Raw genomic sequence first — 57,671 nt, 5'->3', positions numbered from 1 at the left:
GGCAGGGCGTTCGCCAGCCTGTCGCTGCCGCTGGCCGAGATGAAGTCGCTGGCCAAGCTGCACGCGTGCAGCCTGAACGACGTGGTGCTGTTCCTCTGCGCAGGGGGCCTGCGCAAGTACTTTGCGGCCCATGGCATCACCGTGCCCCGCAAGCCGATGATCGCCGCGGTGCCGATCTCGCTGCGGCAACCGGGCGATACCAGCTCCGACAACCAGGCTTCGCTCAGCTTCATCAGCCTGGGCACGCACCTGGCCGACCCGCAGCGCCGGCTGGCGCACATCAAGGCGTCTTCCGCGGCGATGAAGGCGACGATGGGATCGCTCAAGAGCGTGCTGCCGACCGACTTCCCGAGCATCGGCGTGCCATGGCTCATGGAGGCCGCCCGTTCCATGTACGGCAAAGCCAAGGTCGCCGAGCGCATCCCGCCGGTGGCCACGCTCGCGATTTCGAACGTGCCGGGCCCGCTGGTGCCGCTGTACCTGGCCGGCGCACGCATGTTGACCAACTACCCGACCAGCATCGTCGTGCACGGACTCGCGCTGAACGTGACGGTGCAAAGCTTCGACAAGCACATGGACTTCGGCATGATGGCCGACGCTGCGGCGATGCCCGACGTGGCACGCTACGCCGAAGCGGTGCGAGCCGCCTATGCCGACCTGCAGTTGCTGCCGCCAGAGAGCCCGCCGGCTGCGACACCGGTGCCCGCGAAGAAGCGGCCAACGGCCAGGGCCAAGCCCGGCGCGAAGAGGGCCAATGCCCAGCCGGCAGCCAAACGCAAAGGTGCGGTCAAAGCGGTGGGCAGGTCGACATCGGCACCTGCCCGCAAGACCCGCCAGCCTGTCACGAAGGCGACAAAGTCCTAGGGCAAGCGCCCGACTGGTGCGCGCGGTGGCTCGCTAAGATCGGGCCATGCCCGTTCATGACAACGATTCCAGCCCGGTGCGTGCACCAGGGCTGCTGAAGCTGGCCCTCGAAGGCCGGGCGCCGTGGGAATTCGCCGCGCTGCTGGCCAGCGCGCCATGGCTGCGCCAACTGCCCGCCGGCGATGGCCACCCGGTCATCGTCTTTCCCGGCCTTGGTGTCTCTGACTTCAGCACCGTGCCGATGCGCAACTTCCTGCGCGACCGCGGCTACGCGTCGCATCCATGGCGCCAGGGCTTCAACTTCGGCCCGCGTGACGGCGTGCTGGAAGGCTGCATCGAGCAGCTCCAAGGTGCATACGCGCGCACCGGCCAGCGGGTCAGCCTCGTCGGCTGGAGCCTGGGCGGCGTCTATGCGCGCGAGCTGGCCAAGCAGCTGCCGGATCTGGTGCGTTGCGTCATCACGCTGGGCTCGCCGTTCGGCGGCCACCCGCGGGCGACGAATGCCTGGCGCTTCTTCGAATTCGTCAGCGGCAAGTCAGCCCACGACCCCGAGGTGATCGCCGAGATCCGCCGCCCGCCACCGGTGCCCACGACATCGATCTACTCGCGCACCGATGGCGTCGTCGCCTGGCAGTGCAGCCTGAACCCGCCGCTGCCGCACACCGAGAACATCGAGCTGCAGGCCAGCCATGTCGGCATGGGCATGAACCCGCTGACGATGTACCTGATCGCCGACCGCCTGCGCCAGCCCGAGGGGGCCTGGCAGCCGTTCGAAGCCGTCGGCGTGCGGCGCTGGTTCTTCAAGCCGACCCCTGGTGACAACGGGTTCGCTGCGCCGCGGGCCGCTTGACCCCATGCAACTGAGCGCGAACGGCATTTCGATCGAGGTCGAAGACGAGGGTTCGCCTGCCGGCGAGCCGCTGCTGCTGATCATGGGCCTGGGCATGCAGCTGACCAGCTGGCCGGCCGAGATGGTGCAGGCGCTGGTCTCGCGCGGGTTTCGCGTGATCCGGTTCGACAACCGCGATGCCGGCCTGAGCCAGGGCTTCGACCACCTGGGCGTCCCCAGCCTGCCGTTGGCCACTGTGCAGCACATGCTGCATTGGCCGGTGAGGGCACCTTACCAATTGGCCGACATGGCGCGCGATGCCCTGGGTGTGCTCGATGCGCTGGGGCTGCGCAGCGCCCACGTCTGCGGCGCGTCGCTGGGCGGCATGGTCGCGCAGCACCTGGCTGCCCAGCACCCGCAGCGCGTGCGCAGCCTGAACCTGATGATGACGACGAGCGGCTCGCGCAAATTGCCGCAGGCCACCCTGGCCGCGCGCCGTGTGATGCTGCTGCGGCCGCGCAGCAATGATCTGCAGGCGCTGCTCGACCACTATGCCAACCTGTTTCAGGTGATCGGCAGCCCGGCCTACCGGCCCGATCCGGACGCCTTTCGCGAGCGCATGCGCCACAACGTGCAGCGCGCGTGGCGGCCGGCCGGCACCTTGCGCCAGCTGGTGGCCGTGGCGGCTGACGGTGACCGCAGCCCGATGCTGGGCCGCATCCGGGTGCCGACACACGTGATCCACGGCGAGGCCGACCCGCTGATCCCGGCCGACAACGGACGCGACCTGGCCCGGCGCATCCCGGGCGCCACCAGCGACTACATCACCGGCATGGGCCACGACCTGCCTTTGCCACTGGTGCCGCGTTTCGTGGACGGCATTGCCAGCAACGCCGCTCGCGCGACCTGACGCCCCGCCCGCACCGATAATTCGGGGGGTGAACGCCCCTGAGTCCCCGGCCGCGCTGCAAACGCCGGCCCCCGTTGCCCAAGCCGCGCCCGACTGGCGCCTGTCCGTCGCCCCGATGATGGATTGGACGGACTGAGCGGGAAAGTACCTTCAAATCGACTGCTTAGGTCTGGGTCCTTGGGGGCGTGTAGCCCTTTTGTAGCTCTGGCCCCGCCCCTCAAGGAGAGGGATGGAGGGACCGGCAAGGATCGCCGGTCCAGCGGCGTAGAGTGCTACGGCGAGGCGGTGATCGTGTTGGTGGTCATGGCAAAGTTGCCTGACGCATCCAACGCCTTGTACGTCACCGTATAGGTCCGACCGGGGACTTGCTTGACGAAGAAGACGTTGGTCTCGGTTCCCACCTCGGCGTCGATGTCCTTCGGACCCAATACCTGGTTTGACTCCACCCGGTCCAGCAGGATCTCCGGATGGGGGTCATGGGCGTCATATCCGTTCTGCTTCGCGGTGACCTTCAAGTAGCCCGGCCGGTTTCGCGCAGGCGCAGCGCTCAAGACAGTGCTGAGCGTCGGGGCAATCTTGTCGAGCGGCTTTAGTTGGATGACCGGCGGCTCATAGTATTTGAAGGTCTTGAACGGAATCATCATCCGCGTATTCACAAGGCTGGGGAACGCCGTGTGGGTGCGAAGGGAGAAGGTCACCGATTGACCTGGCCGAATGCCAAACTGCTTGTCCGCCTGATCGGTAGGAAGCCACTGGAGCATCTTGTCAGTGGTTTCTTCGATCTGTCCGATCTCGCCAGTCCAGCCGCTGGGCGAATTGACCCACTCCGTGTCCATGGCAAAGCCCTCGTCCTTTAGCAGGAAGACGGGCACACCGGCGGAGACGGTATCGGTGTCTTTGCCCACGATGATGCCTCGGACCAGTTCGCCGCTCACGTTGGAAACGGTGTAGGTGTACTTCACCTGTTTCACCCCATTCGTGATGACGTGAACGCCGTCAGCCACAACGGTCAGGCCCAATTCTTCAGGCGTGTACAGCGTTGCTGCCTGCGAGAAAGACGCAGCTGCAATCAGCGGCATAGCAACAAATCGACCCATTTCTTGTCCTTCGGGTTTGTGTGTGAAGTGAACGGGATCGCCCCCTTGGTTGAACGGTTTGGGCAACGGGCGATACAGGCCACATTCTCCTGCAAGCGTGTCGATCTTGACGCCAGACGAATTGGCATCAAATGCTTCCCCGTCAGTGTGCTTCGATATGACGGCCGCCTGATGTCCGAGCTGGTGCTTGACGTGCTCCGGGTGCACTGCGCCGTAGTACGGCGCCGGTCGACACTCCTTGACGTTTTCGAGCCACGCCAGGCGAATTAGCTTCGGGTGCTTGGTCACGAGTTCCACGAGATGGTCCTGGTAGCTCTGCGGACGCCACGCAGAGGTGACTGTCAACGTCCCGCCCTTTTCGGCGACCTTGTCTCGTAGGCACTTCAGCTTGCCCGACATCGACTCGCTGAGCTTGTCCTCGCGAATCTTGTCGCCATTCTCCATCTCTAGAGCTTCGGGGTCGGTGATCGGCTGCAGAGGCTCTACCTCGCAGTCACCCTTGCAATACTGGTCGATCAGTTTGCTGTCACCGGGGCACATGTAGCCGCCCATACCGCCGTCTGCTTGTGATGCTGCAATCTCGCACGCGAACCCCGTACCTGGCTCCGCACCGGCGTCACGATAGCGGGGGTAGCACTTTTCCTTTGCTGCCGACAAGACCTCGTACGCAAGGGAACTCTGCGGAAGAGAGAGTGCGCAGACCATCGCCAACACGCTCAGTGGCCCCGGCGTGGCATGGCGGCGCGCAGCCTTCAAGTGCTTGCGCCGGCGATTCTGTTTCACCATTGTTTCGTCCTTCGTTTGTTATCCGCCGATCTCTGCTACGGACGATGAAGGCGGCGGGATGCCTCATCGCGATGTGTAGCTGAGCGGGGCGGCGAAAGACGGCACGCCACGGCAATGCGGCACGCGGTGCGTGCCGGCTTGGCGCCTCCCCGATCACCCTCCTTCTTGTTTGAAGGGACTTTAACGCCGGGATAGGGTGGAGAGCCCCCCAAGGACTCCCCCCTCCAATTGGGGAGACATAGAACATCGCTCTTGAAGTACAAGCGAAGCCGGCACGCGTCAAGCCGCAGTGCCTGCGAGTTGCCTGGCTTCCTTGACCGCGACGTCGCGGCGCGTGTCCAGGTAGTTGGCCAGGTCGCTGATGTAGATGCCGCGGGCAGTCTTCTTGCTCGCGGCTTCCATGCGGACCACGGGGATGCTGATGTCCCCGATGGCGACCTTGCGAACGAAGTTCTCGGGTGTTGAGGTGGGGGAAGTAGTCCTTGACGACTGTGTCGATCGGGATCACGGCTTGCGAGTTGTACTGCGCCATGAGGAAGAAGGCGGTGTGCATGGTTTTCGTTGAGCAAGAAGGATTGAGGCGCTGATGACGAGGGGCGATCGAATTCGGTTGGAACAGCTTGATTTGCAGCCTTGCTGTGGACGGGCGTTCTGGCGGGACGTCGCGGACCTACCAGCCAACTACCGCCGGCTGCCAATGCGCATGCGAGCCTGCCGGCTTGTCTGGTCTGTCAGGCGCCTTGTTGTCAAGCCACCTACCGCAGGTTTGCCGCGAATATCATGTGAACAATGAACCGCGAAGAATTCGTCGCAGCCCTACAGACGCAGACCCCGAGTCGATTCGTCGAAGACCAGCTCTTTGATCGAATTCCACATGCGTTTGGAGAGGATCGGATGGGCTTTTCAAAGTGGAAGCGCGAGCTTGGATCTCGTATTGATGTGGACCCGGCCTGCATCACTATAGTAGGTAGTGCAGCGACCGGCTTCAGCCTTAATCCAAACAAGAATTTCAAGGCATTCGACGAAAAATCGGATTTAGACGTCGCAGTAATTTCCCCGCACCACTTTTCAGAGGGGTGGAGATATCTTCGAATGAATGGAACGAGGCGACTTCGATTGGATCCTGCAACTCGCATTGCGTGGGATGAGCATGTAAACCGGTACATCTACTGGGGAACCCTCGCCACGGATCGATTGCTTGGCGTGTTGCCTTTTGGAGCCAAATGGCTTGAGGCGTTTTCATATATGACAGGTTTGGCCCCAAGTGCGGGAAGGCCTGTCAATCTCCGGATTTACGTCGATTACGACGCAATGCGTTCATATCAAGTCCAGTCTACGAAGAGTCTTCGGAATCAGTTTGCGAGGTAGCAAGGGAAATGCACAAATATTTGGCCACGACTCATCGTAACGTAGCTTGGTTCAAGCAAGCCTACGATTCTGAACAGCTAGACGTCAAGGCGCCCTATCAGCGAAATCCTGTTTGGTCGGATCGTCAGAAAGCCGCATTGATTGACACGATCTTGCTTGAGTACCCTATACCAGAGCTCTATATGCAAGAGGTCATCACCGCCGAGGGTCGTCAGCGGCATGTAGTCGTTGACGGGCAGCAGCGCATCTCGGCGGTGTTGGGGTTCCTGGCCGGAGAGTTTGAGTTAAGCGATGAAAGTCCGGTTGCTCCGGGACTCGCCTTTGACGACCTGGGCCTTCCGGAGCGGAAGAGGATCTTTGAATACAGCTTCGTGGTTCGCCTTTTGCCGGAAATGCCGGAAGAAGAGATTCGAATTATCTTCCAGAGAATCAACAGAAATACTGTGGTTCTCAACGCCCAAGAATTGCGGCATGCTACCTACTGGGGGCCTTTCATTAGCCTAATGGAGAAGTTGTCGGATCTTGAGTATTGGAACAACTTTGGAATTTTCTCTGCCAACGACCAGAGGCGAATGCTTGACATTGAGTTCATTAGTGAACTGGCGATCGGGCATCTAAATGGACCCCAGAACAAAAAGCGATCTCTCGAGAGTTTTATCAGCTATATGAGACCCAGTTCGACGGGGCCGAGCATTTGTGGTCAGTCTTTTTGAAGACTCTCGGCGAGCTGTCGCAGATCCTTCCGGAGCTTGCCAAATCACGTTGGAGAAAGAAGTCCGACTTCTATACGCTTTTCCTATGTGTCGCCAAGCACCAGGAAATGTTGCCTCTCACTGCAGAGGCTCGCCAAGCGGCAGCCGAGGCACTAGTTGCACTTGCCGCGGAAGTTGACGGGTTGTCTTCGGAAGAAATTCAGCCAGATCAGGCATCACAAGATGCGCGCGACTATCTTCGGGCTGTAGAACGCGCCGCGTCGGACCTCGGCAGCAGACGAGTTCGGGAACAGGTGTTGGACAGGGCACTCGCGCTGGCATTGGGACACGCGTAGGCTCTATACCGTTGCTTTGCTTCTGGCTACAACAGTGATTTCTGTGCCGTATAGCTGACGGGCTCGGTCTTCACTGCGGTCTGGCGATGGATTTAAGATGATTGATAGAAAAAAACAACTTGGCAGAAATTGGCAATTGTGTGTTGCCCCGATGATGGATTGGACCGATCGGCATTGCCGCTACTTCCACCGCCTGATCACCAAGCGCACGCGGCTGTACACCGAGATGGTGACCACCGGCGCGCTGCGCCACGGCGACCAACCTCGCCACCTCGATTTCAACGACGAGGAACACCCGTTGGCGTTGCAGCTCGGCGGCAGCGAGCCCGAGGAACTGGCCTTCGCCACGCAGCTGGCGCGGCGCTGGGGCTACGACGAAGTCAACCTGAACTGCGGTTGCCCGAGCGAGCGTGTGCAACGCGGCGCGTTCGGTGCCTGCCTGATGAACGAGCCGCAGCTGGTGGCCGATTGCGTGAAGGCGATGGTCGACGTGGCCGGCGGCTTGCCGATCACCGTCAAGCACCGCATCGGCATCGACAAGGAAGAGAGTTACGACTTCGTGCGCGATTTCGTCGGCACCGTCGCCGCGGCCGGCTGCACCGTCTTCATCGCCCACGCCCGCAACGCCTGGCTGAAGGGCCTGAGCCCGAAGGAGAACCGCGAGGTTCCGCCGCTGCGCTACGAGTTCGTCTACCAGCTGAAAAGAGACTTCCCGCAGCTCACGATCGTGCTCAATGGCGGGGTGCAGGGCAACGACGACATCGCCGGGCACCTGCAGCATGTGGACGGCGTGATGCTGGGCCGCGAGGCCTACCACAACCCGTGGCTGATGGCCGAGTGGGACCAACGCTTCTACGGTGAGACCGGTGCTGTGCCGCAGCGCGACGAGGTCGAAGCCGCGATGGTCGCCCACATGGAGCAACTGGCTGGCCGCTACGGCGTGCCCTGGCCGCACGCGGCGCGCCATATGCTGGGTTTGCGCCACGGCCAGCCGGGCGCGCGCCGCTGGCGCCAGGTCTGGTCGGACCATCGCCTGAAGCAGCAGCACCCCCACGAAGTGAGTGCCGCGGCGCTCGCGGCGCTGAACCCCGCAGCGAGATAATCCGGCCCGCCCGGGCTGCCCGGGCATGTGGACGGGATCGAAGGAAAACCAATGAATTACCGCTGTTCGCCTCTCGCGCTGCTGCCGATGAGGCGGTCGTCCGTCGTTGCAGCTGCCGCGGCTGTCGTGCTCTCGAGTGCCGGGGTTGCGCAGGCCGACACGATCTACAAGGTCACCGAGCTGTTGATCGGCCCCAGGAGCGACGTCACGCTCTATTCCACCGGACGCGCCATCAACAAAAGCGGCCGCACGGCGATCGAATACGGCTATACCGTTTCCGGCTTTGCGGCTGCACATTGCCTGAAGGCGCAGTGCACGCAGATTCCCGAGCTGCAGGTGCGCTCATTCCCCGCCACCACGCCGTTCGGCATCAACGACCTGGGCCAGATCACCGGCAGCTCGTTCTCCGGCTTCACGACCCATGCCTTCCTCTACGACGGCACCCAGACCATCGATCTCGGCGGCCTGCCTGACGACGGCTGCGGCGGCTGCATGCTCGACAGTCTCGGCCGCGACATCAACAACAAGGGTGTCGTCGTCGGCCTGGCCTACACGATCGACGGCAGCGCGCGGGCCTTCATCTACAAAGACGCACAGATGAGCGAGATCGGCACGCTGGGCGGCGATTTCAGCGACGCCTATGCGCTGAACGACAAGGGCGACATCGTCGGCGTGTCGACGCAAAGTGGCGGCGCGCAGCGCGCATTCCATTACCGCGCCGGGTTGATGAGCGACCTGGGCACGCTGGGCGGCAGCCACTCGGCGGCGTTCGGCGTCAACGAGTTGCGCCAGATCGTCGGCTGCTCGACCTTGACCGGCGACACCGAGCAGCGGGGCTTCATCCACGAGCAGGGCGTGATGACGCCGTTGCCTTCGCTGGGCGGCAACGAGTCCTGTGCGCTGGGCATCAACCGCAATGGGTGGGTCGTGGGTTACTCGAGCGAGTCGAGTGGCTCCACCCGGCGCGCGTTCTTGTGGCAGGCCGGCGGCCCGGCGATCGACCTGAACGCCAAGCTCGATCTCAAGACCGGCAAGAACTGGGTCATCACCGAGGCCAGGGCCATCAATGACAACGGCCTGATCGTCGCCACCGGCGAGCGCAAGGGCATCACCCGCGCGGCCTTGTTGACGCCGGTCAACGTCGAATCCAACTGAACGGGCGGGCCTCGGCCCGCCTGGCACGTCCAGCAGCGTGTTGAGCGCGCACCGGGGCGTCCTGTGTCGCCAGCGTGCCTGGCCGCCACACGCGGGGCTGCGCAGCCCCCCGGCCCGCCCAGGGCACCGCCCGTGCAGCAATGCGCACACCGGCGCCGGCCACCCTTCAAAACTAGGGGTTGTCATCGGGCGCGCGTGGTCGCCTCCTGTCATCGCCAGCAATAGCCGCTGGTAACGTTTCGGGAGACAGATCATGACGCTTCCCTCAGCAGCGCATCGCCTGGCATCGCTGGGCCTGACCCTGTGCCTGGCGACCGGTTCGCTCGGTGCATGGGCGCAGACGTCATTCAAGCTGCGGCAGGTCCCACCGTTCATGGACCTGCAGAACCACACCGTATCGACCTTCGCGAACGCCATCAACCGCAGCGGTCTGATGGCTTCGGGGCTCTATCAGCAACTGGGCGGCGGCACCTCGTTCCGCTGCGACAAGACCTCTTGCGTGGACATCCCGGCGCTGGGCTCGCCGCATCACTCGTCGACCAGCGCCGAGGCCATCAACAACGCGGGCTACGTGGTGGGCACCTCGCCCTACCAAAACATGTCGCGCGGCTATCTCTTCGATGGCGCCAACTCCATGAACCTCGGTGCCTTTCCCGAAGGCTGGTGCCAGGGTTGCGACCTGTCGAGCGTCGCGCACGACATCAACAATCCCGGCCAGGTGGTCGGTGCCGGTGAAACGGCCGACGGTCCGTACCGCGCTTTCATCTGGCAAGGCGGCACGATGACCAAGCTCGGCACGCTGGGCGGTGTGTCGAGCGAGGCGCGCGGTATCAATGACAGGGGCGACGTGGTGGGTGAGTCGACGCTGGCCGACGGCACGACCCACGCGTTCCTGTACCGCCATGGCTATGGCGCCGACGATTTACGCGACCTGGGCACGCTCGGTGGCAGCTGGTCGGCGGCACATGCCGTCAATGGCCAGCGGCTGGTGGCCGGTTGCTCGACCACGGCAGGGGACACGCAGACGGTTGCCTTCGTCCATGACGGCACCAGCATGAAGGCCTTGCCCACGCTCGGGGGCAGCTATGCGTGCGCGAGCGACATCAACGTCCACGGCTGGGTGGTCGGCTCCGCGCTGATCACCGGGGATGCCGAGTGGCATGGCTTTCTCTACGACGGCACGCAAATGATCGACCTGAACGACACGCTGAGCGACGAGGTCCGCGCGCGCTGGACGGTGACCTACGCCAGCGGGATCAATCGCCACGGCCAGATCGCTGCGATGGGCACCCACAAGGTTCACGGCAGCGAACGGGCGCTGCTGCTGACACCACGGGCTCCTTGACCCGGGCCGTGCGAGGCCGTTCGGCCGGCGCCTGCTTTTTTTGTGCGACATCGGCGATGACGCGCAGTTGGTTACCGTCGCTGCGTTCGGCCACATCTCGGGCAAACAATGATTGGCGAAGATCGTAAAGCACTGCACATTTTGGCGGGGCTAGGGATGGTGCGTCCTATTGACGAGGCGCCTCATTCGCGTCCGCGCCGTGGGCATGGGGCCTGCGGCTAGCCCGGGAGGTCAAACGATGCAAGCAGTTGGGAACAAGCGTTTTGTTGCATATGCGTTTCTGGTTTCCTTGACCATGGCCTGGGGTGCCGCGACGGCCGCGCCCCAATACCGTCTGGTCGAGCTGCCCTTCAACGGGCCTCCCGACGACCCCTTCAACGACACCGCGGCGATGGCGATCAACCGCATCGGCGACACCGCGGTCGATTTCTACGGCCAGTATGGGTCGAGCGGCCTGCATTGCACGCGCACGACCTGCAACGCCGTCCCGCCGCTGTACGTCCCGCATTGGCCGGCAGTCTCCACCGGTGGCATCAACGACGCCGGCCTGATGCTGGCCACGTCCGCCGACCTGGCCTATCAAACGCATGCCTTGATCTACGACGGCACCACCAGCACGCGGATCTACGGTTTCCCGGACGACTTCTGTGGCGGCTGCAACAACGACAGCTACGGCCACGGCCTGAACAATGTCGGCCAGGCCGTCGGCAGTGCATTCGGCAACGATGGCCGCGAGCGTGGCTTCATCTGGCAGGCCGGTGTCGGCATGCAGGAGCTGGGCACGCTGGGCGGCAGCGTCAGCGTGGCGCTGGCGATCAACGACCACGGTGATGTCGCGGGGTATTCCGACATCGCCAGCGGGGCGACCCATGCGTTCTTCTACCGTCGCGGGCGCATGATCGACATCGGCACGCTGGGTGGCAATTGGGCCCAGGCGATGGGCATCAACGACTCGCGCCACGTCGTCGGTTGCTCGACGCTCGAAGGCGACGAGCAGACGCGCGCCTTCGTCTACCGGCGCGGCACGATGACGGCCTTGCCCTCATTGGGCGGCCGGTCGGCCTGCGCCTACGGCATCAACATGGACGGGACGATCGTCGGCGCGGCGTCGAATGCGGCGGAAGAGACGCACGGCTTCGTCTTCGATGGCACCCAAACGGTGGACTTGAACGACCAGCTCAGCGCCAGCGACCGCGCCAAGTGGCTGATCATCGGCGCCAACGCCGTCAACCACCGCGGCATGATCGCGGCGACCGGCCAGAACCGCCTGAACGGCACGGTGCGCGCGCTGCTGCTGCGGCCACGCCCGGCGGCCGAGCAGCGCTGATCAAAAAAGAGGCCGCGCCGGCGCGCAGCCGTCAGGTCTTGCGGGGTGCTTGCCAGAGGCTGCGTGCCGTCCGGCAAGCGCTGTCGTTCCAGCCGCCGGCGCAGCGGCTCTTCACCAGGCTGCACATGGCTTCGCCCGACGAGCGGATCTCGTAGTAAGCCTGTGCGTCGATCGCGCCGACGCCGGCTACGAACACCTGGCTGGCGGCCGGGCTGCTGTTGGCGGCGCTGTCGCGCTGGGCAACACAGACTTCACGCGTCATCGCGTCGACACAGCGTGCGACCAGCGCGTCCACCTCCTGCACGGCCGGCGCGCTGGCCACCGGCTGGCAGCCGGCCTGGGCCAGCAGCATCGCGGCTGCCGAGGCCCAGCCGAACCACAGCGCGAAGCGGCGCATCCAGCGCGTCACGGCAGGCCCAGCGCCTTGATGCGCGCCAGGCAGGTCGACAGACTGCCTGCACCGGTGCAGGTGTCTTTCGGGTACACGACGGCCGAGTACATGCGGTACAGGTCTTCGTCGCTGTTCTTCTTCAGGTTCTCGAGGCCGGGGAAGGGCAGGCCGCCCTGGTACTTGAACCACACCAGGTTGTTGGCCTTGTCCTGCCAGAACTTGTCGCCCGACGAGGCTTGCACTGCGGCCAGGCTGGCCGCCGGCGTCATCGGCCGCACGTTGGTGCGCTTCAGGTAGTTCGGGTCGAAGCTGCCTTGTTCGCGGTCCCACTGCGAGCCGGCGACCACATAGGCCGCGGCCGGCAGGCGACCGTCGAACTTGACCGCCATCATGAACTTGTCTTCTTCGCCCGAGGCGTTGCTGATGTTGAACGCTGCCCACTTGGCCGCAGGCCAGCCGGGGAAGCTCAGCACGTAGCGGCTCGACGCGCGCGCCGCGAAGTGGCGCATGTGGCCGAGCTGCCAAGAGCAGTAGTTGCCTGGAGGCGGGGTTACGCCAGGGGTGCAGGCGTAGCGCTTGGCCACGTCGGAGTTGACGTAGTGGCTGTAGCCGTTCTCGATTCGCCACGAAGCGATCTTGTTGCCGTTGCCGTCCTGGCGCTCGGCGTTGATCGCGGCGGCGAACTCGAAGCGCGACGAGTCGAAGTCGGTCTGGATCGATTCGACACCGTAGTACTGGCCATCGCAGGTCTTGCCGTTGCGGCCGGCCGGCTTGGCGTCGACGCAGTTGGCGCCGATCGTCAGGAACGGCGTGTCAGGCACCGTGTACCAGTTCTTCGGGCCCCACTGGCCTTCGGTGTCCCAGATCGCGCCCGACAGGGCCCAGTTCTCGCTCGGCAGGTGCTGCTGGCGCAGGCCGGGTTGCAGGTTGCGGTAACCGGGCGAGCTGTTGGTCAGCCGGTTGTTCGAATTGCGCGCCTTGCCGCGCTCGACGGCCAGCGTGTAGTAGTCCTCCGCACTGAAGGCGCCACTGGTCTCGCCGGCGACGAACGGCACGTCGACGAAGTGGTTGGCCGTCACCGACACGGTCGAGTGGTAGGTGGCAATGCCGGCCGGCATGGCCGCGCCCGCGGGGTACTTCGACTCGCTGTGGTTCAGGCTCGTGCCGACGAACAGGCCGCGCTGGATCGTGCCGTCCTGCGCCGCGCCGCCGAAGGCCAGCCCGACGTTGTCGGCAACCACCCATTCCAGATAGTCGGGGTTCGTCACGCGGTTGCGGTAGGCGCCGTCGCGGTTCTTGTATGCGGTCGTGCGCTTGATGGTCAGACGCAGTGCACCGCTGGGGCAGAAGTCGTACGGGTTGCCGCCGCCGTCCAGGCAGGGCTTGCCATCCTTCATCGGCACATAGCGCTGCGAGGCGAGCGTGCCTTGCGTGGTCTCGGGGTGTGCGACGTTGTCGTCGACGGGCACCCATTCCAGCAGCATGCCGGGGCCGCGGGCCGAATGCACGGTGTTGTTCTCGACCCGGCCCAGCGGCGTGTAGCGCGGCCAGGTCTTGACGGTGCGCGACAAGCCCAGCGGGTGCAGCGGGAAGGCCAGCCAGATGCCGTTGCCCTGCGCATCACCGGCGTGGTTGTTGGTCAGCGTGTTGTCGGGGTTGGTCACCCAGAAGCCCGACGGGCCACCCTGGAAGACCTCCGAGCTTTCGTGGATCTTCAGCAGGTTCTTGTCGGTGGGCGCGCGGGTCTTCAACGCGAGGTTGCCGTCGAACACGTTGCGGCGCTCGACCGCATCCTCCAGGAAGAACGCATGGCCCTTGATGTCATAGCAGATGTTGTTCTGTACCGTGACACCATTTGTAGCGTGGAGTACCACACAGCGGTTAGACGAATTCCAGATCGCGCTGTTCCGGATGAAGTGGCCGGTGGCGTCGCCCAGGTGGGTGCCGGTGCCGAGGTCGTAGCTCAGCGTGTGCCAGTGCATCGGGTAGCGGCCCAGCTGGCCGGCCTGGCCGACGCGGCGGAACTCCACGCCGTCGATCTGCACTTGCGACTTCAGGCCCATGACCATCAGGTGCGCGCCGAACCCCTGGCCGCTCCAGGCCGTGTCATCGGCACCCTGGATCACGATGCGGCGGCTCAGGTTGCCCACGGCGGCCCGTTCGTCCAGCACGGTGGGCGCCGGTGAGGCGGGGGGCGAATAGCTGGAGTCGGCGGTCAGCGACATGCCGTTGGCCGTTGGGTACTGCAAACGACCCCAGCGCGACTTGGCCAGGCCGACGGTCGTGTTGAGAGTGGCGCCGCTGGCCGAGGCCAGCGTGAAGGCTTCGCTGGCCGAGATGCCGTAGTGGTCGGTCGGGGCGACGACGATCTGATCGCCCGCTTTCCAATCCACGTTTTGTTTCAATTGAAACTGTTTTGTACCAACTGAGGCGTGCTGATTGAGCTTCGTCCAGCCCGGTTGGGGCGAAACGCCGTACATCAGCAGCTTGCCGCCGGTGACGCGCAGCCCGCGCGAGACGCCGTCGGTGCCGCCGGGGGCACCTGTCAACGTGATCGTGGCCTTGTGCGTGAAGGGCGCGGCGGCCGTGCCGGCCTGCAGCGTGCCGATGACGTTGATCGACGCGGCGGTCAACGACACGTCCTTCTCGGCCAGGCGCAGAACACCCTCGATCCGCAGGTCTGCCAGCTTGCGGGTGGCCGTGTCCAGCACCACGGTCTTGCCTGCAGGAATCACCACCGCAGCGCCATCGGGCGGCACGGTGCCGCCCCAGGTCTGGGGATCGGACCAGTTGACGTGCTCGCTGCCTTGCTGCGGTGCGCCGTCCGGCGATGAATCCGGCGCGGAATCGGGCGCGGAGTCCGGGGTGGAGTCAGGAGCGGGACTTGCTGTTTCAGAACCATCACCACCGCCCCCGCCGCATGCGGCCAGGACGGCGGTAAAACTTGCCGCCAAAAGGCGGCGGCGGATCGAAAGTGAGGTCAGGTCGCAGTGGGGCATGGGCGGCTATCTGGTCAGGGCGGGCGGATACTAAGCCAGCCACCTGTGACAAATTCTTCGAAAAACCAAGCTTGACGTTGCGTTATTCGACAGTTCCACGGTTCGGCCAGGTCGCGAGCAGCAATCCGACAAGGGCCAGGAGGAGTGCGCCCGCCTGGGCGGCACCCAGGCTTTCGCCGAGGAACAGCACCCCGACGGCGGTGGCAGCGACCGGCAGCATCACGCTGAAAACGCCCGCCTGCGGAGCCGGCACACTGCGCAGCCCCTGCATCCACAGCCACACGGTGACAACGCTGGCTGCCAGGGCGTAGAACAGCAGCAGTCCCCAGGTGGCGAGCGACACCTGCGTGAAGTCGAAATGCCAGGCTTGCCAGGCGCCGAACGGGGTGACGAGCACCAGCCCCCACAGGTTGATCAGCGAGCTGATGCGACGCGGCGAAACCTGGGCGGTCAGGCGCTTGCCGATGACCACGTACGAGGCCTCGCAGACCACCGCCCCCAGTAGCAGCGCGTAGCCCCACAGCGGCTCGCCGCCGCTGGCGCCGGCCGGGCCATGCGCGCCTGAGCGACCGAGTGCCAGCCAGCCGATGCCAGCCACGGCGCAAACGATCCCGCCACCGACGCGCAGCCCGATGCGCTCGCCCAGGAAGGCCCAGGACATCAACGCCACCGCCGCCGGGATGGCCGCCATCACCACACCCGCGGCCACCGCCGAGGTGGCAGCCACGCCGAACAGCATGCAGATCGAGAACAGGAAGTTGCCGAGGAAACTCTCCCAGAAGAGCAGCTTGCGATCGTGCGACGACAGCGCCGCTTCGCCCGGTTGCCGGCGCACCCAGCCGGCCATCGCCACGGCGGCGATGCCGAAGCGCAGCCAGGCGAGCAGGAAGATCGGCAACGCGGCGACCAGCGTGCGCGACAGCCCCACGTAGCTGCCGACCAGCGCCATGCTGCCCGCCAGGCAGCCGTAGGCCAGCCAGGGCGTGGGGCGAGCCATCTCTGCCTGCGGGTCGCTCATCGCCCGGCCGGCGGCTGGCTGTGATGGCCGAGCCGCAGGCCGCTAAACTGCCGCATAACGCTGGAGTTCCCAGCCACTGACGTGCCGGGCGTATTCGACCCACTCCATGCGCTTGAGGCGCGTGAATTCGTGCGCCAGCGTCTCGCCCAGCGCATCACGCACGACCTCGTCCGCCTCGAGTGCATCGACAGCCTGCTCCAGCGATTGGGGCAACAGCCCGAAGCCACGCTCGCGGATCTCGGCCAGCGACAGCTTGAACAGGTCTTCGGTGCAATCGGGGCCCGGGTCCAGGCCGCGGTCGATGCCGTCCAGGCCGGCGGCGATCAGGGCTGCGGTGGCGAGATAGGGGTTCGCGCTCGCATCCGGCAGCCGCCATTCGAAGCGGCCGGGCAGGGTGCGCAAGGTGGCCGTGCGGTTGTTCGGCCCATGGGCCATGTAGGCCGGGGCCCAGGACGTGCCCGACAAGGACTCACCGACGACCAGGCGCTTGTAGCTGTTGACTGTCGGTGCGGCCAGCGCGCACAGCGCCGGCGAATGGGCCAGCACTCCCGCCAGGAATTGCCGCCCCAGCGCCGAAAGCAGCTCCGGCCCACCTTTGCTGGCCGGCGCGAAGATGCAGCGGTGGGAGGTGTCCCACAGGGAAAGATGGAAATGCAGCCCGCTGCCCGGCTGGTTGGCAAAGGGCTTGGGCATCATCGAGAAGACCATGCCGCGCTCCTCGGCCAGCGCGTGCGCCGCCAGCTTGAACAGCATCACATGGTCTGCGCTCGACAGGCAGTCATCGAAGGCGAAGTTGACCTCGTACTGGCCGTGCGCGTCTTCGTGGTCCAGTTGCAGCACATCCAACCCGCTCTTCGACAGCGTTTCGTGCAGCGCGTGTAGAAAACCGGCCTGCCGCGGCAGTGACTTCAGGTCGTACGAAGGCTTGTCGAGGCGGTCATGGTCGTCCGCCGGGTGCCACTGGCCGTCTTCGGTGCGCTTGAGCAAGAAGAACTCGGGCTCTATGCCGGTCTTCAGGATCCAGCCGCGTTCGGCCAGGCGCTGCACGCCGCGCAGCAGCACCTGGCGCGGACAGGCGTCGAAGGGCTGGTTGTCGACGAAGCCATTGCACACCGCGCGCGCATAGCCCGGCATCCAAGGCATCGGCTGAATGCGCTCGACGTCGGCGCGAGCGTAGTACTCGGCCCGCGCGCCGGTGCGCGGCAAGGCCGTGCCCCAGATCGACGGGCCGGCGAACCCGGCGCCGGTTTCGATCAGCTCAGGCAGTTTGGCCAGCGGCACGTACTTGCCCTTGGCCACGCCGTGCATGTCGGTGAATTGGGCGAGCACGGTGTGCACACCTTGGGCGGCCAGGCGTTGCTGCAAATCGATTGTCATGAGGCCCCCACGGCCCCCTCCGGGACCTGCTATGCCTACCCCCCCGAGGGGGCTTCGCCCGGACATGAAAGGTCCAGTGGACCTTTCGTGCCTGGCGAAGGGGCGGGCCACTGGCCCGCCGCGGTCTGCAAGACCGCGCAGCGGACCGGCAGAGCCGGATCCGCGCACGTCACTTGAAATTGGCGGCGCTGCAGGCAGCGCGCCACGAACGCCGTCAGTCCAGCCTTATCCAGGTGGTCTTGAGCTCGGTGTACTTGTCGAACGCGTGCAGCGACTTGTCGCGGCCGTTGCCGCTTTGCTTGTAGCCGCCGAAGGGCACGGTGATGTCGTCTTCGTCGTACTGGTTGACGTGCACCGTGCCGGCGCGTAGAGCGCGGGCCACGCGGTGCGCGCGGTTGATGTTGTCGCTCCACACGCTGGCCTGTAGGCCGTAGCTCGAATTGTTGGCCAGCGCGATGCCTTCGGCCTCGGTCTCGAACTTGATGATGCCCATCACCGGGCCGAAGATTTCCTCGCGGGCGATCTTCATGCCGTTTTGCACGTCGGCGAACACGGTCGGCTCGACGTAGAAGCCGCCGCTCTCGGCGCGCACCTGGCGGCCGCCGGCCAACACCTTGGCGCCTTCCTGGTGGCCCGCGTCGATGTAGCTGAGCACGGTGCGCAGCTGCGTCTCGTCGACCAGCGCGCCCAGCTCGGTGCCGGCGTTCAGCGGGTCCCCAGGGGCGTACTTCGGCGCTTCGGCCGCCACCAGCTTGGCGAACTCTTCGGCAATGCCGGCTTGCACCAGCACGCGCGACGGCGCGTTGCAGCTCTCGCCCTGGTTGAAGAACATGCTGCCTGCCACGGTGCGGGCGGCGCGTTCGATGTCGGCGAAGTCGTCGAACACGACGAAGGCCGACTTGCCGCCGAGTTCGTTGTAGACGCGCTTCAGGTTGCTCTTGCCAGCGTATTCGTACATGCGGCGACCGACGCGGGTCGAGCCGGTGAAGCCGATCGCGTCGACCTCCATGTGCATCGCCAGCGCCTCGCCCGCCTCGTGGCCAAAGCCGGGCACGACGTTGAACACACCGGGCGGGATGCCGGCTTCGACGGCCAGCTCAGCCAGGCGCAGCGCGGTGTATGGGCTTTTCTCGCTGGGCTTGAGCACCACCGAGTTGCCGGCGGCCAGCGCGGGGCCGAGCTTCCATGCGGCCATGATCATCGGGTAGTTCCACGGCACGATCGCGCCGATCACGCCCATCGGCTCGCGCGTGATCAGGGCCAGCGCCGAGTCCGGCGTCGGCGCGATCTCGTCGTAGATCTTGTCGACCGCCTCGGCATACCAGGCGATGCAGCGGGCGGTCGACGGCACGTCGACGCTGAGCGAATACTGGATCGGCTTGCCCATGTCCAGCGTCTCGAGCAGGGCCAGTTCTTCCTTCGCGCCGAGGATCTTGTCGGCGAAGCGCTGCAGGATCTTTTTGCGCGCAGCCGGCGACTTGCCGGCCCAGCGGCGGTCATCGAACGCGGCGCGGGCGGCGCGCACGGCGAGGTCGACGTCAGCGGCCTGGCCGCGCACCACCTGGCCCAGAAGGCGGTTGTCGATCGGCGAATGCTTCGCGAAGGTCTGGCCATCAGCGGCTTCGACACGTTCGCCGTTGATGACGCTGCGGCCATCCAGTTTTTGAGTGGTGGCGCGTTGGGTCCAGTCAATCGTGGACATGGTGTGTCTCCAAAATGAAAGTGGCCGCCTGGTGGACGGCCATGGTGCCCCGTCCCACAACGGGACAGGGCGCCGGGTTGGTCGCGGCTTAGAACGCGACGACCACCGAGGCCGCGACCATCGAGTTGTTCTTCTTGTACGTGCCGTCGTTGAGGTCTTCGAAGACGGCGCGGTCGGCGCCGTCCAGGCGGTACTCGAGCTTGAAGGTGGTGCTCAGGTCGTACGCGTACTTCATGCCGACGGTGACAGCGTAGCGGTTGGCGCCGCGGTTCAGGTCGCCGGCCAGATCAGGCCCGATGCCGTTGCGGCCATCGTTGCCGAAGACCATTTCGCCCGCCTCGTCGTCGAAGTACGAGTAGCCGTTGTAGCCGAACAGGCCGCCGCCGTTGGCCTTGTTGTTGATGTAGTCGGCGCGCACCAGGCCCTGCAGGCGGGGCGTGAACATGTAGCCGGCCAGGCCGGAGACGCCCCACCAGCGCGAGTCGCGGAAGTTGCCCTCGGCGTCCGGCGTGATGGCGCCTTCCTTCTGGGTGCCGAAGCTGACCTGGCCTTGCAATGCCCAGTCGCCGCGGAGGTAGTAGCCGTCCACCTCGAACAGGTGGGCCATCGTCCGCTTGTTCTCGTAGTTGAAGTTGGCGGTCTTGCCATGCAGGCCGGCCAGGCCCCAACCGTCGAACTCGCCCTTCGAATAGTCGACGCGGTAGACCAGCGCCGGCGCCTTCTCACCCGGGCCGCGGATGGTCGAGTTGACGTTGGCGATCGCACCGCGCAGCCACCACTTGCCCTGGGTGTGCGAAATGCCGATGCCGGTGTAGCCGACCGGCAGCGTGAAGTCGTACAGCAGGTTGTGCGAGGTGAACGGGTTCAGCGTCGGCTGCTGGTACTCGTAGCCCGACCAGTCGGGGATCTGGCCGACCACCAGACGCGTCTGCAGCGAGCTCAGCGGGATCGCGACGGTGGCTTCCTGGACGATGCTGGCGCCGTCGATGGCGGCGCCAACACCGCGGTTGGGCGTCAGCGTCAGCTTCCAGATCGTGCCGCCTTCGACTTCCTTGGTGAAGTCGATCGAGGCCGAGCCGATGTACGAGGTGTCGTAGGCGTAGCCGTCGGCCTGCTGGTTCAGGAACTGGAAGCCGGCGCGCTCTTGCCGCTGGTTGTAGACGAAGGCCGGTTCGATGTAGCCGGAGACCTTCAGGCCCTTGTAGCCCTGGCTCTCGAGCTGGTCTTCGATCGCCTCGGTCTTCACCGCGATGCGGTTGAAGTCCTGCACCTGCTCAGGCGTCATGCCCCATTTGGGCTCGGCGGGGGCAGGGGCTTGGGCGGCGGGCTTCGCGGCCACCTTCTTTTCCAGTTCTTCGACGCGCGCGCGCAGCGCCTTCAGCTCTTTCAGCAACTCCTCGTTGCTCTGCGCCATGGCGCCCGGGGCCCCGAACGCGGCCAGCAGGGCGACAGACAAGGCAGTGAGTCGGATGTTCTTCATAGGGTCTCCGGGGGGTGAGGACTTTTCAGGAGGCATCGCGCTGGGCAGCGCTGATTTCGGCGGCACGCCGGCGCTCGGCGCGGGCGACCATGATGCTGGCGACGGTGACGCAGACGGCCACGGCAACGATGATCAAGGTGGCCACGGCGTTGATGCTGGGGCTCAGGCCCAGCCGGGCGCGCGAGAAGATCACGAGCGGCATCGTGGTTGAGCCGGGGCCGTTCAGGAAGGCGGACACGACCACGTCGTCGAGCGACAGGCTGAAGGTCAGCAGCCACGCCGAGACCAGCGACTGCGAGATCATCGGCAGCGTGACGAGGTAGAACACCTGCCAGGGTTTGGCACCCAGGTCCATCGCCGCTTCTTCGAGCTGGGGGTTCAGATCCTGCAGGCGGGCCGAGATGACGACGGCGGCGTAGGCCAAGCCCATCATCATGTGGCCCAGCAGGATGGTGATCAGCCCCTTCTCGGGGAAGGCGGTGCCGAACAGGCTCTGCGTCCAGCCCTGGATCGCCACCAGCATCAGCAGCAGCGACAGCCCCTGGATCACCTCGGGCATCACCAGCGGTGCGCTGACCATGCCGGAGAACAGCGTGCGGCCGGTGAAGCGCCGGTACTTCACCAGCGCGAAGGCGGCCAGCGTGCCGAAGATCACCGAGAAGCAGGCCGAGAGGAAGGCGATCTTCAGCGACATCCACAGACCGGACAGGATCTCGGTGTCGTGGATCAGCTTGCCGTACCACTCGAAGGTGAAGCCGCCCCAGACCGCAGGCAGCGGCGACTTGTTGAACGAGTAGATGATCAGCGTGATCATCGGCAGGTACAGGAACAGGAAGCCCCCGACCAGCCAGGCCTTGCCGAAACCGGCGGCGAAACGAGTACCGAAGACGGCGCGGCTCATTTGGACTTCTCCTGAGCTTCGGCCTGGTACTTGTTGAACAGCGCCAGCGGCAGCACGATCAGCAACACCAGCACCACGGCGACCGACGAGGCCATCGGCCAGTCGTTGTTGCTGAAGAACTCGTCCCACAGCACGCGGCCGATCATCAGCGTCTGCGGGCCGCCCAGCAGCTCGGGCGTCACGAACTCGCCGACGCACGGGATGAACACCAGCATCGAGCCGGCGATGATGCCGGCCTTGGACAACGGCACCGTGACTTTCCAGAACGCCACCCAAGGCGTCGCGCCGAGGTCGGCCGCGGCTTCGAGCAGGCGCAGGTCCATCTTGGCCAGGTTCGCGTACAGCGGCAGGATCATGAACGGCAGGTAGGTGTAGGTCATGCCCACCACCAGCGAGAACGGCGTATGCAGGTACCTGTCGGCCGCTTCGATCATCCCGCCGGCCAGCAGCAGGTGGTCGATGCGCAGCCAGGTGAGCAGGTCCGCCACCCAGCCGCCTTCATCGAGCAGGCCCTTCCAGGCGTAGACACGCAGCAGGAACGAAGTCCAGAACGGCAGCATCACCAGCATCAGCAGCGTCGGCTGCCGCGACGGGTGCGAGCGCGCCATGAAGTAGGCGAACGGGTAGCCGATGAACAGGCAGCACAGCGTCGTGACCGCCGCGTACTTCAGGCTCGACAGGTAGGCCTTGACGTACAGGTCGTCGGTGGTGAGGAAGACGTAGTTCGAGTACTTGAGCGCGAGCTTGACGGTGCCGTCAGCCACGGTCAGCACGTTCTCGACCGACACCACACCCATCTCGGACAGCGAGAACTTCAGGACGATCAGGAACGGCGCCAGGAAGAACAGCAGCAGCCACAGGTACGGGATGCCGATCACCGCACTGCGGCCCCGCCACCATTTCGGAAGGAAGCGGGGCTTGCGAATGGCAAAACTCATGGTGGCTCCTTACTGCGTGAGCACCACGTGCGCGGCGTCGGTCCAGTGGGCCCAGACGGTATCGCCCCAGGTGAAGTTGTGTTCCCGGTGGCGCTCGGTGTTGGCCTGGCTGACCGCCACCACCAGCCCGCTGGCCAGCTTGATGCGGTAGACGGTGAAGCTGCCGAAGTACGACAGCTCTTCCACCGTGCCGCGGGCGGTGTTGAATTCGCCATCGGGCTTCTCGGCTGCGAGCTGGATCTTCTCGGGCCGCAGCGCCACGGCCACCGGCATGCCCAGCGTGCCGGTGATGCCGTGGCCCACGTAGTGGCGGCAGTCGGCGCAGTCGATGATCACATGGTCGGGTTCGTCGACCGCGACGGTGCCGTCCATCAGGTTGACGTTGCCGATGAAGTCGGCCACGAAGCGCGAGGCCGGCGTTTCGTAGATCTCGTTCGGCGTGCCGACCTGCAGGAAGCGGCCTTCGCTCATCACCGCGATGCGCGAGGCCATCGTCATGGCCTCTTCCTGGTCGTGAGTCACCATCACGCAGGTCACGCCGACCTGCTCGATGATGTTGACCAGCTCGATCTGGGTCTGCTCGCGCAGCTTCTTGTCCAGTGCGCCCAGCGGCTCGTCCAGCAGCAGCAGCTCGGGCTGCTTGGCCAGACTGCGCGCCAGCGCCACACGCTGCTGTTGGCCACCCGACAACTGGTGCGGCTTGCGCTTGGCGAACTTGCTCAGCTGCACCAGCTTCAGCATCGCCTCGACGCGCGTCGCCACCTGGTCCTTGGGCAGCCCATCGCGCCGCAGGCCGAAGGCGATGTTGTCCCACACCGTCAGGTGCGGGAACAACGCGTACGACTGGAACATCATGTTCAGCGGCCGCTCGTAGGGCGGCATGCCGGACAGGTCCGTTCCGTTCAACACGATGCTGCCCGAGCTGGGGGTCTCGAAACCCGCCAGCATGCGCAGCAAAGTGGTCTTGCCGCAGCCCGAGGAGCCGAGCAGCGCAAAGATCTCACCCTTGGCGATGTCCAGGTTCACATGGTTGACGGCCTTGTAGCCGCCGAAGTCCTTCACCACGTCCTTGATCTGAAGGAACTTCGAGTTGTCAGTCATAGTCATGGAGCCCCCACGCTCCCTCCGGTCGCTGCCCCCCGAGGGGGCTCGCGCAGCGGACCGGCAGAGCCGGATCCGCGCACGCCACTTGGTTTTTTAAAGTCCCGTCTTGAACGAGGTGTAGACGCGGTTCTGCTGGCGGCGGATCTCGTTGTTCAGCAGGTCGGCCGAGCCCTTCATCAGCTTGACGTTCTCTTCGGAGAGGAACACCGTCGGGTTGTTGGCGACCTCGGGCTTGATGAACTTCTTCGACTCGAGCACCGAGTTGGCGTAGAAGACCTTGTTGGTCAGCGACGCGCTCACCTCGGGCTTGAGGATGTAGTTGATGAACTTGTGCGCGTTGCCGGGATGGGGCGCGTCGGCAGGAATGGCCATCACGTCGAAGAACAGCAGGCCGCCGTTCTTCGGGATCAGGGCCTCGATCTTCTGGCCCGTCTTGCCGTCGATGGCGCGCTGGCGGGCGATGTTGATGTCGCCGGACCAGCCGAGCGCCACGCAGACAGAGCCGCTGGCCATGTCGTTGATGTAGCCCGACGAGCTGAACAGCGTCACGTACGGCCGCACGCTCTTGAGCAGGTTGGAGGCCGCGGTGTAGTCGGCCGGGTTCTTGGACACGCGTTCCTTGCCCAGGTAGTGCAGGGCGGCCGGCACCACTTCGTCGGCCGAATCCAGGAACGACACGCCGCAGGATTTCAGTTTGCTGACGTACTCGGGCTTGAAGACCAGGTCCCAGACGTTGTCCGGCATCGGCGTCGAGCCCAGCGCGGCCTTCACCTTGTCGACGTTGATGCCGACGGTGGTGTAGCCCCACAACCAGTCAACCAGGTGCTGGTTGCCCGGGTCGATCTTGGCCAGCTGGGCCGCGATCGCCGGGTCGACGTTCTTCAGGTTCGGAAGCTGCGACTTGTCCAGCTTGGCCAACAAGCCGCCGAGGATCTGCAGGCCTGCCCAGTTAGATGAAGGGACAACGATGTCGTAGCCGGTCTTGCCGGCCACCAGCTTGGCATGCAGGATTTCGTTGTTGTCGAAGTTGTCGTAACGGACCTTGATGCCGGTCTCTTTCTCGAAGTTCTTGATCGTGTCGTCAGCGATGTAGTCCGACCAGTTGTAGATGTTGAGGACCTTTTCTTCCTCTTGCGCCTGGGCAGGCCCGGCAGTGGCAATCAGGGCGGTGGCCAGCATCAGGGCTGTGCGGGCGAACGAGAACTTCATGTAGGAATCTCCGTTTGACGAAGTGAAATCAAGGGAACGGGCTGGCGGCGCAGGAAGGCGGATCGCAAAGCATGGGAGGGCCTGCGGCCGGCGGGGTCGCTCGGCAGTCTAGCCGGCGGTCATCGGGAAAGGCCATCGGTGCGGGCGCCGCCCCGGCGCTCAGAGCCAGCCCTTGGCGTGCACATCCGCCAGCGTCAGGTCGAGTGCCTTGCGCACCAGCACCATCATCTCGTCGACCTGCGCGCGGGTCATCACCAGCGGCGGCGCGATGATCATGCGGTCGCCGACGGCACGCATGATCAGCCCGTTGCCGAAGCAGTGGCCACGGCAGACCATGCCGACCTCCAGCTCGCCGGGGAAGGGGGTGCCCTTGGCCTTGTCTTTCACCAGCAGGATCGCGCCCATCAAACCGCATGTGTCGGTGCTGCCGACCAAGGGGTGGTCACGCAGCCCGGCGAATTGATCAGCAAGATACGGGCCAACGTCTTCGCGCACATGCTCGACGAGCTTCAGCTGCTGGATCAGCTTGATGTTGGCGATTGCCACGGCGCAGGCCACCGGGTGGCCCGAATAGGTGAAGCCGTGGTTGAAGTCGCCGCCTTGCTCGATCAACACCTTGGCCACGCGATCGCCGACCATCACGCCGCCCAGCGGGATGTAGCCCGAAGTGACGCCCTTGGCGAAGGTCATCAGGTCGGGCTTGCTGCCCATCGTCTCGCAGCCGAACCAGTTGCCGGTACGGCCGAAGCCGGTGATGACCTCGTCGCTGACCAGCAGGATGTCGTACTTGTCGCAGATGCGCTGGATCTCGGGCCAGTAGGTCTTGGGCGGCACGATCACGCCACCGGCACCTTGCACCGGCTCACCGATGAAGGCGGCCACCTTGTCGGCGCCGATCTCCAGGATCTTGGCCTCGAGCCAGCCGGCGGCCACCTTGCCGAACGCGTCCGGCTCCATGCCCTTGCCGTTTTCGAACCAGTAGGGCTGCTCGATGTGCACGATGTTGGGGATCGGCAGGCCCCCTTGCGCGTGCATGCCGCTCATGCCGCCGAGTGAAGCGCCGGCCATCGTCGAGCCGTGGTAGCCGTTGTGGCGGCCGATGATGACCTGGCGCTCGGGCTGGCCGAGGATGTCCCAGTAGCGGCGCACCATGCGCACGATGGTGTCGTTGCCTTCCGAGCCCGAGCCGGCGAAGAACACGTGCTGGAACTGCGGCGGCGTCACCTGCGACAGCAGCTCGGCCAACTCGATCGCCGGCGGCGTGGCCGTCTGGAAGAAGGCGTTGTAGAACGGCAGCTCCTTCAGCTGGCGCGTGGCTGCGTCGATGAGCGCCTGCTGGCCGTAGCCGACGTTGACGCACCACAGGCCGCTCATCGCATCGAGGATCTTCTTGCCCTCGCTGTCCCAGAGGTAGATGCCCTCGGCCTTGGTGATGATGCGCGAGCCCTTCTTGGCCAGCGCGCCGAAATCGGTGAACGGGTGCAGGAAGTGGGCGGCATCGGCCTGCTGCCACTCTTTGGTCGAGCGCTTGCTGGCGACGGCGGGGGCTTGGATGGTGATGGTGCTCATGGTTATCAGCAGGAAGGGGTCAAAAACTTGGTGAGAGTGGTGAAGATTCCGTAGCGAGCGGATCGAGGTCGCTTCGAGCAGCGCAGCCGTACTCCCGTACGGCGAGCAGCACAGATGCGAGATCGGTTCGCGCAGTAGGAAGATTCATCGCTCTCAGACGTGAAGCAGAAGGTGCTCGCGCTCCCACGGCGAGATCACTTTCATGAACTCGGCGTGTTCGATTTCCTTCACCTCGGTGTAGACGGTGATGAAGTCCTTGCCCAGCACTTCGGCAAGGTCCTTCTCGTTGCGCAGCAGCTCGAGTGCCTCGCCCAGGCTTCGCGGCAGCTGGTATTCGCCCAGGTAGGCATCGCCCTTGCATTCCGGCGTCGGCTGGATCTTGTTCTTGATGCCGAGGTAGCCGCAGGCCAGCGTGGCGGCCAGCGCGACGTACGGGTTCGCATCGGCACCGATCACGCGGTTCTCGATCCGCCGGGCCTGCGCGCTGGCCACCGGCGAGCGGATGCCGACGGTGCGGTTGTCGGTGCCCCATTGGATGTTGATCGGGGCTGCGGTGAAGCGGGCCAGCCGGCGGTAGCTGTTCACATACGGAGCAAACAGCGCCATCGCGGCGGGGATGTACTTCTGCAGGCCGCCGATGTACCAGTAGAACTCGTCGCTGGCCGTGCCGTCTTCCTTGCTGAACAGGTTGCGGCCCGTCGCCTTGTTGACCAGGCTCTGGTGGATGTGCATTGCGCTGCCCGGCTCGCCGGCGATCGGCTTGGCCATGAAGGTGGCGAACATGTTGTGCCGCAGCGCTGCCTCACGCACCGTGCGCTTGAAGAAGAACACCTCGTCGGCCAGGCCCAGCGGGTGGGCGTGGAAGAAGTTGATCTCCATCTGGCCGGCACCGATCTCGTGGATCAGCGTGTCGACGTTCAGCTCCATCTTGTCGCAGTAGTCGTACACATCCTCGAACAGCGGGTCGAACTCGTTGACCGCGTCGATCGAATAAGCCTGGCGCGAGGTTTCCGAGCGGCCACTGCGGCCGACCGGCGGCTTCAGCGGCATGTCGGGATCGGTGTTGCGGGCGACGAGGTAGAACTCGAGCTCCGGTGCAACGACCGGATCCCAGCCCTCGGCGGCGAACAGGTCGCAGACGCGGCGCAGCACCGAACGCGGCGCGAAAGGCACCAGGTTGCCGTCGCGGTCGTAGCAGTCGTGGATGACCTGCGCCGTCGGGTCGGTCGCCCAGGGCACGATGCGCACGGTAGCCGGGTCGGGCCGCAGGTGCATGTCGCGGTCCGTCGGGTTGATGACGTCGTAGTACGGGCCCTCTTCGGGGAACTCACCCGTCACGCCCATGCCGACGATGGCTTCGGGCAGGCGCATGCCGCGGTCTTCGGTGAACTTCTGGCGCGGCAGGATCTTGCCGCGGGCGACACCGGTGAGGTCTGGCACGAGGCACTCGATCTCGGTGACACGGTTCTGGTTGAGCCACTGTTCGAGCTCGGCGAAATTGAAATGTTCTCTGCTGGCCATGATGGCACCTGCTTTGCTTTGTGTACGCGCGGTTGGTCCCCCGGCTGATCCGGAGCGCGGGCCGCGCGGGCCCCGCGATAAGGTGGCGTCAGGTGGGCCCGGTCACGGGTGGGGGCCTCGCCGTCCTTCGCGGTAGCGGCGACAGGCTTCGCCGAAAGCGGTGAGCATCTTCATCGACACCGGGTTGTCGGCGGCCAGCCACTCGGGGTGCCATTGCACGCACAGCGAGAAGCCGGCCGAGTCGGCCACGGAGAAAGCTTCGACCACGCCGTCCGGCGCGCGGGCCTCGACGCGCAGGCCGTCGGCCAGCCGGTTGACCGCCTGGCCGTGCACCGAGTTGACTTCGAAGCGCGATTGGCCGACGACCTTGGCGAGCACACCGCCTTCAGCCACCACCACGTCGTGGGCGGGCGCGTAGACCTCGGCCGCCGGTGCACCATCGGCACCGCGGTGGTCTTCGTGGCCTTCGTGCGCGTGCACCGCCTGGTACAGCGAGCCGCCAAGCGCCACGTTGGTCTCCTGGGTGCCGCGGCAGATGGTGAACAGCGGGATGCCGCGGTCGATCACGCGGCGGATCAGCGGCAGCGTCCAGCTGTCGCGCAGCGGGTCCAGCGGCAGTGACGGGTCGAGCACCTCTTCGCCGAAGTGGCTGGGGTGCACGTTCGATGGCGAGCCGGTCAGCAGCACGCCGTCGGCCAGGCCGAGCAGCGCTTCGAGTTCGGCCTCTTCGGCCGACGGCACGATCAGCGGTTGGCCGCCGGCCAGGCGCACGGCGTCGATGTACTTTTTGCCGGCGATGTGGAACGGGTGCTCGCCGAGCATGCGGTTGCAGGCCGGGACCAGCACGATGGGCTTGGGGCTGGCGGCCTTCGCGTCAGCGGTGGCAGCCACGTTCTGGGGCAGGGTCATGTCGTTCATCCGATGATGTCTCTCAGGCGGTACCAGGCCATGCCCAGCACCAGCGCCGGGGTGCGCAGCCAACGGCCGCCCGGGAAGGCATGGTGCTTCAGGCGTGCAAAAACGTCAAAGCGCGAGGCGTCGCCATTCATCGCTTCGGCCACCAGCTTGCCGGCCAGGCCGGTCAAGGCCAGGCCATGGCCGGAGAAGCCTTGCAGGTAGTAAAGATTCGGGCCGAGGCGGCCGAAGTCGGGCGCCCGGTTCATCGTGATGTCGACGAAGCCGCCCCAGGCGTACTGGATCTTCGTGCCGGCCAGCTGCGGGAAGGTGCCGACCATGCGCTGGCGCATGCTCTCGGCCAGGTTGCGCGGCGTCATCGTGCTGTAGCTGACGCGGCCGCCATAAAGCATGCGGTTGTCGTTGGTCGGGCGGAAGTAGTCGAGCACGAAGTTGGTATCGCAGACGGCCGAGCGGCTGGGCACCAGTGAATCGGCCAGCGCCGGCGCGATGGGCTCGGAGCAGACGATGTAGGTGCCGACCGGCATGATCCGCTGTTCCAGCTGCGGCGCCATCCCTTGAAGATAGACATTGCCGGCCAGCAGCGCCTGCCTGGCGCGCACTTCGCCCTGGGCCGTGGCGATGCGCACGCCATCGGTGACTTGCTCGACAGCAGTGACTGCGCTGTTTTCGTGGATCCGCACGCCGGCCGCTGCCACCGCGGCGGCGATGCCGAGCGAATACTTCAGCGGGTGCAGGTGGCCCGAGTGCGGGTCGTGGATGCCGCCGGCGTAGCGTGGGCTGTCGATCCAGCGTAGGGTTTCATTCGGTGCGATGTGGGTGAACTTTGCACCGTAGACCTCGGCCATGCGGTCGGCCCAGGCTTCCAGATCCTTGGCTTTGCTGGGGCTGGTGGCCAGGCCCAGGTAGCCGTCGCGCCAGTCGCAGTCGATCCGGTGGGTGGCCATGCGCTGGCGGATCAGGTCGATCGCCTCGAGCGACATCGCCCAGACGCGCTTGGCGTCTTCGAGCCCGAGCTGGGCCTCGATGGTTTCCTGGTCGCACGCCAGGCCATGGATGGCCTGGCCACCGTTGCGCCCGCTGGCGCCCCACGCCACTTGCTTGGCTTCCAGCAGCGTGACCTTGAAGCCTTGGCCGGCCAGCTCCAGTGCGGCACTGAGTCCGGCGAGGCCGCCCCCCACGATGGCCACATCACACTCGACGGAGCCTGTCAACGAAGGGAAACCTGGCCCGCGCTGCGTCGTGGCAGCGTAGTACGAATCGCGGGCGAGATCGCGGTCGATGCTGAGGAAACTCATATGTAGGCGCTAGGCAAGCCCTCGGTTCGTTGGTCGGCGTCGGTGGTTGGCGGTGTCAGGCCACGCAGGGCCGCCCCAAGTGGCCTGATCCCCTCGGGGGACCGGCGCGAAGCGGCGTTGGGGCCATCGTCCGTCAGGCCACGCGCTTCAGCGCAGTAGCAATGGTGCCGACGAGTTGGTCGATTTGCGCCCGCTCGATGATCAGCGGCGGCGACAAGGCAATCGTGTCACCGGTGGTGCGGATCAGCACGCCGGCGTTGTAGCAGTCGAGGAACACGTCGAACGCGCGCTGCGTCGGCGCGCCGGGGCGGCCACTCAGCTCGATGCCGCCGACCAACCCGATGTTGCGGATGTCGATGACGTTCGGCAGGCCCTTGAGCGAGTGCAGCGCCTCGCCAAAGTAACCCTGCAGCTCGGCGGCGCGGGTCAGCAGGCCCTCTTCCTGGTAGGTCTCGATCGTTGCGATGCCGGCCGCGCAGGCCAGCGGGTGGGCCGAGTAGGTGTAGCCGTGGAAGAACTCGATCAGGTGCTCGGGCCCCTGCATGAAGGTGTCGTAGATCGACTGCTTAGCGATCACGGCGCCCATCGGCACGCAGCCGTTGGTCAGGCCCTTGGCGCAGGTGATCAGATCGGGCGTGACGCCGAAAGTCTGCGCAGCGAAGGCCGAGCCGGTGCGGCCGAAGCCGGTGATGACCTCGTCGAAGATCAGCAATATCCCGTGCTGGTCGCAGATCTGGCGCAGCTTGTTGAGATAGCCGACCGGCGGGATCAACACACCGGTGGAGCCGGCAACGGGCTCGACGATCACTGCGGCGATGGTCGACGCGTCGTGCAGCGCGATCAGGCGTTCCAGGTCTTCGGCGATCTCGGCGCCGTTGGCAGGCTGGCCGACACTGAACGCGTTGCGCGCCGGGTCATGGGTGTGGCGGATGTGATCGACGCCGCCCAGCATGTTGCCGAACATCTTGCGGTTGGCGACCATGCCACCGACCGAGATGCCGCCGAAATTGACGCCGTGGTAGCCGCGCTCGCGGCCGATCAGCCGGGTGCGTTGGCCTTCACCGCGAACACGGTGGTAGGCGAGGGCCATCTTCAGTGCGGTGTCGACCGACTCGGAGCCCGAATTGGTGAAGAACACCTTGTTCATGCCGGCCGGTGCCAGCTCGGCCACCTTGTGCGCCAGCTCGAAAGCCTTCGGGTGCGCCATCTGGAAGGGCGGCGCGTAGTCCAGCTCAGCGGCCTGCTCGGCGATCGCCTTGACGATCTTCGGCCGCGCATGGCCTGCGTTCACGCACCACAGGCCGGCGACCCCGTCGAGGACCTGGCGGCCGTCGTCGGTCCAGAAGTGCATGCCCGACGCTTTGGTGAACAACCGCGGGGCCTTCTTGAACTGGCGGTTGGCCGTGAAAGGCATCCAGTAGGCGTCGAGCGCGGCGGGCGAGGGCGTGGTCATCTTCGATCTCCGGGCCTCAGCAGCGACCTTGGGTGTCACTGGAGCGGCGTTGATAGGGAAGAGAGTCTAGAGAAGACCCCACGCAATGTGCTTGCGCGATCTGCACGGGGCAACCCTAGGTGGCGCAACTTTCTGCGAAGAATTCTGAGACACTTGGAACAATATGCGAGATTCTCCGAAAACACCGCAATTGGATGCGATCGATAGGCTCATTCTGGAAGAGCTTCAGGCCAATGGAAAGCTGTCGAACGTCGACCTCGCCCAGCGGGTGCATTTGTCGCCGTCGGCGTGCCTGCGGCGCGTCAAACAATTGGAAGACGAGGGCGTCATTGCCCAGTACGTGGCACTGCTGAACCCGAAGGCGATCGGCCAGCACGGCACCAGCTTCACCATCATCAACCTCGAGAACATGAGCAACGCGCTGCTCGAGGCTTTCGAGCGGGCGGTGCGCGACGAACCGCAGATCCTGGATTGTTTCTACGTCGCCGGCTCGAACGACTACCTGATCCGCTTCGCCTACCGTGATGCCGAAGACCTGGAGCGCTTCCACACCGAGGTGCTGATGCGCCTGCCGGGCGTCGAGCGCTCCAATTCGATGCTGGTGCTGCGCACGGTCAAGAAGACTACCGCACTGCCGGTGTCGGCCGACGCCTGGTAACGCAGCAAGCCGGCGCATCTTCATGCTGACCGCGGCGCCAGCGCGGTGGTGGGCTGGCTTGCACCTTGGTGCACCTGTCGCGTCAAGTCGGCCTGCATCCGCCCGCGAGGCAGCGATTGCGGTGATGTTTGCGCGACGAAGGCCAGCAAGCCTTCGCGCACCTCGCAGCGCAGGTCGAAGTTCGGCCCCGAGGCGGCAGAGCTGACGAGCACGCGCAGCTGCATCGCGTGCTCGCTGGTGTCGGTCACCTGCACCAGGCAGACCCGCTTGTCCCAGTTCGGTGAGGCCTCGCACAGGCGCCGGGCTTCCTCGCGGATCGCCTCGACCGGGGTTGTGAAGTCGACCCACAGGAAGACGGTGCCCAGCAGGTCGGCGGTCGTGCGCGTCCAGTTCTGGAACGGGTGCTCGATGAACCAGCTCAGCGGCACCACCATCCGCCGCTCGTCCCAGATCTTCAACACCACGTAGGTGGCGGTGATCTCCTCGACCCGGCCCCATTCGCCCTCGATGATCAGCACGTCGTCGATGCGCATCGGCTGGGCCAGCGCGATCTGCAGGCCCGCCAGCAGGTTGCTGAAGACCGACTTCGCCGCAATGCCCGCCACCAGGCCGACAACCCCTGCCGAGGCCAGCAGGCTCGTGCCCAGCTGGCGCGCGCGCGGAAACGTCATCAGCACGAAAGCGACCCCGGTCAGCAGCGCGGCACTGCAGGCAATGCGCGACAGCACCCGGGCCTGGGTGTGGATGCGCCGGGCCTCGAGGTTGTCGGCGACATCGGCAGGGTGCCGGGCGATCACGCCGTCCGCCAGGCCGCGGATGGCGCCGATGCACAGCATCGTCAGCGAGGCGATCAGCAGCACCCCGTTCGTGTGCTGCACCAACGACAACCCCACCAGACCTTCCGGTGCACCTTGCCAGACCAACTGCAGCACCACCAAGGGTGCCAAGGCCTGCGCCGGGCGGTCACAGCGCCGAAGCACCGCCTGCGCGAGGGTGGACCAACCGGCCATGCGACGCACCACCGGCCGCATCAGCCGGTGCACCAACTGCGTGGCCACGAGCACCCCGGCCGCCAGCAAGGCCAGGTTTCCCCAGGGTTCCAGAACCGTCCAATCCATCGATTGCCTCAAAGAGTGAAACAAGCGCGTGGGCAAAGTTCGCGCCTGAGGTCGGTGCCCATCCACGGATGTCCTCTGTTGACAGCCCTGTCGGTGGCGGTTAAATTGACTGAAAGCGCTTTCAGCAACCGTTTCCGGCCCAACGCCGTCCAGGTTGAAGTCAGGGCGACGGCACCAGCAGAACACCACGAGGCGACATTGGGGACAGTTGAGCAAGCGCAGATGCAGGACGACCGGCCGGCCGAGCCCAGGCGACGCGCCAGCCTGGCCGCGGCGGCCGGGCTGGCGGCGGGCTGGGTGCTGCCGCGCTCGCCCGCATGGGCGGCCAGCGATTCGAAACAGCGTCTGACGATCGCCGCCTATCCGGCGGTCGACAAGGTCATCAAGGCCGCGCTGCCGGCATTCAAGGCGCAGCACCCAAACGTCGAGGTCGAGGTGATCAGCCGCGAGTTCGCCGACCACCACACGGCGATGACCACCGCGTTGACGACGGCCAGCAACTTGCCGAATCTGATGACGCTGGAGGTCGACTACCTCGGCCGCTTCGCCCGCGGCATCGGCCTGGAGAACCTGACCCAGCCGCCCTACAACGCGGTGCAGTACCGCGACCGCTTCGTTCCCTATGCGTTCGACCAGGCGACCGACAAGACCGGCGCGGTGCTCGCGATCCCGACCGACATCGGCGCCGGCACGCTGCTGTACCGTGCGGACCTGCTGGCCAAGGCCGGTGTCAGCGAAGCCGAGTTGACCAGTTCGTGGGACAGCTACGTGGCTGCCGGCCTGCGCGTGCGCGCCGCCACCGGCGCCTACCTGCTGCCGAACGCACGCGACATCAAGGACATCATGATCCGCACCGGCATCGAGCCGGGCGAGGGGCTGTTCTACGACAAGCAGTCGAAGGCGCTGATCAACACGCGGCGTTTCCACCGGGCTTTCGAGCTGTCGCTCAAGGTGCGGCAGAACAAGCTCGACGCGAAGGTGCGGCCCTGGTCGTCCGACTGGGCCGAAGGCTTCCGGCGCGGCGCGATCTCGACCCAGATGGCCGGCGCCTGGATGGCGGGCCACCTGAACAACTGGCTCGCGCCGTCGACACGCGGGCTGTGGCGCTCGGCGCAGTTGCCCGAGGGGGCCTACGCCGCATCGGGCGGCACCTTCTACGCGATCCCGCGGCGCTCGGCCCCCGAGCTGAAGCCGTTGGCCTGGGAGTTCATCCGCATGATGACGCTCAGCCGCGAGCTGCAGCTGGGGGCGTTCAAGGCGTTGGACGCCTTTCCCGCGTTGCTCGAAACCTATGACGACCCGTTCTTCGAGCAGCCGATCGAGTTTCTCGGCGGCCAGCCCGGGCGCCTGCTGTGGCGCGAGGCGGCTCGCCGCATCCGCGCGGTGCAGGTCCACAAGCAAGACCATTTCGCGAGCGAAGTCGTCAACACCGAGCTCGACAAGGTGCTGGACCAAGGCAAGCCGATCGATGCGGCGCTGGCCGACGCACAGCGCCTGATCCAGTCGAGGGCAATGCGATGAGCCAACCCCTGCCGGCCGTGAACACCGCCATCGGCGCCGTGTCGCAGCCCACCGCGTCTCGCCGCCGCGCGCGCCTTCAACTGTCGGCGCGCTGGGCACCCTACGTTCTGCTGGGCCCGTTCCTGGTGCTGTTCGTGGTGTTCGGGCTGTACCCGCTGCTGTTCTCTCTCTACCTGGCGTTCCAGAGCTGGGAGCCGACCAGCGGCTTGCATGCGATGCAGTTCGTCGGTTTCGACAACTTCGCCTTCGCGCTGCAGGACGAGTGGTTCTGGAAGTCGCTGTCGAACACCGGCTGGCTGGCGCTGGCCTCGGGCGTGCCGCAGCACCTGGTCGCGATCCCCGTGGCCTGCTTCATCCACGCCCGCATCAAGCGCTTTCGTAATCTGCTGGTCGGGGCATACTTCGTGCCGTACATCACCTCGACGGTGGCGATTGCGATCCTGTTCACCTCGCTGTTCTCGACCGACTATGGGCTGATCAACTCCGGCCTGCGCGCCATCTGGAACGGCGAGCCGATCGACTGGCTCAACAAGCCCGGTACGATCAAGCCGACGATCGCGTTGCTTGTCTTCTGGCGCTATGTGGGCTTCAACGTGGTGCTGTACCTGGCGGCGCTGCAGACGATCCCAGCCGATCTGTACGAGGCGGCGCGCATCGATGGCGCCAAGGCGTGGCAACAGTTCCGCTACATCACGCTGCCGAGCCTGCGGCCGGCGATTCTGTTCGGCGTCACGCTCAGCGTCATCGGTGGCCTGCAGCTGTTCGAAGAGCCGTTCATCCTGACCAATGGCAAGGGCGGGTCTGACCAGGCCGGCATGACGACCGCGTTCTACCTGTTCCGCATGGCCTTCGACTTCAATGACTTTGGGGCGGCCAGCGCGATGTCGTGGCTGCTGTTCGCGGTGGTGGCCGTACTGACCTGGGCCACCCACAAGGCCCTTGGGCGAAAGCACTGACCCATGGCCCATACCGCCGTCGCCACCTTGTTGAACCGCGCATCAAACCGCACATCCCAGCGCCTGAACGCGTGGACCGCCTACATCACCGTCGGCGCCGGCGCGCTGGTGATGCTGACGCCGTTCTACTTCTTGTTCGTCTTCGCCACGCAGTCGAGACAAGAGCTGTTCAGCCTGCCGCCGCCACTGTTCTTCGGCAACGATCTGGCGGCCAATGTCCACATCCTGACCGAGCGCATCCCGTTCCTGCGCAACCTGGGCTGGAGCGTCTATGTGGCGCTGGCCTCCACCGCGTTGACCTTGCTGTTCTGCTCGATGGGCGGCACCGCGTTCGCGCTCTACGAGTTCCGCTTCAAGAAGCAGTTGTTTGCGCTGGTGATGGCGACGATGCTGCTGCCGTCGTTCATGACCATCATCCCGAACTTCATGGTGATGGACGCATTGGGCTGGATCGACCAGCCGCGGGCCCTGTACGTTCCTGGCGCGGCGGGTGCCTTCGGCATCTTCCTGATGCGGCAGTCGGTGATGGCGGCGATCCCGCGCGAGCTGATCGAAGCCGCGCGGATGGACGGTTGCGGCGAATTCGCCATCTACTGGCGCATCGTGCTGCCGCTGCTGAAGCCGGCGCTCGGTACGCTGGGCCTGGCAACCTTCATCGCCTCGTGGAACAACTTCATCGGGCCGCTGGTGGTGATGCGCTCGCCCGACATGTACACGCTGCCGCTGGCGCTGCGCAGCCTGCAGAGCCCGGTCGACACCGAGTGGGGCGCGTTGATGGCCGGCACGGCCATCGCGACGCTGCCGCTGCTGGTGCTGTTCGCATTGGCGTCCCGGCAACTGATCGCCGGCCTGACGGCAGGCGCGGTCAAGTGATGACCTGCATTCCGGCTTCCGACAGAACTCCCGACAACCTTTGGCAACTCACGGCCCACCAGGCCGCATTCTGGCGTTTGCAATGAATTCGAACAACGACATCGACTCGACGTTTCCGCCCGACTTCCTGTGGGGCGTGGCCACCAGCGCCTTCCAGATCGAAGGTGCTGCCGCCGAGGATGGCAAGGGCCGTTCGATCTGGGACGATTTCTGCCGCGTACCCGGTGCCATCGTTGACGGCAGCAACGGCGACGTGGCCTGCGACCACTACCACCGCTGGGCCGCCGACCTGGACATGATCAAGGGCCTGGGCGTCGACGCCTACCGCTTCTCGATCTCATGGCCGCGCGTGCGGCCGACGGGCGAGGGCGCCTGGAACGAGGCGGGCCTGGCTTTCTACGAGAAGCTGGTCGATGGTCTCATCGAGCGCGGCATCAAGCCCTGCATCACGCTCTACCACTGGGATCTGCCTTCGGCGCTGCAGGCCAAGGGCGGCTGGGCGAACCGCGAGACGGTGCACCGCTTCGTCGAGTACGCGCTGGAGATCGGGCGCCGATTCGGCGACCGTGCCGAGTCGATCACCACCCACAACGAGCCGTGGATCGTCGCGACACTGGGCCACGAGACTGGCACCTTCGCGCCGGGCATCAAGAACCGCGCGATGGCGGCGCAGGTCTCGCACCACCTGCTGCTCAGCCACGGCCTGGCGCTGCAGGCGCTGCGCGAGCGCGGCTGCAAGGCGCAACTCGGCATCGTGCTGAACCTGTCGCCGACCTATCCGGCCACCGATTCGGCTGAAGACCACAAGGCCGCGAAAGTCGCCGATGCGCACCTGCTGCGCTGGTACCTCGATCCGATCTTCCACGGCCGCTACCCCCAAGAAGCGCTCGACGACCTGGGCGCCGATGCGCCGAAGGTCGAGCCGGGCGACTTCGCGCTGATCGGCCAGAAGCTCGACTACCTGGGCATCAACTACTACTCGCGTTCGGTGATCAGCGCGAAGGGCCAATGGAAGGCCGGCAGCCAGGGCCATGCGCTGACCGACATGGGCTGGGAGGTCTACCCGCAAGGCTTGACGGAACTGCTGTTGCGCCTGCACCGGGATTATCCCGGCGTGCCGCTGTATATCACCGAGAACGGCGCGGCTTTCAAAGACCAGATTACCAACGGACTGGTGCATGACGCCGACCGCACCCGCTACATTGCCGAGCACATCGAGGCGGTGGCCCAGGCGATGAAGCAGGGCGCCCGGATCGGCGGCTACATGGTGTGGAGCCTGATGGACAACTTCGAATGGGCCTCGGGCTACGAGAAGCGCTTCGGCATCGTGCATGTGGACTACGAGTCGCAGGCCCGCCACCTGAAGGACAGTGCCCGCTGGTACCGTGACTTCCTGAAACGCCAGCGTATGCTGCGCAGCGGCGCCGCCCAGCCGGCCTGATCAATCAAGACGTCGACACGACGAGGGACACACGATGGCACAAGTCTCGCTGCGCGGCCTGCGCAAGCGCTTTGGCGATGTCGAGGTGCTCAAGGGCATCGACCTGGAAGTGCACAACGGCGAGTTCATGGTCTTCGTCGGCCCGTCGGGTTGCGGCAAATCGACCACCCTGCGCCTGATCGCCGGGCTGGAAGAGCTGGACGAAGGCGACATCCTGATCGACGGCGCCAGCGCGAAAGACCAACGGCCCGCCGAGCGGGGCACGGCGATGGTGTTCCAGAGCTACGCGCTGTACCCGCACATGACGGTGGCCGATAACCTCGGTTTCGCGTTGAAGATGGCCGGGGTGGGCAGCGCTGAGCGCAAGGCGCAAGTGAACCGCGCCGCCGAAACCCTGCGCATCACCGACCTGCTCAAGCGCTTTCCGCGTGAGCTGTCGGGCGGCCAGCGTCAGCGCGTGGCGATCGGCCGCGCGATCGTGCGCAAGCCGCGTGTCTTCTTGTTCGACGAGCCGCTGTCGAACCTGGACGCCGCGTTGCGGGTGGACATGCGGATCGAGATCTCGCGCCTGCACCAGGAGTTGGGCACGACGATCATCTATGTCACGCACGACCAGGTCGAGGCGATGACGATGGGCCACCGCATCGCGCTGTTCAACAAGGGCCGCATCGAGCAGGTTGGCGCGCCGATGGACCTGTACCGGGCGCCGGCGAACGAGTTCGTCGCCGGCTTCATCGGCTCGCCGCGGATCAACCTGATCGATCGGCCGGTGGCCGGCCGGGCGACGGCCGAGCACGGCGCGCTGTGGGACAGGCTGGGCCTCGGCGTTGCCCAGCGCGCCGGCCTTCGGCCTGAGCACTTGGCGGTCGCGCCGAACGGGCAGGGCGTGCCCGCCACGGTCGAGCTGGCCGAATACCTGGGCGACACGACGCTGGTTCACCTGCGCGTGAAGGGCCTGGTCAATCTGCTGACGGCGCGGGCCGACGGCGGGGTCAGCGGGCTGGCCGCGGGCTCGCCGGTGGGTGTGGTGCCCGAGTCCGACAAGGCGATCGCGTTCGACGCGCAGGGCTGCCTGGTGGCTTGTTGAGGCACCAAGCGAGGCGGTCACGGGCCGACAGCTGCCTTCAACTGCGCCTTGTTCATCTTCGACCGCCCCTTGATGCCGCGCGCCGCGGCCTCGCGGTAGAGCTGGTCGCGGGTGCGGCCGCCGGCGCCCTGGTGCGAGCGCTGCCCGCCGCGTTTCTCGGGTGAGGGTCCGCGCAGCGAGCTGGCGCTGGCGGTTTCGGATTCGCCCGCGCGGGCCCGGTCCTTGTTGACGGTGGCCGCGGCGATGCGCTCGGCGGTCTTTTCCTTCTTGCCACTGGCCAGCGCACCTTCCTTGATGTGCTGGTACTGGCGCTCGCGCTTGGGGCTCCAACTGGTTTGAGGCATGGCGGCTCCTGGCAGTGTGTCCTGCCAGGCAGGGAGCAATCAGAATGCCGACAACGCCGCTGCCGGCGAGATGACCGCGGTCGCTACCGTCTCAACTCAATTCGCCCCAGCCGGTGGGAATGCGTCTGAAGTGGCCGTCGGCGTCCAGCTCGCTGCGGGCCACCTGCTGCTCGGTCCCCTCGATCACCTCGCCTCGCAGGCCGGCAATGGCCTCGCGTGTGGCTTTGAAGGGCGCGATCTCGGGTCTTTCCGAATGGCCGTCGTAGAACCGGAAACTGAAGACACTGATCGTTTCGGCGTCGTCGTGCATGGCGCGGGCCCTGGGGATCGAGGGTTTTCGAGGCTGGGACGGATCGTAACCAGCGCGGTATAGGTGAGCGAAACCGCGGTCCTTTTCACGTCGTGAGAAGTCCACCATCCGCCGGCCGCCTCGAACGGCGCTGACGGGTTGTTCGCATGCGCCATGGGGGGTGGCGCAAAAAGACAAGACGAAGCGACCGACCGGACCGACGCTAGCGGGATTGCAAACGCGTCGGGACTCTCCATGCAGCAGTCGCCCCACCCGGATTCCGGCCCTGAACGGTTTCGCGAACGCTACCGCAGCGAGGTGCTGCCTGCCGGCTATTCCGGCTGGCGCCATGTCGCGCTGGTCGCGCTTGTCGGGCCGGCAGTGATCGCCGGGGCGCTGTGGCTGGCCTCGCGGAGCTGGCAGCCGAGCGACTTCTGGGTCGTGCCGGTCACGCTGTTGACCGCCAATGTCGTCGAGTACCTGGCCCACCGCGGGCCGATGCATCACCGCGTGAAGGGCCTGACGCTGCTTCACCTGCGCCACAGCAGCCGGCACCACCGCTACTTCACCGCGCAGGCGATGTGCTTCGAGTCGTCGCGCGACTTCCATGCCGTGCTGTTCCCACCGGTGCTGCTGATGTTCTTCGGTGGCATCGCGGCCTTGCTCGGCCTGCTGGCGACCTTGGTGCTGACACCCGCCGGCGCGGCGCTGTTCTTCGCCACCTCGATGGGCTACTACCTGCTGTACGAGGTGCTGCACTTCCTCTACCACGTGCCGCCGCACTGGCCGGTGGCCGATCTGCCCGGCGTTCGCTGGCTGGCGCGGTTGCACCGGCTTCACCACGACCCGCCGCACATGCTGGAGCGCAATTTCAACCTCGTGTTTCCGTTGTGCGACTGGGTCGTCGGCACGCTGGACGGCGGCCACGGGCCACGGCGCACTCAGCAAGAAGGAGCGCCCACGAAATGAGCGAAACGCTGGAACAACAGAGGCGCCAACTGATCGGCGCCCTCGGGGCGATCGCGGCTGCCGGCAGCCTGTCGTCGACCGCCGTCGCGGCGCCGAAGCGGCAGGTGCTGGCCAAGTCTTTGTCGCAGATGTCGTCCAGCTACGACGTCGTGGTCATCGGCTCGGGCTATGGCGGCGCGGTGATGGCCGCACGGCTGGCGCCCGGGCGGCGATTGGCGGTGCTGGAGCGCGGCCGCGAGTGGCCGCCGTCGGACTTCCCTTCGACGATGCTCGACGTGCTCGGCCAGTTCCGCAGCGGTCTGATCCCGTTCGGCCTGTTCGACTACCGCCTCGGCCAGACGATGGACGTGCTGGTCGGCAGTGGCCTGGGCGGTACTTCGTTGATCAACGCGAACGTGGTGGCGCCTGCCGATCGCGACACGTTCAACACCTGGCCGTCCAAGATCCGGCAGGACGTGGCGAACGGCGTCTTTGCCGGCTATGAGGCACGCGTCAAACAGATGCTGGCGGCTGACCAGATCATCGAGACCGATGCGCTGCGCAAGCACTGGTTCCACCGCAGCACCACGCTGGCACGCACGCGCCAGGGCGTGACGACAACGTCGGTGCCGATGCCGATCGCGGTGAACCTGCGCAAGTACAACAACATGCCGAATGCCCAGGGCGTGAAGCAACCGCTGTGCTCGCGCTGCGGCGACTGCGTCACCGGCTGCCGCACCGGCGCGAAGAACACGCTCGATGTCAACTACCTGCCGCTGGCGCGTGCCGGCGGGGCCGAGATCTTCACCCGCGTCGAGGTCGATTGGCTCGAACACCTGCCCGATGGCCGCTGGCGCATCCACACCATCACCCGGCCGGACGGCATCACGCCCGTGCATGGCGAGGTGATGGCCGGCAGCGTCGTGCTGGCCGCCGGCTCGATCGGCAGCACGCAGATCCTGCTGCGCTCGCAGGCACAAGGGCTGGCGATGTCGTCCACGCTTGGCACGCGCTTCTCGGGCAATGGCGATCTGATCGCGCTGGGCTACAACACCAGCGTGCAGACCAACGTGATGGGCTTCGGCACTGGCACGCCGCTGCCGGGCGAAGCGCAAGTCGGGCCGACGATCACGATCGCGGCCGACTACCGCGCGCAGCAGCCGCTGTCGCAGCGCTACCTGATCGAGGACGCGGCGGTGCCGAAGGCGCTGGTCGATGCGGTGCGGCTGGCCTTGCCGCTGTCGGCCGGCATCTTCATCGACTTCCCGGCGGCGCAGCGCGTGACCCGTGACCTGCTGTACAGCCGCACCGATGGCGCGCTGAACCACAGCATGGTCTACCTCGGCATCGGCCACGACAGCGCCGGCGGCCGCATCGAGCTGGACCCGTTCGGCAACGCCAAGGTCGTCTGGCCGAACGTGATGAACGAGCCATTCGTGGCGCGGCTGAAAGCCGAGATGGAGCGCCATGCGCTGGTGTTCGGCGGCCGGTACGTGGACTACCCGCGCACCAGCCCGATCTTTGGCGGCGCGCTGACGACCGTGCACCCGCTCGGTGGTTGCCCGATGGCCGAGCAGATCGACAAAGGCGTGGTCAATGCCGATGGCCAGGTGTTCGACGGGCGTGCCGGCGGCTCGGCCGTCTACCCGAACCTGCGGGTCGTCGATGGCTCGATCGCCCCGGCATCGATCGGCGTCAACCCGCTGCTGACGATCGCTGCGCTCGCCGAGCGAGCCGCCGAGCACTTTGCCTGAGGACGCCGCCATGAAACGACTCTTCGCCCTCATGCTGCTGACCTTGCTGGCGCTCGCGTCGGGCGCAGCGAGCGCGCGCGGCATCAAGTTTGCCGAGGTGATGCGCGGCTATGCGTACTGGGAAGGCGAGTACCGCAATGCCAGCGTGCAGCTGAACGTGACCATCCAGGACATCGACGCCTGGAGCACCAACCTGAACTACCCGGCGACCGTGACCGGCACGCTGTTCATGGACCGTGTGCCCGCGCAACCGATCAATGGCACGCTGGTGATCCTGGCGCCAGCGCCGGGGGACGACGGGCGGTTGCTGACCTACAAGTTCACCAGCGCGACGCTGCAGTTCAACGGCATCAAGCACGTGCGAGATTCCGCCGGTGCCGAAGTCTTCGACGACATGACCACCTTGCACGGCATGTTCCAGTCCAAGGGCCAGACGCCGCCGTCGATCCCCGAGCTGCTCTACCAGGCCCTGTGGACCTCGGAGCTGCACTTCGAATGGTGGGACCCGACGACGGTCTGGAACTTCACGATGTCGTTCCAGACCATCGACACGCCGTGGTACGAGGTGCTCGAAGTGCAGGCCCTGTTCGTGCAGACGGTGTTCGGCGCGCTCGCCTCCACTTTGTTCCCGTGGCTGTGTTGACGAGGCATGGCAGTCCGGCCGTGGTCCCCCGCCCCCAGCGTCTCGGTTTCGTACGAGCGCTCGCTGAAGGCTTACCTGCACACGCGCGGCCTGCCCGCGCCGCGCGCCGACCCTGACGATGCTTGCGCTTGCCCGGCCGCGCGGGTCGATGGCCGCGCCTTCGGCGATGAGCTGGCACACAGCGGTCATGTGCTGGGCGACGTGACCACCGGGCTGTCCTTTGGCCTGCGCGTCGGTGGCGCCGGCTTCGGCCTGCTCGGCGTCGCCGCGGCCACTGCGCCGACGCTGCGCGACTCGGTGCGCCAGCTGCAGCGCTTCGAATCGCTGACCAGCACGCTGGGCCACATGACGGTGCGGCCGCACGGCCACCACCTCGTCTCGCTGTGCTGGCAACCGGCGGATCCCGACACGCCGCCGGCTGTGGCCGAGGCCATCCTGGCCGGCTGGGTCTCGTTTGGCCGCTATCTGCTGGACGAGCGGGTCGATGTCGTCGGCGTCGGTTTCGCACACAGGGCGCCGGCCTCGGTATCGGCCTATGAGGCGGCGCTGCAGAGCCCGGTGCGCTTCGGCGTCGGGCTGAACAGCGTCACGCTGGCGGCCAACCTGCTGGATGCGAAGCCGCGTTTCGCCGAGCCGACGATCAGCGAAGCGCTCGACGACTGGCTGGACCGCTGCACGCTCGGCGTTGCCACGCCGCCGCAACGGCAGCCGACCGCGCGCAGGGTCGCGCAGGTGCTGGCCGGGCGCATGGCGTTGGCGCAAGCCAACGAAGAGTCGGTTGCCACGGTAATGCAACTCAGCCGCCGTACGCTGCAGCGGCGATTGACCGAAGAGGGCAGCAGTTTTCGCGCGTTGCTCGATGCGGCGCGAGCACAACACGCCATCGTCGGCGTGCTGCGCGGCGGCGTTTCGCTGTCGCAACTGGGCGCGGAGATCGGCTTCGACGAACAGTCGTCGCTGTGCCGCGCCTTCCGCCGCTGGACAGGCTTTGCACCGCTGGCCGTCAAGAGCCGGTTGCAGCCGATGTACAGCGAACTTCGAAGTGTTCCGATGACATGAACAAAGAGGAGACCCGATGAAACGTTCCTTGGCCTGGCGCTGCGGGCTTGCGCTCGCGGTGCTGTTCCCGGCGGCGGCGCAGGCGTTCTCGCCTGACACGCACGCGCGCCTCGTGCGCGACGCGGTCGACTACATGGCCGCGCACCCCGACAGCACCAACTACCAGAAACTGGTGCAAGGCGCGAACAAAGCCGGCTACACGATCGACCAGTTTGCCCAAGCCATGTCGCAAGGCGCGCACGATGTCGACTATTTCGAAGACACCTTCATCTGCGGCGCGATCACCGGCGATTGCGTGAAGGCGCCGCTGTGGGGCCTGGGCACCGACATCGCCCGCTACACCTCGTTCTGGCACTTCCAGGATCATGCGCACGGCACCGACGCGCATGGCAACCGGTACGGCGGCTACGGCTACAAGCGCATCGCGATCGTCGGCGACATCGACACGGTGGCCGCCGGCTGGCTGTGGAACGACTACCTCGACGATGGCCGCGGCGGCATGGGTGGCATCTTCGGCGACACCAGCCGCTACAACACCTACGGCGTCACCGAATACAACTACCGCCAGGGCAGCACGTCGAGCAAGTCGATGTACGCCGACTACCAGGCGTTCCCGTTCCAGCCGATCAACAACCTGGGCCAGTACTGGTTCACGCAGTTCCTGGCGCGGCCGACGGCACAGAACATCGGCTTCGTGCTGCACACGACCGACACCGCCGTGCCGCAGCACACCTGGAACACGCTCGGCAACAACCACTCGGACTGGGAAGGCTGGGTGCTGACGTACTACGACAGCGAGCAGCTCGGCGCCTTCAACCTGGTCGAGCAGGCGATGGCCGACATCACGCCGCTGCCGCCGACCGCGACGGACGTGCGGCCGGTGCTCTTCCAGATGGGCGCGTATTCGTACGCCAACGGCACGCTGGTGTTGTCGTCGACGGCCCATGCCGACCGGGTGACCGTCGGGCGCAAGCTGGTGCCGCATGCGATCGCGATGGTCGTTCACATCCTCAACCGCGCCGCCGAGCGCCTCGTGCAATGAAGCGCAATACCCGTCACACCTTGAGGACCTCGACCCTGGTCCTTGCCCTGGCCGCTGCACCGTGGGCTCTGCAAGCTGCACCGGCGACGGATGCCACGACGACGCTGCGAGTCGATAGCTGGCGACTGTCCGCCTCGGCGATGGACGTGCTGTATCGCGCCGCACAGTCGCAAGACACGCAAGCGACGCGACAAGCGGTGGCCGAAGCTGCTGCGCAAGACCATCTGCTGGGCCAGTACGCCCAGCGGCAGTTCAGCAGCGAACAGCTCTTCGTCGGGGCACGCGTTGGCTTCTCGCTCGATGCGAACGCCGAAGCGGCGCTGATCGCGACGCTGGAGCGCGTCTACCAGCAGCCGTTGGCGCAGGCCATCGGCCCGGCGGGGCCGCGGCGTTTCGTGGTGCGCCGGCATGGGCTCGATGCCGCAAGCTTGCAGGCATCGTTGGGCGACGGGACCACGGCGAAGCTCGACGACCGGTTGTCGGCCGACGCCGAAGCCGGCTTGTCGCGCATCGCCGTGGTCGACTATCGCTTAGACGAAAGCGCAGCCCTGCGGACGGTGACGTTGCGCGACATCTGGCGCCAGCTGGACGTGCACGGCCGCCAGGCGGTGCTGCGGGGCGATACCGGCTTCGTTCATCACCAGGCCTTGCGCATGGTTCGTGCTGCGTTCGTTCGCCAGTGGGTCGAATCCCAAGGCCTGCGGGCCGCGGATTTCGAGGCGCTGAAGCAGCTGATGGCCGATCGCGAGCGCCGCTTGGCGCTGGAGGAGACGTTGGGCGCCAGCGGCCACATGCATGGCCCTGCAGAAGAGTTGGCGCGGCTGAAGGCCGAGGTGACGGCCGCCGACATTGCCGCGTACTACCGCGATCATCCTGAGCCGTTCCGGCGCACCGAGCGCGTACTGGCCCGACACATCCGCTGTGCCGACGAGGCCACTGCGGAGGCGGCGTACGCCGAGCTGGCGCGCGGCACGCCCTTCGCCGAGGTCGCCCGCCGCTACTCGGTGGCGCAGTCGGCGATGAAGGGTGGGGCGCTCGGCTGGCTGGAGGCGGACCGCACCCGCAACCAGTGGCTGGCGCAGGTCGCCTTCGCCCAACCGCCCGGCGCTGCCTCGCGCCCGATCCGCGAGCCTGAAACGTCTGGCCGCGCGGCCGGCTGGCAGATCGTGCAGGTCGAAGAGCGTGTGCAGGGCATGCACCCGGCCGACAGCGAGACCGTGCGTTTCATCGCGACCGAAGCGATCGCGAAGCAGCGCGCCCAGGAGCGCTATGCAGCGCTGAAGGAGCGGCTGGTTCGCGCGGCCCACATCAGCACCGACTGACGCGCCTGACGACGCGCCTAACGCGGCGCCTGGTAGACCCGCACGTGGTCGACTTCCATCTGCACCGGGAAGATGGCGTCGTCCACCGGGCCGCCCAGGTGGCCGCCGACGGCGATGTTGAGGATCAGGAACTCCGGCGTGTCGAACGGCCACTGTGAAGTGCCCTTGCCCGCGTTCTTGAACACGTGGTGCACCTTGCCGTCGATGCCGAAGCGCATCTGCTGCGGCGTCCAGTGCAACTGGTAGTCGTGGAAGGCGGTGCAGGCGTCCGGCACCTGGGTGCCATTGCCGGTTCCCTGGGCGCCATGGCCATCGGCGGTGTGCAGCGTGCTGAACACATGGCCGGGCTCACGGCCGACGTGCTCGACGATGTCGATCTCGCCGCCGGCGGGCCAGACGACCGGCGTGTTGAGCATCCAGATGGCGGGCCATGTGCCGAGCCCGCAGGGCAGCTTGGCGCGAATCTCGAAGTAGCCATAGGTCCAGTCGGCCTTGCCACGGGTGACCAGGCGGACTGAGCTGTACTTCTGGCCGCCCCAGTCGGGGCGCGTCGACAGGTCTTCCTTGCGGGCGGTGATGACCAGCTTGCCACCACGCACCACGCTGTTCTCGGGCCGCGCGTCGCTGTAGTACTGCAGCTCGGCGTTGTGCCAGCCCTGCTTGTTCATGCCGGTGTCGTAGGCCCACTTCGAGGGGTCGGGCAGGCCGTCGGTCGCGAACTCGTCGGACCAGACCAGGCGGTAGCCGGGCGGGACAGTCAAGGCATCGGCCATCGGGGCGGAGGCAGGCGAGGTCGGTCCGGCAGCGCCGGCGCCGGCGCTGCTGAGCAGCAAGGCTGCCGTCGCGGCGCGCACCAGGGCTCGGGGATCAAATGTCAGACGAATGGATGGCTGCGCCGTGGCCTGCACGGCTTCGTCGCTGCTCTTGCTTGTGCGGCGCAGCACGGTTCGGGATGTGGCGCGCAAGGCGTGCTCCAGACAATGGTGATGGGAAAGTAGCGAAACGTCGTCGCCAGGCGTGGGCGAGGTCGGTCGGGCTTGGCCGTTCACTGGGGCCGCCAGGTTCATCTCGAATGAAAAGCTGCGATCTTCCATGTCTCCTCCAGGTTTCGTTAGTTGGGCACCGTTGGCGCCGGCCTAGGGTGTCTACTAAGTTGCAAGCGCTTGCACAATGCGTATTCTCTTGAAACCGCTTTCAAGACAGCGTCGCCATTGTGGCTGATGGCGTCGAAAGCGTCGATGCCGGAAGGGGCATCGCAGTCAAAAACCACCTGGAGACCGCCTCATGTCCATCTGTTCCCCTGCCAGCCGCAAGATCAGCCGGCACCCGGCTTTCCGCATGACGCACCTTGCAGCGGCATGCGGACTCTTGATCGGCGGGGCAGGCTCTGCCATCGCGCAACAGCAGGCTGCCGCCGCGCCTGCCCCTGCCAAGCCGGAAGGCGAGCAGGTCGAGACGGTGGTGGTGACCGGCATTCGCAAGAGCCTGGACACGTCGCTGAGCCTGAAGCGCGACTCGTCCGGCATCGTTGACGGCATCGTGGCCGAGGACATCGGCAAGTTCCCCGACACCAACCTCGCCGAGTCGATGCAGCGCATCAGCGGCGTGTCGATCGACCGGTCGATGGGGGAAGGGGCAAAGATCACCGTGCGCGGCGTTGGGCCGGATTTCAACCTGGTGTTGCTGAATGGGCGTCAGATGCCGGCGTCCAGCATTGCAGACACCGGCGCATCGAACTCGCGCGCCTTCGATTTCGCCAACCTGGCCTCCGAGTCGGTTTCGGCGCTCGAGGTCTACAAGACAAGTCGTTCGGCCACGCCGGCCGGCGGCATGGGGGCCACGGTCAACATCAAGACCGCACGCCCGCTGGAAAACCCCGGCCAGCGCGGGAGCATCGGCGTCAAGGCCGTTTCGGACGTGTCAAACGACCGCCTGCCCGATTCGCTGAAAGGTGACCAGATCACGCCGGAGATCTCCGGCATCTACAGCAACACCTTCGCCGACGGAATGTTCGGCGTGGCCTTGAGTGCCAGCCATCAGGTGCGGCATCTGGGGCTCAATTCCGCTGGTGTTCCCAACGGCTGGCGCACTTTCAAGGGTGACGAGAACAACTGGGGAACGATCCCGCAGCCTGGGCAGCCGGGCTCCGAGAACATCATCAATCGCCCTGGCCCGGACGATATTTACTCGGTGCCGCAGAACATCAACTACAGCGTCAGCGGCATCAAGCGCGAGCGCACCAACGGCCAGTTGACGCTGCAGTGGGCGCCGATGAAGGAGCTGACGGCCACGCTGGACTACACGTACTCCGAGTTGAAGCTGCAGACCCGGCGCAATGAGCTGTCGGCGTGGTTCAACTTCGGCCCGTCGTCCAGTTCCTGGACGGACGGGCCGGTGGCGGCGCCGAACTTCTATTCAGAGATCATCAATCCCAACCCCGATCTGCCCAATCGAGGCTTGTCGGACGTCGCCATGGGCGGAGCGCTGTTCGCGACGAAGAACGAGAACAAATCGCTCGGCTTGAACCTGGCCTGGAAAGCGTCCAACAAGCTGAGCCTGGAGCTGGATGCACACCAATCATCGGCCGAGTCCGGTGCGGACAGCCCCTATGGTTCGAACGCCGTGCTGGGAACGGCCTCGTACAACCGCGGCACCACAACCGTCGATTTCACACACGACTTCCCCATCCTGTCGATGGAGCAGGCGACGCTTGACCCGACCTTGCAGAAGGTGACCGGCTCGTCGTTCCGCAACAGCTACATGAAGTCGGAGGTTGATCAGGTTCAGCTACGCGGCCGCTACAAGCTGGAAGACGCCTCGCGCCTGGACTTCGGCATGAGCCTGACCAACGCCGACAACCGTTCGGCCTATTCCAACGTCCAGCGCGATACGTGGGGTGGCTTCGGCAACAACGAGGCCGACTATCCCGATGACATCTGGCACGCCGACAAGATGAGCCGCTACTTCGGCCAGGTCAACGGCAGCAACGATCCGGCCTTCTTCAACAACTTCTTCACCTGGGACTTCGAGACGGTCCGTGACCTGGCCGCGCAGGCGGCCGGTGACGAATCGCTGTACCTGGCGAAGAAGACCTTCGACGTCGATCGGCGCGTCGAGGAGAAGTCGCAGAGCGCGTACATCCAGTACGGGTTCGATTGGGAGTGGGGCTTGCCGATGAGCCTGACGGCCGGCCTGCGCTATGAAAAGACCGACGTCACCGCCCGCGCACTGGTGCCCACCGCCACCGGGATCAACTGGGTCGGAGCGAACGAATTCAGCGTGGTGTTCAGTGACCCGGCCTTCACCAAGCTCAAGGGCAGCTACAGCTATGCGCTGCCCAGCATCGACTTCGACACCGACATCACCAGCAAGCTGAAGGCCCGCGCGAGCTACGGCGAGAGCATCGGTCGCCCGACATGGGACCAGATCCAGGGCGGTCAGACGCTGAACCAGCTGGTTCGCGTCAACGGTGGCACGGGCGCCCAGGGCAACCCGGGGCTCAAGCCGTTGAAGTCACGGAACTTCGACTTGTCGTTGGAGTACTACTACGCCCGCGGCAGCTACGTGGCGCTCGGCTATTTCGCCAAGAACATTTCCAACTATGTGGGCGTGACGACGGTTGAAGCCACGCCCTTCAACTTGCGCACGCCCGCCAACGGCCCCCTGTTCCAGGAGGCCAATGCCAACGGCAATTGCAACGACGACCTGGCCTGCATTCGCACCTACATCTTCGAGAACTACAACGGCACGCGTGGCGTCAACGGTGTTCAGGACAGCACCGGCCAGTGGACCGGAACGATCGCCGGACAGCCGGAAGACCCGATCGCGACCTTCCAGATCACCTCGTTCTCGAATCAGCACTCTGCGCGCCTGGATGGCGTGGAACTGAATTGGCAGCACATGTTCGGGGGCACCGGGTTCGGCCTGGCTGCCAACTACACCTATGTCAATTCGGGGCTGAAGTTCAAGAACGGCAGCCTTGGCGAGCAGTTCGCATTGGTGGGGCTGAGCGATACCGCGAACCTGGTCGTGTTCTATGAGAACGACCAATTCGAGACGCGGCTGGCTTACAACTGGCGCGATCAGTTCCTGGCTTCGGGCTTCGACGGAAGCGGTACGCCCAACCCCGTCTATGTCGAACCGTACGCTCAGCTCGATCTGACGGTCGGCTACAAGCTCAATCAATCGCTGTCGTTCCAGTTCGAAGCCATCAACGTGACGGATGAGATCCAACGCCTGCATGGCCGCCACAAGAACGAGCTGATTGCCGTCAACCAGAGTGGGCCGCGCTACATGATCGGCGCCCGGTACAAGTTCTGAACTCGAACCGCGGCAAAGGTCATTAAGCTCGGGTCTCGCCCACTGCGCAAACGCAGGGCGAGACCCGCCAGGTGCTGGCGGGGTGGGGCGGCTACCTGAGATGCAAAGAACGATGAGCGACAGGTCAGATCACGCGATCCAGCGTGTCGTGGTGGTGGGCGGTGGATCCGCCGGCTGGTTGACGGCCGGGCTTCTCGCGGCCGAGCATGGCGATCGATTGAAGGTGGTCGTGCTCGAGTCGCCGAACGTGGCGCCGATCGGCGTGGGCGAGGGCACCTGGCCGACGATGCGCGATTCGCTGCGCGACATCGGCGTCACCGAGGCAGCGCTGTTTCGCGAATGCGATGCCTCGTTCAAGCAAGGCTCGCGCTTCAATCGCTGGGCCACCGGTCAGCCGGACGACCGCTACTTTCACCCCTTTGTGCTGCCCCAAGGCTATACCGAGGCGAACCTGGTGGCCGCCTGGCTGCAGCAGCATCCGGCAGTGCCATTCGCCGAGTTGGTCAGCTTCCAGCCCCATTTGTGCCTGCAGGGCAGGGCGCCGAAGCAGTTCGCCACGCCCGAATACGCGGCGGTGGCCAACTATGCGTACCACTTCGATGCCGGCAAATTCGGCGTGTTCCTGCGTGCGCACTGCATCGACAAGCTCGGTGTGCAGCATGTGCTGGACGATCTGGTCGGCGTCAATTCGCATGACAACGGCGACATCGCGTCGGTGCAGACCCAGGCACACGGCGATGTCGCCGGCGATCTGTTCGTCGACTGCACTGGCATGCAGTCGCTGCTGCTGGGCCGGCACTACGGCGTCGGCTTCGTCTCGCACAAGCACGTGCTGTTCTGCGACGCCGCGTTGGCATTGCAGGTGTCCTATGCCGACGAGCACGCGCCGATCGCGTCGCAGACGATCTCCACCGCGCAGGGCAGCGGCTGGGTGTGGGACATCGGGTTGCAGACGCGGCGCGGTGTCGGCCTGGTCTACTCCAGCGCCCACATGGGCGACGACGAGGCGCAAGGCGCGCTGCGCGACCACATCGCGGGCACGGGCGGCCCGGCGGACTTGCCCCCCGCCCGCAAGCTCTGCTTCGAGCCCGGCCACCGCGAAACCTTCTGGCATCGCAACTGTCTTGCGATCGGCTTGTCGGCCGGTTTCCTCGAGCCGCTGGAGGCCTCGGCGATCGCGCTGATCGAGTACTCGGCCGGCTTTCTGCGTGACCAGTTGCCGGCCACGCGCGAGGCGGTCGACATCGTCGCGCGCCGCTTCAACGAGGGCCATCGCTACCGCTGGGCGCGCATCATCGACTTCCTGAAGCTGCACTATGTGCTGAGCCAGCGGCGCGACACCGAGTTCTGGCGCGACAACCAGCGCCCCGAGTCGATTCCCGATTCGCTGCGGGAGGCGCTCGGGCTGTGGCGCCATACGCCGCCGTCGCGGTATGACCTTGTGCGCAACGACGAGGCGTTTCCCTCTGCCAGTTGCCAGTACGTTCTGTATGGTATGGGCTTCAAGCCGGAGCGGTTTTCAAGCAGTGGTCGCGACGCCGACAAGGCGGCCGGCTACTTCCAGGAAGCCGCCCAACTGACCCGCAAGATGCTGCCCGCCTTGCCGGGCAACCGCGAACTGATCGAGCACATCAAGCGCCATGGGCTGCCCCGTATCTGACCCGACCGGCCACGCCGTGCCGATCGCCCACTGTCTCTTCCTGGCCGGCCCGACCGGTGATTGCCGATGACCCGCCCCGTCTTGCTGAACAACGTCGACCACAAAGACCTGCGTGTCATCACCCGGCGCGGCGCTGCCTACGGCGACGACGTCATGCTCGCGGTGACTTTCCCGTCGGAGTTCCGCAACCTCCAGGCTCACTATCCGATCGTGTTCCAGAAGTCGCACGACGGCACGACGTTCCAGCCGGTCGCGCTGTTCGGCTTCCGGGACGGACAGAACCTGTTCCTGCGCGGTGATCGCTGGGACGCACACTACCTGCCGCTGGCGATCGAGCGCCAGCCTTTCCTGATCGGTGTCGACCGGGACGAGTTGATGGTTCATGTGGACCTCGACAACCCGCGCGTCAGCCTCCCAAGAAACGAAGGGCCGCTCCCAAGTTTCTTGTCCCCCGCGGGGGGCGGGCCGGGCACCGGCCCTGGGGGCCTCGATGAGGGCGAGCCGGTCTTCCTGCCCTACGGCGGCATGACCGAGTATCTGGACCGCATCAACTCGGTGCTGCTGACGATCCACCAAGGCCTGCAGGACAACCCCGCCTTTTCGGCTGCGTTGTTGCAGCACGAGTTGCTGGAGCCGTTCGCGCTCGACATCGAACGTGCTGACGGCTCGCAGCATCGTTTCTCGGGCTTCTACACGATCCACGAAGAGCGGTTGCACAAGCTCGGCGGCCACGCACTCGAACAATTGAACCAGGCCGGCCACCTGCTCGCGATCTACATGGCGGTGGCCTCGTTGTCGCGCCTGCGTGACCTGATCGAACGCGCCAACAGCGGCGACTGAGACCGACAGCCACCGATGCGCGAACTGACCGACGTCGACCCGCGGGCCTTGCCCGACGCGCTGTTGCGCTCGACAGAGCCGGTGGTCGTGCGCGGCCTGGTGCGCGAATGGCCCGCCGTGCAGGCCGTGCACGCGCCCGGCGGTGTGCACGCCTATCTGCGCCGCTTCGCCTGCGGCGCAACGGTCGGCGCCTGGTTCGGCCCGCCCGAGATCGAAGGACGATTCGGCTACAACGCCGACCTCAGCGGTTTCAACTTCGCCCGCGAGATGGTCCGCTTCGAAGCGATGCTGGACACGCTGGAGCGCCACCAGGCAGACGACCACCCGCCGGCGCTGTACGTCGGCTCGACCACCATCGACACCTGCCTGCCGGGTTTTCGGGCCGAGAACGACCTCAGCCTGTCGCACCTGCAGCCGCTGGCCAGCCTGTGGCTCGGCAACCGCGCGCGCGTCGCGGCGCACCAGGACCTGCCTGACAACCTGGCCTGCGTCGTGGTGGGGCGGCGCCGCTTCACGCTGCTGCCGCCCGACGAGGTCGGCAACCTTTACATCGGCCCGCTGGAGCACACGTTGGCCGGCCAACCGACCAGCCTGGTGGATTTCAACAACCCCGACCTCGCGCGCTTCCCGAAGTTTGCGCAGGCACTGCGCCGCGCGCAGGTGGCCGAGCTCGGCCCGGGCGATGCGATTTTCATGCCCAGCATGTGGTGGCACCACGTCGAGGCGCTGGACCCATTCAACTTGCTGGTCAACTACTGGTGGCGCCAGTCGCCCGAGCACATGGACTCGCCGATGGCTGCACTGCTGCTGGCGATCATGAGCGTGCGTGACCTGCCGCAGGCCCAGCGCGACGCATGGCGCAGCCTGTTCGATCACTATGTATTCGACGCCGGCGCCGACACCGCCGCACACCTGCCGCCTGCCGCGCGCCAGATCCTGGCCGCGCCGCTGGATGGCAACGCCACCCGTGCGCTGCGCGCCCGGGTGATCCGACGACTCAATCGCTGAGGGACTGTTTCATGAACATGGCCGACCAACCCCAACAACCGGGCGACAAGCCGGGCAGCGTGCGGCGGGTCGTCATCGCCGGTGGAGGAACGGCCGGCTGGATGGTCGCGGCCTGCCTGTCGAAGACGATGGGCAAGATCCTCGACATCAAGTTGATCGAGTCCGACGAGATCGGCACCGTCGGCGTCGGCGAGGCCACGATCCCGACGCTGCTGACCTTTCACAACCTGCTCGACCTGAACGAGCGCGAGTTCATGGCGGCCACCTCGGCCACCTTCAAGCTGGGCATCAGCTTCGAGAACTGGCGCAACGTGAACGAGAACTACATCCACTCGTTCGGCCTGACCGGCAAGGACCATTGGACCGCCGGCTTCCAGCATTTCTGGCTCAAGGGCCGCCAACGCCAGCTGGCCGGTGACTATGGCGACTACTGCCTGGAGTTGCGCGCCGCGCAAGAAAACCGCTTTGCCCACCTGCCGCGCAACGGGCTGAACTATGCGTTCCACATGGACGCGACACGCTACGCGGCCTACCTGCGCAAGTTCAGCGAAGGCTACGGCGTGCAGCGCATCGAGGGCAAGATCAACGCGGTCAACCTCGATGCGGCATCGGGGCACATCCAGTCGTTGACGCTGGGCAGCGGCGACGTGATCGAGGGTGATCTGTTCATCGACTGCACCGGCTTCCGCGGCCTGTTGATCGGCGAGGCACTGAAGGTGCCGTACGAAGACTGGACGCACTGGCTGCCTTGCGACAGTGCTCTGGCGGTGCAAACCGCGTCAGTCGGCGAAGCGGTGCCCTACACACGCTCGATTGCACACGATGCCGGCTGGCAATGGCAGATCCCGCTGCAGCACCGCGTCGGCAACGGAATGGTCTATTGCAGCCGCCACATGAGCGACGAACGTGCGCAGGAACTGCTGATGGGCAAGATCCAGGGCGAGGTGCTGACGAAGCCGCGGGTGCTGAAGTTCGTGCCGGGCCAGCGCAAGGAGGTGTGGCGCGGCAATTGCGTGGCCATCGGCCTGGCCAGCGGCTTCATCGAGCCGCTGGAGTCGACCAGCATCCACCTGATCCAGCGCGGCACGATCCGGCTGATGCAGATGTTCCCGACGGCGGGCATTCGCCAATCGGACATCGACGAGTACAACCAGCAGGCGCAGGCCGAGATCGAGCACATCCGCGACTTCGTCGTGCTGCACTACCACGTGACGAACCGCGACGACTCGGCCTTCTGGCGCGAGTGCCGCGCGATGTCGATCCCGCCGTCGCTGCAGCACCGGATCAACCTGTTCCGCGAGACCGGCCGGGTCTTCCGCTTCCAGAACGAGCTGTTCGCCGAGAACTCGTGGATCCAGGTGATGCTGGGGCAGGGCATCACGCCGCAGCAGCACCACCAGGTGGCCGACCTGATGGGCGACCAGGAGCTGTCGGGCTTCCTCGAATCGATCCGCGGCACGGTCGACCGGACCGTCGCACAGCTGCCGCCGCACCACGCCTACGTCAAGCAGTACTGCGAATCCACCATCAAGTAGCGGAACGTTCCTACACTCCCGCCATGCGTGTCGGCACGGGCGGAGCAGCAACATGCGCCAAACTGAACTGCGGCTGAGCCCGGAAGATCGTGCGGCGGTGCAGGCGTTGCGAAGCAAAGGCGTTCATCGCAGCCGCGAGGTCAACCGCGCACACATGCTGGCCTGCCTCGACGCCGGGTTGCCGGAAGCGCAGATCCTGGCGGTGCTGGGAATCGGGCGCACGGCGCTGTGGCGCACCCGAGCGGCCTACCTGCAAGGTGGGCTGGAGCTGGCGCTGTTCGATGTCGCCCGTCCCGGACGACCTCGCACGCCGGACGCGGTGACGCCCGCAACGATGGCGGGCACTGAACGGGCGAGGCATTCCACCGCCCGTTGACGTTGCGTTGGCTTGCCGTCGTCAGGCGGCGGTGGTCGACTCGCGCACCACCATGTGCGGTGCTGGCAGCGTGGCGTCGGGCCGGCGGCCGGCCAGCAGATCGAGCATCGCGGTGGCCGCCAGACGGCCCAGCTCGTAGACCGGTTGGTGCACGCTGCTCAGCGGCGGCACGGTGAACGACGAGGTCGCCACGTCGTCAAAGCCGACCAGCGACACATCGTGCGGCACGCGCAGGCCACGCCGGTGCAAGGCCAGCGCGGCGCCAAACGCCATCTGGTCGTTGGCCGCGAAGATGGCGGTGAAAGGCACGCCGGAGGCCAGCAGGCGTTCGATGGCCTGCAAACCGCCTTCTTCCTGGTAATTGCCGGCCAGCAGCAAGGCCTCGTCGACCTTCACGCCATGGGCGGCCAGGGCCTGGCGGTAGCCGCGCTCACGCTTGGCCGAATCGGGGTGCAGCGGGTCGCCGCCAATGAAGGCGATGCGCTTGTGGCCCAGCTCCAGCAGGTGCTCGGTGGCCAGGCGCGCGCCGTGCAGGTCGTCGAAGTTCAATGAATAGACGCCCGGTGCGCTCAGGTCGCGGCCGGTCACCACGATGGGCAACTGGCGCGCGAGGTTCTTCAGCGCGCTGTCGCTCATGCGGCCGGTCAGCACGATCAGGCCGTCGACGCGGCGCGAGCGCAGCACTTCAATACAGCGCACCTCGGCGGCGGTGTCCCAATGCCCGCTGATGAACAGCGGGCTGTAGCCGGCGGTCACCAATGTGTCTTCGATACCGCGGTGGGCACCGCCATAGAAAGGCGAGTCGATCGCCTGGGTGACCACCCCCACGCTGAGCGTGCGGCCACCCGCCAGGCCGCGTGCGACCGGGTTGGGCACGAAACCCAGTTCCTTGATGGCGTCGTCGACCGCCTTCTTCTTGTCGTCGCTGACCACCGCGGTGCCATTCAGGATGCGCGACACGGTGCTGGGCGACACGCCCGCGCGGTCGGCGACCTGTTGCAGGGTGACGGCGCCGGAGCGGCCGTCTCCAGCCGTGCTGGCGCGCGTGTTGCGCCGGGGTGCGGTCTTGGAGCTGGTCGACAAGGGTGGTGCTTTCGGTTTCGACAAAGGGCCGAGTGTAAGACGCAGCTGCAAGCGCTTGCAGCTGCGCGCTGGTTTTACATGCCGAAGC

General features: G+C 65.8%; 48 protein-coding genes (1 of these 48 only partly in view). 26 read left to right on the top strand and 22 right to left on the bottom strand.

The features are described 5' to 3' along the window. The 3 genes in view from VFY73_RS29985 to VFY73_RS29975 are tightly spaced (at most 46 nt apart) and all read left to right on the top strand, a layout consistent with a single transcriptional unit that may run on beyond the window. Nucleotides 1-864 carry the 3' portion of a wax ester/triacylglycerol synthase family O-acyltransferase gene (locus tag VFY73_RS29985; protein ID WP_329725264.1) on the top strand. It extends 762 nt beyond the left edge of the window, so only the last 864 of its 1,626 coding nucleotides appear in the window; its start codon lies beyond the left edge, outside the window; it ends in the stop codon at nt 862-864. Nucleotides 865-910: 46 nt separating this feature from the next. Then, the gene (locus VFY73_RS29980; protein ID WP_329725263.1) at nt 911-1,714 is read left to right on the top strand and encodes an alpha/beta hydrolase; all 804 of its coding nucleotides are present in this window, start codon (nt 911-913) and stop codon (nt 1,712-1,714) included. Between the two features lie 4 nt (nt 1,715-1,718). Continuing rightward, nucleotides 1,719-2,603: an alpha/beta fold hydrolase gene (locus VFY73_RS29975; RefSeq protein WP_329725262.1), complete on the top strand. Its 885-nt coding sequence runs from the start codon at nt 1,719-1,721 to the stop codon at nt 2,601-2,603. Between the two features lie 272 nt (nt 2,604-2,875). Here VFY73_RS29975 and VFY73_RS29970 read toward each other — a convergent pair whose 3' ends face one another. Both VFY73_RS29970 and VFY73_RS29965 read right to left on the bottom strand, forming a co-directional pair. Further along, complete coding sequence (locus VFY73_RS29970; protein WP_329725261.1) at nt 2,876-4,486, bottom strand: hypothetical protein; 1,611 nt, start codon at nt 4,484-4,486, stop codon at nt 2,876-2,878. 279 nt (nt 4,487-4,765) lie between these two features. Beyond that, nucleotides 4,766-4,888, bottom strand: coding sequence for a pyocin activator PrtN family protein (locus VFY73_RS29965; protein WP_329725279.1), 123 nt, complete (start codon nt 4,886-4,888; stop codon nt 4,766-4,768). 974 nt (nt 4,889-5,862) lie between these two features. Between VFY73_RS29965 and VFY73_RS29960 the strand changes: the two genes are divergently transcribed. From VFY73_RS29960 to VFY73_RS29940, 5 genes are all read left to right on the top strand, one after another. Then, the gene (locus VFY73_RS29960; RefSeq protein ID WP_329725260.1) at nt 5,863-6,567 is read left to right on the top strand and encodes a DUF262 domain-containing protein; all 705 of its coding nucleotides are present in this window, start codon (nt 5,863-5,865) and stop codon (nt 6,565-6,567) included. A gap of 432 nt (nt 6,568-6,999) precedes the next feature. Continuing rightward, nucleotides 7,000-8,004, top strand: coding sequence for a tRNA dihydrouridine(20/20a) synthase DusA (gene dusA / locus VFY73_RS29955; protein ID WP_329725259.1), 1,005 nt, complete (start codon nt 7,000-7,002; stop codon nt 8,002-8,004). Nucleotides 8,005-8,055: 51 nt separating this feature from the next. Then, complete coding sequence (locus VFY73_RS29950) at nt 8,056-9,159, top strand: hypothetical protein (protein ID WP_329725258.1); 1,104 nt, start codon at nt 8,056-8,058, stop codon at nt 9,157-9,159. A 253-nt stretch (nt 9,160-9,412) separates the two neighbouring features. Then, nucleotides 9,413-10,504 carry a DUF3466 family protein gene (locus VFY73_RS29945; protein WP_329725257.1) on the top strand — a complete coding sequence of 364 codons (1,092 nt, stop codon included), beginning with the start codon at nt 9,413-9,415 and terminating at the stop codon, nt 10,502-10,504. A gap of 295 nt (nt 10,505-10,799) precedes the next feature. Next, complete coding sequence (locus VFY73_RS29940) at nt 10,800-11,831, top strand: hypothetical protein (RefSeq protein ID WP_329725256.1); 1,032 nt, start codon at nt 10,800-10,802, stop codon at nt 11,829-11,831. 31 nt (nt 11,832-11,862) lie between these two features. Here VFY73_RS29940 and VFY73_RS29935 read toward each other — a convergent pair whose 3' ends face one another. From VFY73_RS29935 to VFY73_RS29865, 15 genes are all read right to left on the bottom strand, one after another. After that, nucleotides 11,863-12,240, bottom strand: a complete 378-nt coding sequence (locus tag VFY73_RS29935) for a hypothetical protein (protein WP_329725255.1) — start codon at nt 12,238-12,240, stop codon at nt 11,863-11,865. Continuing rightward, on the bottom strand, nt 12,237-15,221 hold the full coding sequence (locus tag VFY73_RS29930) for a G8 domain-containing protein (protein ID WP_329725254.1): 2,985 nt from the start codon (nt 15,219-15,221) through the stop codon (nt 12,237-12,239). Before VFY73_RS29930 ends, VFY73_RS29935 begins: the two co-directional genes overlap by 4 nt. Nucleotides 15,222-15,303: 82 nt before the next feature. Next, a complete protein-coding gene (locus VFY73_RS29925) occupies nt 15,304-16,218 on the bottom strand; it encodes a DMT family transporter (protein ID WP_329725253.1) in 915 nt (304 codons plus the stop codon). Nucleotides 16,219-16,281: 63 nt separating this feature from the next. Further along, nucleotides 16,282-17,616 (bottom strand): type III glutamate--ammonia ligase, encoded by a 1,335-nt coding sequence (gene glnT / locus VFY73_RS29920; protein ID WP_329725252.1) that lies wholly within the window; start codon nt 17,614-17,616, stop codon nt 16,282-16,284. A gap of 214 nt (nt 17,617-17,830) precedes the next feature. Then, the gene (locus VFY73_RS29915; RefSeq protein WP_329725251.1) at nt 17,831-19,318 is read right to left on the bottom strand and encodes an aldehyde dehydrogenase; all 1,488 of its coding nucleotides are present in this window, start codon (nt 19,316-19,318) and stop codon (nt 17,831-17,833) included. An 88-nt stretch (nt 19,319-19,406) separates the two neighbouring features. Further along, on the bottom strand, nt 19,407-20,798 hold the full coding sequence (locus VFY73_RS29910) for a DUF3138 family protein (protein WP_329725250.1): 1,392 nt from the start codon (nt 20,796-20,798) through the stop codon (nt 19,407-19,409). A 25-nt stretch (nt 20,799-20,823) separates the two neighbouring features. Then, nucleotides 20,824-21,699 carry an ABC transporter permease gene (locus VFY73_RS29905; protein ID WP_329725249.1) on the bottom strand — a complete coding sequence of 292 codons (876 nt, stop codon included), beginning with the start codon at nt 21,697-21,699 and terminating at the stop codon, nt 20,824-20,826. Beyond that, on the bottom strand, nt 21,696-22,637 hold the full coding sequence (locus tag VFY73_RS29900; protein ID WP_329725248.1) for an ABC transporter permease: 942 nt from the start codon (nt 22,635-22,637) through the stop codon (nt 21,696-21,698). Before VFY73_RS29900 ends, VFY73_RS29905 begins: the two co-directional genes overlap by 4 nt. 9 nt (nt 22,638-22,646) lie before the next feature. Continuing rightward, nucleotides 22,647-23,744: an ABC transporter ATP-binding protein gene (locus VFY73_RS29895; RefSeq protein ID WP_329725247.1), complete on the bottom strand. Its 1,098-nt coding sequence runs from the start codon at nt 23,742-23,744 to the stop codon at nt 22,647-22,649. A gap of 90 nt (nt 23,745-23,834) precedes the next feature. Beyond that, nucleotides 23,835-24,950: a polyamine ABC transporter substrate-binding protein gene (locus VFY73_RS29890; protein WP_414654567.1), complete on the bottom strand. Its 1,116-nt coding sequence runs from the start codon at nt 24,948-24,950 to the stop codon at nt 23,835-23,837. A gap of 159 nt (nt 24,951-25,109) precedes the next feature. Then, complete coding sequence (locus tag VFY73_RS29885) at nt 25,110-26,519, bottom strand: aspartate aminotransferase family protein (protein WP_329725246.1); 1,410 nt, start codon at nt 26,517-26,519, stop codon at nt 25,110-25,112. A gap of 153 nt (nt 26,520-26,672) precedes the next feature. Then, the gene (locus VFY73_RS29880) at nt 26,673-28,040 is read right to left on the bottom strand and encodes a glutamine synthetase family protein (protein ID WP_329725245.1); all 1,368 of its coding nucleotides are present in this window, start codon (nt 28,038-28,040) and stop codon (nt 26,673-26,675) included. 102 nt (nt 28,041-28,142) lie between these two features. After that, complete coding sequence (locus tag VFY73_RS29875; RefSeq protein WP_329725244.1) at nt 28,143-28,949, bottom strand: gamma-glutamyl-gamma-aminobutyrate hydrolase family protein; 807 nt, start codon at nt 28,947-28,949, stop codon at nt 28,143-28,145. Nucleotides 28,950-28,954: 5 nt separating this feature from the next. After that, nucleotides 28,955-30,253, bottom strand: coding sequence for an FAD-binding oxidoreductase (locus VFY73_RS29870; protein WP_329725243.1), 1,299 nt, complete (start codon nt 30,251-30,253; stop codon nt 28,955-28,957). A gap of 133 nt (nt 30,254-30,386) precedes the next feature. Beyond that, nucleotides 30,387-31,706 carry an aspartate aminotransferase family protein gene (locus VFY73_RS29865; RefSeq protein ID WP_329725242.1) on the bottom strand — a complete coding sequence of 440 codons (1,320 nt, stop codon included), beginning with the start codon at nt 31,704-31,706 and terminating at the stop codon, nt 30,387-30,389. A gap of 163 nt (nt 31,707-31,869) precedes the next feature. On the opposite strand from VFY73_RS29865, the gene VFY73_RS29860 reads away from it, so the two are divergent. Further along, nucleotides 31,870-32,364, top strand: coding sequence for an Lrp/AsnC family transcriptional regulator (locus tag VFY73_RS29860; protein ID WP_329725241.1), 495 nt, complete (start codon nt 31,870-31,872; stop codon nt 32,362-32,364). A gap of 20 nt (nt 32,365-32,384) precedes the next feature. Here the strand turns inward: VFY73_RS29860 and VFY73_RS29855 are convergent, their stop codons facing one another. After that, nucleotides 32,385-33,482, bottom strand: coding sequence for a mechanosensitive ion channel family protein (locus tag VFY73_RS29855; protein WP_329725240.1), 1,098 nt, complete (start codon nt 33,480-33,482; stop codon nt 32,385-32,387). A 222-nt stretch (nt 33,483-33,704) separates the two neighbouring features. On the opposite strand from VFY73_RS29855, the gene VFY73_RS29850 reads away from it, so the two are divergent. The 5 genes from VFY73_RS29850 (at nt 33,705) to VFY73_RS29830 (ending at nt 39,360) form a co-directional block, all read left to right on the top strand. Continuing rightward, complete coding sequence (locus VFY73_RS29850; protein ID WP_329725239.1) at nt 33,705-35,003, top strand: ABC transporter substrate-binding protein; 1,299 nt, start codon at nt 33,705-33,707, stop codon at nt 35,001-35,003. Further along, entirely contained in the window at nt 35,000-35,959 is a 960-nt protein-coding gene (locus VFY73_RS29845) for a sugar ABC transporter permease (protein ID WP_329725238.1), read from the top strand. Before VFY73_RS29850 ends, VFY73_RS29845 begins: the two co-directional genes overlap by 4 nt. A gap of 3 nt (nt 35,960-35,962) precedes the next feature. Then, nucleotides 35,963-36,832, top strand: coding sequence for a carbohydrate ABC transporter permease (locus VFY73_RS29840; RefSeq protein ID WP_329725237.1), 870 nt, complete (start codon nt 35,963-35,965; stop codon nt 36,830-36,832). A gap of 82 nt (nt 36,833-36,914) precedes the next feature. Then, nucleotides 36,915-38,273 (top strand): GH1 family beta-glucosidase, encoded by a 1,359-nt coding sequence (locus VFY73_RS29835; protein WP_329725236.1) that lies wholly within the window; start codon nt 36,915-36,917, stop codon nt 38,271-38,273. 34 nt (nt 38,274-38,307) lie between these two features. Next, entirely contained in the window at nt 38,308-39,360 is a 1,053-nt protein-coding gene (locus VFY73_RS29830) for an ABC transporter ATP-binding protein (RefSeq protein WP_329725235.1), read from the top strand. Nucleotides 39,361-39,377: 17 nt separating this feature from the next. Here the strand turns inward: VFY73_RS29830 and VFY73_RS29825 are convergent, their stop codons facing one another. Then, complete coding sequence (locus VFY73_RS29825) at nt 39,378-39,704, bottom strand: plasmid stabilization protein (protein WP_329725234.1); 327 nt, start codon at nt 39,702-39,704, stop codon at nt 39,378-39,380. Between the two features lie 91 nt (nt 39,705-39,795). Further along, complete coding sequence (locus tag VFY73_RS29820) at nt 39,796-40,014, bottom strand: hypothetical protein (protein WP_329725233.1); 219 nt, start codon at nt 40,012-40,014, stop codon at nt 39,796-39,798. Nucleotides 40,015-40,248: 234 nt separating this feature from the next. Between VFY73_RS29820 and VFY73_RS29815 the strand changes: the two genes are divergently transcribed. Genes VFY73_RS29815 through VFY73_RS29790 form a run of 6 tightly spaced genes read left to right on the top strand, consistent with a single transcriptional unit; the run spans nt 40,249 to nt 46,761 of the window. Further along, nucleotides 40,249-40,962, top strand: a complete 714-nt coding sequence (locus VFY73_RS29815) for a sterol desaturase family protein (RefSeq protein ID WP_329725232.1) — start codon at nt 40,249-40,251, stop codon at nt 40,960-40,962. Continuing rightward, entirely contained in the window at nt 40,959-42,695 is a 1,737-nt protein-coding gene (locus tag VFY73_RS29810; RefSeq protein ID WP_329725231.1) for a GMC family oxidoreductase, read from the top strand. Before VFY73_RS29815 ends, VFY73_RS29810 begins: the two co-directional genes overlap by 4 nt. A 10-nt stretch (nt 42,696-42,705) precedes the next feature. Then, a complete protein-coding gene (locus VFY73_RS29805) occupies nt 42,706-43,338 on the top strand; it encodes a hypothetical protein (RefSeq protein ID WP_329725230.1) in 633 nt (210 codons plus the stop codon). Between the two features lie 6 nt (nt 43,339-43,344). Next, nucleotides 43,345-44,397: an AraC family transcriptional regulator gene (locus VFY73_RS29800; protein WP_329725229.1), complete on the top strand. Its 1,053-nt coding sequence runs from the start codon at nt 43,345-43,347 to the stop codon at nt 44,395-44,397. A gap of 16 nt (nt 44,398-44,413) precedes the next feature. Next, entirely contained in the window at nt 44,414-45,439 is a 1,026-nt protein-coding gene (locus tag VFY73_RS29795; protein ID WP_329725228.1) for a phospholipase, read from the top strand. A gap of 20 nt (nt 45,440-45,459) precedes the next feature. Continuing rightward, nucleotides 45,460-46,761 carry a peptidyl-prolyl cis-trans isomerase gene (locus tag VFY73_RS29790; RefSeq protein ID WP_329725227.1) on the top strand — a complete coding sequence of 434 codons (1,302 nt, stop codon included), beginning with the start codon at nt 45,460-45,462 and terminating at the stop codon, nt 46,759-46,761. A gap of 17 nt (nt 46,762-46,778) precedes the next feature. On the opposite strand, the gene VFY73_RS29785 is transcribed toward VFY73_RS29790, so the two are convergent. Then, a complete protein-coding gene (locus VFY73_RS29785; RefSeq protein ID WP_329725226.1) occupies nt 46,779-47,705 on the bottom strand; it encodes a glycoside hydrolase family 16 protein in 927 nt (308 codons plus the stop codon). 340 nt (nt 47,706-48,045) lie between these two features. Here VFY73_RS29785 and VFY73_RS29780 point away from each other — a divergent pair, with 340 nt between their 5' ends. The 6 genes from VFY73_RS29780 (at nt 48,046) to VFY73_RS29755 (ending at nt 56,500) form a co-directional block, all read left to right on the top strand. Beyond that, nucleotides 48,046-51,081, top strand: a complete 3,036-nt coding sequence (locus VFY73_RS29780; RefSeq protein WP_329725225.1) for a TonB-dependent receptor — start codon at nt 48,046-48,048, stop codon at nt 51,079-51,081. 112 nt (nt 51,082-51,193) lie between these two features. Next, on the top strand, nt 51,194-52,741 hold the full coding sequence (locus tag VFY73_RS29775; protein ID WP_329725224.1) for a tryptophan halogenase family protein: 1,548 nt from the start codon (nt 51,194-51,196) through the stop codon (nt 52,739-52,741). 66 nt (nt 52,742-52,807) lie between these two features. After that, complete coding sequence (locus VFY73_RS29770) at nt 52,808-53,581, top strand: SapC family protein (protein WP_329725223.1); 774 nt, start codon at nt 52,808-52,810, stop codon at nt 53,579-53,581. A gap of 15 nt (nt 53,582-53,596) precedes the next feature. Further along, nucleotides 53,597-54,589, top strand: coding sequence for a cupin-like domain-containing protein (locus VFY73_RS29765; RefSeq protein ID WP_329725222.1), 993 nt, complete (start codon nt 53,597-53,599; stop codon nt 54,587-54,589). Between the two features lie 11 nt (nt 54,590-54,600). Next, nucleotides 54,601-56,124 (top strand): tryptophan halogenase family protein, encoded by a 1,524-nt coding sequence (locus VFY73_RS29760; RefSeq protein WP_329725221.1) that lies wholly within the window; start codon nt 54,601-54,603, stop codon nt 56,122-56,124. A gap of 52 nt (nt 56,125-56,176) precedes the next feature. Then, nucleotides 56,177-56,500 (top strand): helix-turn-helix domain-containing protein, encoded by a 324-nt coding sequence (locus VFY73_RS29755; RefSeq protein ID WP_329725220.1) that lies wholly within the window; start codon nt 56,177-56,179, stop codon nt 56,498-56,500. A 21-nt stretch (nt 56,501-56,521) separates the two neighbouring features. Here VFY73_RS29755 and VFY73_RS29750 read toward each other — a convergent pair whose 3' ends face one another. Beyond that, complete coding sequence (locus VFY73_RS29750) at nt 56,522-57,583, bottom strand: LacI family DNA-binding transcriptional regulator (protein ID WP_329725219.1); 1,062 nt, start codon at nt 57,581-57,583, stop codon at nt 56,522-56,524. Between the last annotated feature and the right edge of the window lie 88 nt (nt 57,584-57,671).

Source organism: Ideonella sp. (assembly GCF_036277275.1).
Taxonomy (GTDB): domain Bacteria; phylum Pseudomonadota; class Gammaproteobacteria; order Burkholderiales; family Burkholderiaceae_C; genus Ideonella.
This window is presented reverse-complemented; position numbering and strand designations above follow the sequence as displayed.

Excerpts from the sequence above, each read along its gene's own strand:
- VFY73_RS29980 (WP_329725263.1), top strand. The coding sequence starts at position 911 with ATGCCCGTTCATGACAACGATTCCAGCCCGGTGCGTGCACCAGGGCTG.
- VFY73_RS29975 (WP_329725262.1), top strand. The coding sequence starts at position 1,719 with ATGCAACTGAGCGCGAACGGCATTTCGATCGAGGTCGAAGACGAGGGT.
- VFY73_RS29970 (WP_329725261.1), bottom strand. The coding sequence starts at position 4,486 with ATGGTGAAACAGAATCGCCGGCGCAAGCACTTGAAGGCTGCGCGCCGC.
- VFY73_RS29965 (WP_329725279.1), bottom strand. The coding sequence starts at position 4,888 with ATGGAAGCCGCGAGCAAGAAGACTGCCCGCGGCATCTACATCAGCGAC.
- VFY73_RS29960 (WP_329725260.1), top strand. The coding sequence starts at position 5,863 with ATGCACAAATATTTGGCCACGACTCATCGTAACGTAGCTTGGTTCAAG.
- dusA (WP_329725259.1), top strand. The coding sequence starts at position 7,000 with ATGATTGATAGAAAAAAACAACTTGGCAGAAATTGGCAATTGTGTGTT.
- VFY73_RS29950 (WP_329725258.1), top strand. The coding sequence starts at position 8,056 with ATGAATTACCGCTGTTCGCCTCTCGCGCTGCTGCCGATGAGGCGGTCG.
- VFY73_RS29945 (WP_329725257.1), top strand. The coding sequence starts at position 9,413 with ATGACGCTTCCCTCAGCAGCGCATCGCCTGGCATCGCTGGGCCTGACC.
- VFY73_RS29940 (WP_329725256.1), top strand. The coding sequence starts at position 10,800 with ATGGCCTGGGGTGCCGCGACGGCCGCGCCCCAATACCGTCTGGTCGAG.
- VFY73_RS29930 (WP_329725254.1), bottom strand. The coding sequence starts at position 15,221 with ATGCCCCACTGCGACCTGACCTCACTTTCGATCCGCCGCCGCCTTTTG.
- VFY73_RS29925 (WP_329725253.1), bottom strand. The coding sequence starts at position 16,218 with ATGGCTCGCCCCACGCCCTGGCTGGCCTACGGCTGCCTGGCGGGCAGC.
- glnT (WP_329725252.1), bottom strand. The coding sequence starts at position 17,616 with ATGACAATCGATTTGCAGCAACGCCTGGCCGCCCAAGGTGTGCACACC.
- VFY73_RS29915 (WP_329725251.1), bottom strand. The coding sequence starts at position 19,318 with ATGTCCACGATTGACTGGACCCAACGCGCCACCACTCAAAAACTGGAT.
- VFY73_RS29910 (WP_329725250.1), bottom strand. The coding sequence starts at position 20,798 with ATGAAGAACATCCGACTCACTGCCTTGTCTGTCGCCCTGCTGGCCGCG.
- VFY73_RS29905 (WP_329725249.1), bottom strand. The coding sequence starts at position 21,699 with ATGAGCCGCGCCGTCTTCGGTACTCGTTTCGCCGCCGGTTTCGGCAAG.
- VFY73_RS29900 (WP_329725248.1), bottom strand. The coding sequence starts at position 22,637 with ATGAGTTTTGCCATTCGCAAGCCCCGCTTCCTTCCGAAATGGTGGCGG.
- VFY73_RS29895 (WP_329725247.1), bottom strand. The coding sequence starts at position 23,744 with ATGACTATGACTGACAACTCGAAGTTCCTTCAGATCAAGGACGTGGTG.
- VFY73_RS29890 (WP_414654567.1), bottom strand. The coding sequence starts at position 24,950 with ATGAAGTTCTCGTTCGCCCGCACAGCCCTGATGCTGGCCACCGCCCTG.
- VFY73_RS29885 (WP_329725246.1), bottom strand. The coding sequence starts at position 26,519 with ATGAGCACCATCACCATCCAAGCCCCCGCCGTCGCCAGCAAGCGCTCG.
- VFY73_RS29880 (WP_329725245.1), bottom strand. The coding sequence starts at position 28,040 with ATGGCCAGCAGAGAACATTTCAATTTCGCCGAGCTCGAACAGTGGCTC.
- VFY73_RS29875 (WP_329725244.1), bottom strand. The coding sequence starts at position 28,949 with ATGACCCTGCCCCAGAACGTGGCTGCCACCGCTGACGCGAAGGCCGCC.
- VFY73_RS29870 (WP_329725243.1), bottom strand. The coding sequence starts at position 30,253 with ATGAGTTTCCTCAGCATCGACCGCGATCTCGCCCGCGATTCGTACTAC.
- VFY73_RS29865 (WP_329725242.1), bottom strand. The coding sequence starts at position 31,706 with ATGACCACGCCCTCGCCCGCCGCGCTCGACGCCTACTGGATGCCTTTC.
- VFY73_RS29860 (WP_329725241.1), top strand. The coding sequence starts at position 31,870 with ATGCGAGATTCTCCGAAAACACCGCAATTGGATGCGATCGATAGGCTC.
- VFY73_RS29855 (WP_329725240.1), bottom strand. The coding sequence starts at position 33,482 with ATGGATTGGACGGTTCTGGAACCCTGGGGAAACCTGGCCTTGCTGGCG.
- VFY73_RS29850 (WP_329725239.1), top strand. The coding sequence starts at position 33,705 with ATGCAGGACGACCGGCCGGCCGAGCCCAGGCGACGCGCCAGCCTGGCC.
- VFY73_RS29845 (WP_329725238.1), top strand. The coding sequence starts at position 35,000 with ATGAGCCAACCCCTGCCGGCCGTGAACACCGCCATCGGCGCCGTGTCG.
- VFY73_RS29840 (WP_329725237.1), top strand. The coding sequence starts at position 35,963 with ATGGCCCATACCGCCGTCGCCACCTTGTTGAACCGCGCATCAAACCGC.
- VFY73_RS29835 (WP_329725236.1), top strand. The coding sequence starts at position 36,915 with ATGAATTCGAACAACGACATCGACTCGACGTTTCCGCCCGACTTCCTG.
- VFY73_RS29830 (WP_329725235.1), top strand. The coding sequence starts at position 38,308 with ATGGCACAAGTCTCGCTGCGCGGCCTGCGCAAGCGCTTTGGCGATGTC.
- VFY73_RS29825 (WP_329725234.1), bottom strand. The coding sequence starts at position 39,704 with ATGCCTCAAACCAGTTGGAGCCCCAAGCGCGAGCGCCAGTACCAGCAC.
- VFY73_RS29820 (WP_329725233.1), bottom strand. The coding sequence starts at position 40,014 with ATGCACGACGACGCCGAAACGATCAGTGTCTTCAGTTTCCGGTTCTAC.
- VFY73_RS29815 (WP_329725232.1), top strand. The coding sequence starts at position 40,249 with ATGCAGCAGTCGCCCCACCCGGATTCCGGCCCTGAACGGTTTCGCGAA.
- VFY73_RS29810 (WP_329725231.1), top strand. The coding sequence starts at position 40,959 with ATGAGCGAAACGCTGGAACAACAGAGGCGCCAACTGATCGGCGCCCTC.
- VFY73_RS29805 (WP_329725230.1), top strand. The coding sequence starts at position 42,706 with ATGAAACGACTCTTCGCCCTCATGCTGCTGACCTTGCTGGCGCTCGCG.
- VFY73_RS29800 (WP_329725229.1), top strand. The coding sequence starts at position 43,345 with ATGGCAGTCCGGCCGTGGTCCCCCGCCCCCAGCGTCTCGGTTTCGTAC.
- VFY73_RS29795 (WP_329725228.1), top strand. The coding sequence starts at position 44,414 with ATGAAACGTTCCTTGGCCTGGCGCTGCGGGCTTGCGCTCGCGGTGCTG.
- VFY73_RS29780 (WP_329725225.1), top strand. The coding sequence starts at position 48,046 with ATGTCCATCTGTTCCCCTGCCAGCCGCAAGATCAGCCGGCACCCGGCT.
- VFY73_RS29775 (WP_329725224.1), top strand. The coding sequence starts at position 51,194 with ATGAGCGACAGGTCAGATCACGCGATCCAGCGTGTCGTGGTGGTGGGC.
- VFY73_RS29770 (WP_329725223.1), top strand. The coding sequence starts at position 52,808 with ATGACCCGCCCCGTCTTGCTGAACAACGTCGACCACAAAGACCTGCGT.
- VFY73_RS29765 (WP_329725222.1), top strand. The coding sequence starts at position 53,597 with ATGCGCGAACTGACCGACGTCGACCCGCGGGCCTTGCCCGACGCGCTG.
- VFY73_RS29760 (WP_329725221.1), top strand. The coding sequence starts at position 54,601 with ATGAACATGGCCGACCAACCCCAACAACCGGGCGACAAGCCGGGCAGC.
- VFY73_RS29755 (WP_329725220.1), top strand. The coding sequence starts at position 56,177 with ATGCGCCAAACTGAACTGCGGCTGAGCCCGGAAGATCGTGCGGCGGTG.